This is a genomic window from Streptomyces sp. NPDC030798 (assembly GCF_055572275.1).
The window spans coordinates 324,005-364,451 of the sequence record NZ_JBVIDR010000004.1 but is presented as its reverse complement, the minus strand read 5'-3'; the positions used below and the strand labels follow the sequence as shown (position 1 = coordinate 364,451).

General features: G+C 73.5%; 34 protein-coding genes (1 of these 34 only partly in view). 14 read left to right on the top strand and 20 right to left on the bottom strand.

What is annotated here, in order from left to right; translation table 11 throughout:
• Positions 1 to 114: 114 nt before the first annotated feature.
• On the bottom strand, positions 115 to 1,221 hold the full coding sequence (locus tag ACZ404_RS12240) for a CDP-alcohol phosphatidyltransferase family protein (protein WP_468438733.1): 1,107 nt from the start codon (positions 1,219 to 1,221) through the stop codon (positions 115 to 117).
• A 285-nt stretch (positions 1,222 to 1,506) separates the two neighbouring features.
• Between ACZ404_RS12240 and ACZ404_RS12235 the strand changes: the two genes are divergently transcribed.
• Complete coding sequence (locus ACZ404_RS12235; RefSeq protein ID WP_468438731.1) at positions 1,507 to 2,370, top strand: phosphotransferase enzyme family protein; 864 nt, start codon at positions 1,507 to 1,509, stop codon at positions 2,368 to 2,370.
• Between the two features lie 15 nt (positions 2,371 to 2,385).
• On the opposite strand, the gene ACZ404_RS12230 is transcribed toward ACZ404_RS12235, so the two are convergent.
• The 4 genes from ACZ404_RS12230 to ACZ404_RS12215 form a co-directional block, all read right to left on the bottom strand.
• Positions 2,386 to 3,099 (bottom strand): exonuclease domain-containing protein, encoded by a 714-nt coding sequence (locus ACZ404_RS12230; protein ID WP_468438729.1) that lies wholly within the window; start codon positions 3,097 to 3,099, stop codon positions 2,386 to 2,388.
• Between the two features lie 209 nt (positions 3,100 to 3,308).
• Positions 3,309 to 4,550 carry an SAV2148 family HEPN domain-containing protein gene (locus ACZ404_RS12225; protein ID WP_468438727.1) on the bottom strand — a complete coding sequence of 414 codons (1,242 nt, stop codon included), beginning with the start codon at positions 4,548 to 4,550 and terminating at the stop codon, positions 3,309 to 3,311.
• Positions 4,551 to 4,665: 115 nt separating this feature from the next.
• On the bottom strand, positions 4,666 to 5,985 hold the full coding sequence (locus tag ACZ404_RS12220; RefSeq protein WP_468438725.1) for a copper amine oxidase: 1,320 nt from the start codon (positions 5,983 to 5,985) through the stop codon (positions 4,666 to 4,668).
• Positions 5,986 to 6,035: 50 nt separating this feature from the next.
• Positions 6,036 to 6,851 carry a Tat pathway signal sequence domain protein gene (locus ACZ404_RS12215; protein ID WP_468438723.1) on the bottom strand — a complete coding sequence of 272 codons (816 nt, stop codon included), beginning with the start codon at positions 6,849 to 6,851 and terminating at the stop codon, positions 6,036 to 6,038.
• A gap of 195 nt (positions 6,852 to 7,046) precedes the next feature.
• On the opposite strand from ACZ404_RS12215, the gene glgX reads away from it, so the two are divergent.
• The 3 genes from glgX to ACZ404_RS12200 all read left to right on the top strand — a co-directional run bounded on the left by glgX (position 7,047) and on the right by ACZ404_RS12200 (position 13,368).
• The gene (gene glgX / locus ACZ404_RS12210) at positions 7,047 to 9,155 is read left to right on the top strand and encodes a glycogen debranching protein GlgX (RefSeq protein WP_468438721.1); all 2,109 of its coding nucleotides are present in this window, start codon (positions 7,047 to 7,049) and stop codon (positions 9,153 to 9,155) included.
• A 147-nt stretch (positions 9,156 to 9,302) separates the two neighbouring features.
• Entirely contained in the window at positions 9,303 to 11,675 is a 2,373-nt protein-coding gene (treY, locus tag ACZ404_RS12205) for a malto-oligosyltrehalose synthase (protein WP_468438719.1), read from the top strand.
• Positions 11,676 to 12,117: 442 nt separating this feature from the next.
• On the top strand, positions 12,118 to 13,368 hold the full coding sequence (locus ACZ404_RS12200) for a M14 family zinc carboxypeptidase (RefSeq protein WP_468438717.1): 1,251 nt from the start codon (positions 12,118 to 12,120) through the stop codon (positions 13,366 to 13,368).
• 152 nt (positions 13,369 to 13,520) lie between these two features.
• Here the strand turns inward: ACZ404_RS12200 and ACZ404_RS12195 are convergent, their stop codons facing one another.
• A complete protein-coding gene (locus ACZ404_RS12195) occupies positions 13,521 to 13,937 on the bottom strand; it encodes an SSI family serine proteinase inhibitor (protein ID WP_468438715.1) in 417 nt (138 codons plus the stop codon).
• A 76-nt stretch (positions 13,938 to 14,013) separates the two neighbouring features.
• A complete protein-coding gene (locus ACZ404_RS12190) occupies positions 14,014 to 14,574 on the bottom strand; it encodes an FHA domain-containing protein (protein ID WP_468438713.1) in 561 nt (186 codons plus the stop codon).
• Positions 14,575 to 14,748: 174 nt separating this feature from the next.
• On the opposite strand from ACZ404_RS12190, the gene treZ reads away from it, so the two are divergent.
• Positions 14,749 to 16,494: a malto-oligosyltrehalose trehalohydrolase gene (treZ, locus tag ACZ404_RS12185; RefSeq protein ID WP_468438711.1), complete on the top strand. Its 1,746-nt coding sequence runs from the start codon at positions 14,749 to 14,751 to the stop codon at positions 16,492 to 16,494.
• Positions 16,495 to 16,515: 21 nt separating this feature from the next.
• On the opposite strand, the gene ACZ404_RS12180 is transcribed toward treZ, so the two are convergent.
• The 3 genes from ACZ404_RS12180 to ACZ404_RS12170 all read right to left on the bottom strand — a co-directional run bounded on the left by ACZ404_RS12180 (position 16,516) and on the right by ACZ404_RS12170 (position 19,471).
• Positions 16,516 to 17,487, bottom strand: a complete 972-nt coding sequence (locus ACZ404_RS12180) for an aminoglycoside phosphotransferase family protein (protein ID WP_468438709.1) — start codon at positions 17,485 to 17,487, stop codon at positions 16,516 to 16,518.
• Between the two features lie 52 nt (positions 17,488 to 17,539).
• Positions 17,540 to 18,667: an aminopeptidase P family protein gene (locus ACZ404_RS12175; protein WP_468438707.1), complete on the bottom strand. Its 1,128-nt coding sequence runs from the start codon at positions 18,665 to 18,667 to the stop codon at positions 17,540 to 17,542.
• 240 nt (positions 18,668 to 18,907) lie between these two features.
• On the bottom strand, positions 18,908 to 19,471 hold the full coding sequence (locus tag ACZ404_RS12170; RefSeq protein ID WP_468438705.1) for a PDZ domain-containing protein: 564 nt from the start codon (positions 19,469 to 19,471) through the stop codon (positions 18,908 to 18,910).
• A gap of 179 nt (positions 19,472 to 19,650) precedes the next feature.
• Between ACZ404_RS12170 and ACZ404_RS12165 the strand changes: the two genes are divergently transcribed.
• Complete coding sequence (locus ACZ404_RS12165) at positions 19,651 to 20,268, top strand: TOPRIM nucleotidyl transferase/hydrolase domain-containing protein (RefSeq protein ID WP_468438703.1); 618 nt, start codon at positions 19,651 to 19,653, stop codon at positions 20,266 to 20,268.
• A 214-nt stretch (positions 20,269 to 20,482) separates the two neighbouring features.
• Here ACZ404_RS12165 and ACZ404_RS12160 read toward each other — a convergent pair whose 3' ends face one another.
• Complete coding sequence (locus tag ACZ404_RS12160) at positions 20,483 to 21,361, bottom strand: LysR family transcriptional regulator (protein WP_468438701.1); 879 nt, start codon at positions 21,359 to 21,361, stop codon at positions 20,483 to 20,485.
• A 131-nt stretch (positions 21,362 to 21,492) separates the two neighbouring features.
• Between ACZ404_RS12160 and ACZ404_RS12155 the strand changes: the two genes are divergently transcribed.
• Positions 21,493 to 22,212: a CTP synthase C-terminal region-related (seleno)protein gene (locus ACZ404_RS12155; protein WP_468438699.1), complete on the top strand. Its 720-nt coding sequence runs from the start codon at positions 21,493 to 21,495 to the stop codon at positions 22,210 to 22,212.
• A gap of 20 nt (positions 22,213 to 22,232) precedes the next feature.
• On the opposite strand, the gene cyc2 is transcribed toward ACZ404_RS12155, so the two are convergent.
• The 3 genes from cyc2 to ACZ404_RS12140 form a co-directional block, all read right to left on the bottom strand.
• The gene (cyc2, locus tag ACZ404_RS12150; RefSeq protein WP_468438697.1) at positions 22,233 to 24,392 is read right to left on the bottom strand and encodes a germacradienol/geosmin synthase Cyc2; all 2,160 of its coding nucleotides are present in this window, start codon (positions 24,390 to 24,392) and stop codon (positions 22,233 to 22,235) included.
• A 128-nt stretch (positions 24,393 to 24,520) separates the two neighbouring features.
• The gene (locus ACZ404_RS12145) at positions 24,521 to 25,708 is read right to left on the bottom strand and encodes a damage-control phosphatase ARMT1 family protein (RefSeq protein WP_468438695.1); all 1,188 of its coding nucleotides are present in this window, start codon (positions 25,706 to 25,708) and stop codon (positions 24,521 to 24,523) included.
• Between the two features lie 22 nt (positions 25,709 to 25,730).
• Entirely contained in the window at positions 25,731 to 26,378 is a 648-nt protein-coding gene (locus ACZ404_RS12140; protein ID WP_468438693.1) for a ScbR family autoregulator-binding transcription factor, read from the bottom strand.
• A 449-nt stretch (positions 26,379 to 26,827) separates the two neighbouring features.
• Here ACZ404_RS12140 and ACZ404_RS12135 point away from each other — a divergent pair, with 449 nt between their 5' ends.
• Entirely contained in the window at positions 26,828 to 27,757 is a 930-nt protein-coding gene (locus ACZ404_RS12135) for a lytic polysaccharide monooxygenase (RefSeq protein WP_468438691.1), read from the top strand.
• A gap of 44 nt (positions 27,758 to 27,801) precedes the next feature.
• Here the strand turns inward: ACZ404_RS12135 and ACZ404_RS12130 are convergent, their stop codons facing one another.
• Complete coding sequence (locus ACZ404_RS12130; protein WP_468438689.1) at positions 27,802 to 28,455, bottom strand: Tat pathway signal sequence domain protein; 654 nt, start codon at positions 28,453 to 28,455, stop codon at positions 27,802 to 27,804.
• A 665-nt stretch (positions 28,456 to 29,120) separates the two neighbouring features.
• On the opposite strand from ACZ404_RS12130, the gene ACZ404_RS12125 reads away from it, so the two are divergent.
• Together ACZ404_RS12125 and ACZ404_RS12120 are read left to right on the top strand one after the other, a co-directional pair.
• The gene (locus ACZ404_RS12125; protein WP_468438687.1) at positions 29,121 to 29,819 is read left to right on the top strand and encodes a DUF6230 family protein; all 699 of its coding nucleotides are present in this window, start codon (positions 29,121 to 29,123) and stop codon (positions 29,817 to 29,819) included.
• A gap of 4 nt (positions 29,820 to 29,823) precedes the next feature.
• Entirely contained in the window at positions 29,824 to 30,273 is a 450-nt protein-coding gene (locus tag ACZ404_RS12120; protein ID WP_468438685.1) for a DUF6114 domain-containing protein, read from the top strand.
• 127 nt (positions 30,274 to 30,400) lie between these two features.
• On the opposite strand, the gene ACZ404_RS12115 is transcribed toward ACZ404_RS12120, so the two are convergent.
• On the bottom strand, positions 30,401 to 31,360 hold the full coding sequence (locus tag ACZ404_RS12115) for an ABC transporter substrate-binding protein (protein WP_468438683.1): 960 nt from the start codon (positions 31,358 to 31,360) through the stop codon (positions 30,401 to 30,403).
• Between the two features lie 102 nt (positions 31,361 to 31,462).
• On the opposite strand from ACZ404_RS12115, the gene ACZ404_RS12110 reads away from it, so the two are divergent.
• Positions 31,463 to 31,708, top strand: coding sequence for a hypothetical protein (locus ACZ404_RS12110; protein WP_468438681.1), 246 nt, complete (start codon positions 31,463 to 31,465; stop codon positions 31,706 to 31,708).
• A 3-nt stretch (positions 31,709 to 31,711) separates the two neighbouring features.
• On the opposite strand, the gene ACZ404_RS12105 is transcribed toward ACZ404_RS12110, so the two are convergent.
• The 4 genes from ACZ404_RS12105 to ACZ404_RS12090 all read right to left on the bottom strand — a co-directional run bounded on the left by ACZ404_RS12105 (position 31,712) and on the right by ACZ404_RS12090 (position 38,285).
• A complete protein-coding gene (locus tag ACZ404_RS12105) occupies positions 31,712 to 32,380 on the bottom strand; it encodes an ABC transporter permease (RefSeq protein ID WP_468438679.1) in 669 nt (222 codons plus the stop codon).
• Positions 32,377 to 33,030 (bottom strand): ABC transporter permease, encoded by a 654-nt coding sequence (locus tag ACZ404_RS12100; RefSeq protein ID WP_468438677.1) that lies wholly within the window; start codon positions 33,028 to 33,030, stop codon positions 32,377 to 32,379. The genes ACZ404_RS12105 and ACZ404_RS12100 overlap by 4 nt, the downstream gene beginning before the upstream one ends.
• On the bottom strand, positions 33,027 to 34,172 hold the full coding sequence (locus ACZ404_RS12095) for an ABC transporter ATP-binding protein (RefSeq protein ID WP_468438675.1): 1,146 nt from the start codon (positions 34,170 to 34,172) through the stop codon (positions 33,027 to 33,029). The genes ACZ404_RS12100 and ACZ404_RS12095 overlap by 4 nt, the downstream gene beginning before the upstream one ends.
• A gap of 168 nt (positions 34,173 to 34,340) precedes the next feature.
• Positions 34,341 to 38,285 carry a right-handed parallel beta-helix repeat-containing protein gene (locus tag ACZ404_RS12090; RefSeq protein WP_468438673.1) on the bottom strand — a complete coding sequence of 1,315 codons (3,945 nt, stop codon included), beginning with the start codon at positions 38,283 to 38,285 and terminating at the stop codon, positions 34,341 to 34,343.
• A gap of 77 nt (positions 38,286 to 38,362) precedes the next feature.
• On the opposite strand from ACZ404_RS12090, the gene ACZ404_RS12085 reads away from it, so the two are divergent.
• The 3 genes in view from ACZ404_RS12085 to ACZ404_RS12075 are tightly spaced (at most 56 nt apart) and all read left to right on the top strand, a layout consistent with a single transcriptional unit that may run on beyond the window.
• Entirely contained in the window at positions 38,363 to 38,752 is a 390-nt protein-coding gene (locus ACZ404_RS12085; protein WP_468438671.1) for a hypothetical protein, read from the top strand.
• Positions 38,753 to 38,762: 10 nt separating this feature from the next.
• Positions 38,763 to 39,641 (top strand): hypothetical protein, encoded by an 879-nt coding sequence (locus ACZ404_RS12080; protein ID WP_468438669.1) that lies wholly within the window; start codon positions 38,763 to 38,765, stop codon positions 39,639 to 39,641.
• A 56-nt stretch (positions 39,642 to 39,697) separates the two neighbouring features.
• A protein-coding gene (locus ACZ404_RS12075; RefSeq protein ID WP_468438667.1) for a CHAT domain-containing protein crosses the window boundary here: on the top strand, positions 39,698 to 40,447 show its start. It continues 2,961 nt past the right edge of the window; only the first 750 of its 3,711 coding nucleotides appear in the window; its start codon is at positions 39,698 to 39,700; the stop codon falls past the right edge of the window.

Here is a 40,447-nt window from a genome sequence, read left to right as displayed (position 1 = left end):
GGCGCAACCTTTTGCGGGTGGGGGGGGGGGGGGGGGCCGGGGGGGGGGGGGGGGAGGGGGGGGGGGGGGGGGGGCCCCCCCCCCCCCCCCCCTCGCCCCTTTGGCGCGGCTCGCTCAGGCGGCGCGTGTCATCGTGTCCTGGTCGAAGGAGTCGAGGGTGCGGGCGAAGTCACGGGTCGACAGCAGCAGCTTGTAGACGATGGCGAGTTCGAAGACCAGCAGCAGCGAGCCGGCGACGACGGTGGTGGGAATGATCGCGTCGAGCAGCGGCCCGACGATGAACACGCCCATCTGGAACTCGATGCCGCTCACCAGGTGGGTGCGGATGCGGTGGCGCAGCAGGAACGAGCGCATCCGCAGGTACGCGGGGAAGCGGTGGCGGAACTCCTGGTGCAGGTCGATGACCCGGGCGCTCGGCGGTGTGGGCGCGGTGCCCTCCAGGACGGCGGGCTCGGCCGTGCCCAAGGCGGCGGTTCCGGCTGCCGTGGGCGGCTGAGCGGCTTCGACCTCGGCCTCGGCCAGGAGCGCCGCGCCCTCCGCCTCGGCCAGGAGCCCGGAGTGCTCGGCGGCGAATGCCGGGGCGCCGTCCGCGGTCGCGCGGCGCAGGTCCTGCTCGATGTCCGCCTCGGGGTTGTCGCGCAGCAGGTCCTCCATGAAGGCGACACGCGCGGCGTTCTCCGCGCGCCGGGCCGCCCGCAGCCGGGCCTTGATCTGCTTGCGCATGCTGTGCCGGGTCTTGAATATCTCGAGCGAGTTGAGGTAGCGCATCCCGTCGAGGAAGACGACCGCGGCGGCCAGCCAGATGTAGAGGATGTCATCGGTGCGGTGGTACTGGCCCGCCATCAGCGCCACGGCACAGACCATGACCCGGATCCGGTCGAAGATGTAGTCCAGCCAGGCGCCGAACACCGAGCCCTGGCCGGTGAGCCGGGCGACCTTGCCGTCCATGCAGTCCAGGATGAAGCTCAGGTGGTAGACGGCGGCGCCGACGATCAGCCAGCGCCACTCGCCCATCGCGAAGCAGCCGGCGGCGACGAGTCCGAGCAGCAGCGCGCCCCAGGTGATCTGGTTCGGCGTGATACGGGTCCGCTTCGCGACCTGGCGCACCAGTGGAGTGGCGACCGGGTCGACGAGGAGGACGGTCCACCACGCGTCCCTCTTCTTCTGGGTCAGACGGCGCACCTCGGCGAGGTCCGGAACGTCACGATGCTTCGACGGCATGAATCAACAACCTGGCCTTCAGTCGGGGTTTACCCCACGTTAGGAATGCTCTTACCCGAGGAACAAGATCCGTCTCGCACAACCTTTCGTAGGGGGTAACGGTCCAACAGCCAAGACAGGTCGACGGCTGTATCGGGCACCCCGCGCGTTACCTGACCGTTATTAAGTTCTTCGGCTTTGCCGCGATGGCGCTGCCACGTGCCTCGGCCGGACCTCGGGCAGCGGCTCCCACCTGTGCGAATGCGAGACTGGCCGAGCCGGACCAGGACGAGGTGGAGGCGAAGGATGGACGAGGCACGGGCGCGGGACGTACTGGCCGCGGCGCGGGTGCTGCCCGGCCCGGCGGGAGACGCGCGGCTGCTCGCCCTGGGTGAGAACGCCGTGTTCGCCGCGGGCGGTCTGGTGGTCAAGGTGGGCCGCGACGCCGAACTGCTGGAGCGGGCCCGGCGCGAGCTGGACATCGCCGGCTGGCTGGCCGAGGCGGGCGTCCCGGCGGTGCGGGCGGCCGAGCCGAAGCCGCTGCTGGTCGAAGGGCACCCGGTGACGGTGTGGCACCGGCTGCCCGACCCGGTACGTCCGGCCGAGCCGCGGGATCTGGCGCGGCTGCTGCGCCTCGTGCACGCGCTCCCCGCCCCGCCCTTCCCGCTGCCGCCGCGCGAGCTGCTGAGCGGGGTGGAGCGCTGGCTGCGGCTCGCGGGCGACGCGATCGACCCGGAGGACGCGGCGTATCTGCGCGCCCGCCGGGACGGCTTCGCGGCGGCGGCCGCCGCCCTGACGCCCCGTCTGACCCCGGGCCCCATCCACGGCGACGCCCTCCCCCGCAATGTGCACATCGGCCCCGACGGGCCGGTCCTGGTGGATCTGGAGACCTTCTCCGCCGACCTGCGCGAGCACGACCTGGTGGTGATGGCCCTCTCCCGCGACCGCTACGGCCTGCCCGCCGAGGCCTACGACTCCTTCACCGAGGCCTACGGCTGGGACGTACGCGCGTGGGAGGGCTGCACGGTCCTGCGCGGCGCCCGCGAAACGGCCAGCTGCGCCTGGGTCGCCCAGCACGCACCCGCCAACCCCGCGGCTCTGACCGAGTTCCACCGCCGCGTGGCGTCGCTGCGGGACGGGGACGAGACGGTGCGCTGGTATCCGTTCTGATCGGGACCGGGCGGGTCACCGCGGCCGGGGGATGACCGGCCAGGAGGGTTCTATCACTGCTGCCGGGTCGCTGGTGCGGCGCAGGTGGGCCTGGAGGGAGAGGGACTGGGCGGCGGCCGCGCGTACTTGGAGGTGGTGGAGGTCGGGGAGGGGCATGGCGCCGACGGGCTGGTGCTTCTCGGCCATGCGGCGGACCACGCGCGCGGCGGCGACCGCGTCCGCGCGCGCGTTGTGCGCGTCGTCGAGCTGCACCCCGTAGTGCGCGCACAGCGCGTGCAGGGCGCGGGTGCCCTTGCGGTACTTGTCGACGTGCTTGTCGAGGACCAGGGGGTCGATGACGGGCGAGGGCTCGCCGCCCAGGCGTTCGCCGACCGATGCCAGACCGTGGCGCCGGCACTCGCGGTCCAGCAGCGACAGGTCGTAGCGCGCGTTCATCACGACCAGCGGGGTGCCCCCGTGCAGGACCTCGGCGACGGAGTGGGTGATCTCCTCGATCGCGGCCCCGGCCGGCAGCCCGTGCGCGCGGGCGTGGTCCGTCGAGATGCCGTGGATGGCCGACGCCTGCGCCGGTATCACCACCCCTGGATCGAGCAGCCAGGTCCGCTCCGCCGCGACCGCCCCGTCGGGCTCCAGCCGCACGACCGCTGCCGTGACGATGCGGTCGGTCTCGACGTTCGTCCCCGTGGTCTCCAGGTCGAAGGCCACCAACGGCCCGGTGAGCCAGCTCATCACGCGGCCCTCGTTCCGGCGTCGGTCACCTCGATGCGCGCCGTGCGCGGATCCGTCCCGGTCGTCTCCAGGTCCATGCCGACGAGCGGCTCCCGGTGCCGGCCCATGGGCGGCCCCCCTTCTTGGTGGTGCTTTCCCCCAGTGGCTCCCACCATCGCACGCGGCACTGACAATCCGAGGAGCACGTTCCGCTTGTGCCCGGGGACGGTTCAGGACACCGGGCGCGAATCCGCCCAGGCCAGTTCGAATTCCTCGCGGTATGTCGGGAAGAGCCCGGCGTCGCCCGTGTCGCCCGACTTGACCACCTTGCTGCCGCCCCGCAGCACCAGCACCGGCGACTCCATCCCCCGTGCCCCGCGCAGATAGGACTGCACCACGGCGATGCCGTCGGCGCCGTCGCCGTCCACCAGGTAGGCGGTGAAGCGGGGCGTCTCGTCGTAGACCTGGATCTCGAAGGCGCCCGGGTCGCGCAGCCGGGAGCGGACCCGGCGCAGATGCAGGATGTTCATCTCCACGGAGCGGCTCAGCTCGCCCCGTTTCATCCCGAGTTCGCGCTCACGGCGTTTCACCGCGCTGGAGGCCGGGTTGAGGAAGAGCAGCCGCACCCGGCAGCCGGACTCGGCGAGCCGGACCAGGCGGCGGCCGGAGAAGTTCTGCACCAGCAGGTTGAGGCCGATCCCGATGGCGTCGAGACGGCGGGCGCCGCCGAAGAGGTCCTCGGCCGGGAACTGGCGCATGAGCCGGACCCGGTCGGAGTGGACGGCGACCACGTCCGCGTACCGGTCGCCGACCAGGTCCTCGACGGCGTCGACGGGCAGCCGCCGCGAGGAGGGCACGTCACCGCCGGTGCCGAGCATCTCCAGCAGCCGGGCCGAGGCCCGCTCGGCCTGGTTCAGCACGGACTCGGACAGCGCCCGGTTGCGGGAGACGACATTGCGGGTGACCTCCAGCTCGTCCAGGGCGAGTTCGAGGTCGCGGCGCTCGTCGAAGTAGGGCTCGAAGCACGGCCAGTGCTGCACCATCAGCTCGCGCAGCTGCGGCAGCGTCAGGAAGCTGAGCACATTGTCGTCGGCCGGGTCGAGGAGATAGCCCTTGCGGCGGCTGACCTCGCGGACGGCGACCGCCCGCTGCACCCACTCCTGCCCGGCGGGCCCGGCCGCGGCGACCACCCAGTCGTCGCCGTGGACGGGTTCGTAGATGGGCCGCAGCACGGCGGCCACGACCGCGCGCAGCCGCTGCTCCACGAGGTTCAGCCAGATGTAGGCCCGGCCGGCCCGCTGGGCGCGCACGCGCACCTCGAGCCAGGCGTCGGCGTCCCAGTCCAGTTCCGGCCCGATGGACCCGGCCGCGTCCATCGGGCGGGCCAGGGACACCGCGCCGGGCGGGACGTCTGCGGAGTGCCCCTCGTGACCCTCGTCACCAGGGGGCAGCTCCAGCCCTCCCGAGCCCACCCGTGCACCGCCTTCCGTCCCCCGGACCTACCCCGTCCCAACGATCAAGGAAGGGTACTCCGGGAGCGGTCGGCGATGCAGCCGGATGGACAGGTCGGTTTCCCCGTTCCCTCGCTCAACTACGCGGCCGCCAGTGGCCGTTCTGCCATGCCAGCTCGTTCGGCGTGAGCGGATTCATAGCCGTGACGTCCCGCGGGGCGATGGCGAAGCCCTGCCAGTGGATCGGCATGGGCTGCTGGTCCTCGTCCCGGGCTATGTGGTGGAAGCCCACGTTCATCCAGACGACGGGGTGAGTGAGGGTCTGGCCGTTGACCCACTTGTCGACGGACTTGCCGGCGCCCGCAGGGCAGTTGCCCGGGTTGTTGCTGGCGAACTGCTCGCACTTGTTGTACTGGGTGAAGTACACGTCGTGCTTGGTGAAGCTGCGGCCCGGATACTTGGTGGTGGGCCCGGGGACGATCTCGTACGAGCGCGCGTGGCCGTCCTTGTTCTTGCCGGTCGCGCTGACCACCCGCCACCAGCGGTACGTCTTGTAGTCGCCCGCGAGTTCCTTGGTGACCTTCGTGCGGGTGGTCTTGTTGGTGGGCGCCTGCCGGCCGTGGGCCGGGGCGGTGACGGCCGAGTCGTACTGCTCGATCTTCGTCTTCGAGGAGCCGTCGAGGCCGAAGTCCAGCCGCCAGAAGACGTTGTGGCTGTGGCTGGTGGCGTAGGCCTTGGCGCCCTTGCCGATGGGCCAGCCTCGGCCGTCGCCGGCGTCGTAGTCGTCGTAGGAGAGGCTGCCGGTGGCACCGACGTTCATGTTGACGGTGCCGTCGTCCTGGAAGCGCCACTCGGTCATGTACTCGTACCAGCCGACCTGGTTGACCGTGTAGACGAGCAGGTCCTTGCCCTGGGCCTGGAAGACCTTGTTGGCGCTGTCGCCCTGCATGCGGTAGGCGTGGCCGCGGGACCGGGTGGTGGTGCACAGGCCGTTGACGTTCGGGTGCTGCGGGTCCCAGGCGTCGGGGACCTTGATGGTCTTGATGGTGCCGCCGGGGCACTCGCCGGGTGCCAGGTTGACCAGCCCCTGGGCGAAGCCGAAGCCGGTCAGATCGTCGTACTCGACGCTGCCGTCGTCGTAGGGGACGTCGATCTGGGCGAGGCGGGCGCTGTTGAGGACCTTGATCGGCTTCGGCTCGCCCTTGGGCTGGTAGGAGACGTTCTCCAGGACGAGGCCGGCCTTGCTGTCGTAGCGCCAGCACATCCGCCAGGTGGTGCCGCTGGAGAGCTTCTGCTCGATCCGGTACGCGGCGCTGCAGTCGGCGGCCGCGGCCGGGGCGGCCTTCGGCTGGGCGACGGCGGGTCCGGCGCCCGCCGTGGCGCCGGCCGCCAGTACGGCGACGGTGAGGCCGGCGGCCGCACGCGTGCGCGTGCCGCCGATCCTGTTTCTGCGCATGTCGAAGAGACTCCCTCTTCAGGAGGTTGGAAAACTGGACGGAGAACGGCTCAGCCGCGCGGGAGCCGCGCGACCTTGTGGGCGCTCAGGTCGACGACCAGCCAGCGGGCGTCGATCCAGGGGCCGTTGACGACCTTCGAGAACAGCCGCACGCAGCGGTGCTCGCCGCACTTGTCGAGAACGGCGGGCTGACCGCCCGGGGTGGCCCGGTAGACGGCGCCGTTGAGCAGGAGCTGGTCCGGTGAGGTCAGCTCGTGCCCGGTGGCGTCCTTGTAGTCGGCCTTCAGGCCCGCGCCCAGCGGGTCGGCGATCAGCAGCCTGGCCGCCTCGGCGTTCTCGGCGCGGCTCAGCGGCGGCTGCACCCCGTGCTGGCTGCCGGTCTGCTCGACCTTGCCGGTCTCCAGGTTGACGGTCCTGGTGATGAGGGCGTCGCTTTTGTAGTCGTAGAACGTCACGTCGGCCCGGCGCGGTGCGTCCGGGTCGTCCAGTTCGTTCTCCTCCGGGTCGGCGAGGTCGACGCTCAGACGCTGCGGGCCGCGCCTGCCGTCGACGTTCTCGCCGGAGGCGAGCGCCTGGCCGCCGGCGGCGATCCTCGCCGCGCGCTGCGTCTCGTCGTCGGTCAGCGGGTCACGGCCCGTGCCCTTCTTCCCCGCGGCCGGTGCCTGCTGCACCACGCCCGGCGGGGCGCCCTGCGGCCCCTGCCCCGCCTGCTGGGCGGCCTGGGCGCCGCCGCCCTTGTTCCCTCCCGTCTCGTCCGCCCCTGCCGTGCCCGGCAGGGTGATCCCGACCATCACGGCGGTGCCGGCCACCGCCAGGGCCGCACCGGCCACCACCTTGCCGAGATGGCGGTGCACTAGCGTGCGCACATCTTCCCCCTACTCCCCCACATCCCCGGGAGTACGTTCTGCCCCACTGGTTCGGCACACGGCGGGTACACGAGTCGCCGTGCGCACTGGTCGGCAGGTAAGAGGGGTGTAAGTCACAGGAGGTTCCCTCACTTTCGGGGAGACTCGCGCGGGGTACGGTCCCGGCGGGGCGGCACACCTGGGAGAGTCGTGTCCATGCAGGTCTGGCCTGGAGAGGCGTATCCGCTCGGCGCCACCTATGACGGCGCCGGAACCAACTTCGCGGTCTTCACGGAGGCCGCGGACCGAGTAGAGCTGTGTCTGCTGCACGACGACGGCTCGGAGACGGCGGTGGAACTGCGCGAGAGCGACGCGTTCGTGCGGCACGCGTACCTGCCGGGCGTGATGCCGGGGCAGCGGTACGGGTTCCGGGTGCACGGCCCGTACGACCCCGCGCGCGGGCTGCGCTGCAACTCCGCGAAGCTGCTGCTCGACCCGTACGCGAAGGCGGTCAGCGGCGCGGTGCGGTGGGGCGAGGAGGTGTACGGCTACCACTTCGGGGCGCCCGAGCGGCGCAACGACCTGGACTCGGCGCCGCACACGATGACCTCGGTGGTGATCAACCCGTACTTCGACTGGGGCGACGACCGGCCGCCGCGCACCGACTACCACCGCACGGTGATCTACGAGGCCCACGTCAAGGGCCTGACCATGCGTCACCCGGGGCTCCCGGAGGAGCTGCGCGGCACGTACGCGGCGCTGGCCCACCCGGCGATCATCGAACACCTGACCAAGCTCGGGGTGACGGCGCTCGAACTGATGCCCGTACACCAGTTCGTGAACGACCACCGGCTGGCCGACATGGGGCTGAGCAACTACTGGGGCTACAACACCATCGGCTTCTTCGCCCCGCACAACGCGTACGCCTCCTGGGGCGACCGCGGCCAGCAGGTCCTTGAGTTCAAGTCGGCGGTCCGGGCGCTGCACGAGGCCGGGATCGAGGTCATCCTGGACGTCGTCTACAACCACACCGCCGAGGGCAACCATCTGGGCCCGACGCTGTCCTTCAAGGGGCTCGACAACGCCTCGTACTACCGGCTCGCGGACGACCCCCGCTACTACATGGACACCACGGGCACCGGGAACTCCCTGCTCATGCGGTCTCCGCACGTACTGCAGCTGATCATGGACTCGCTGCGGTACTGGGTGACCGAGATGCACGTCGACGGCTTCCGCTTCGACCTCGCGGCGACGCTGGCGCGGCAGTTCCACGAGGTGGACCGGCTGTCGTCGTTCTTCGACCTGGTGCAGCAGGACCCGGTGGTCTCCCAGGTGAAGCTGATCGCCGAGCCGTGGGACGTCGGCGAGGGCGGCTACCAGGTGGGGAACTTCCCGCCGCTGTGGACCGAGTGGAACGGCAAGTACCGCGACACGGTGCGGGACCTGTGGCGGGGCGAGCCGCGCACGCTCGCGGAGTTCGCCGGCCGGCTGACCGGCTCCTCGGACCTCTACCAGGACGACGGGCGCCGCCCGCTGGCCTCGATCAACTTCGTCACCTGCCACGACGGGTTCACGCTGCACGACCTCGTGTCGTACAACGAGAAGCACAACGCCGCCAACGGCGAGGACAACCGGGACGGCGAGAGCCACAACCGGTCCTGGAACTGCGGAGCCGAGGGCGACAGCGACGACCCGGACGTCCTGGCGCTGCGCGCCCGCCAGATGCGTAACTTCATCGCCACGCTGATGCTGTCCCAGGGTGTGCCGATGATCAGCCACGGCGACGAGTTCGCCCGCACCCAGCGGGGCAACAACAACGCCTACTGCCAGGACAACGAGCTGTCCTGGGTGCACTGGCCGGAGGACGGCGGCGATCTGCTGGAGTTCACGCGCGCGATGGTGTGGCTGCGCCGCGACCACCCGGTGTTCCGCCGGCGCCGCTTCTTCCACGGCCGTCCGGTGGAGGGCACCCACGACGAGCTGTCCGACATCGCCTGGTTCACCCCGGAGGGGGCGGAGATGACCCAGCGGGACTGGGATTCGGCGCGGGCGTCGGCGCTGACGGTGTTCCTCAACGGCAACGCGATCTCCGAGCCGGGACCGCGCGGGGAGCGGATCACCGACGACTCGTTCCTGCTGATGTTCAACGCCTCGCCGGGGCCGCTGGACTTCCTGGTGCCGGTCGACCACGGCCGGCAGTGGCAGGTGGTCGTCGACACGGCACGCCCGGAGGGGGTGCCGCCCGGGACGGGCGCGAAGGTGGCGGCCGGGGACCGCCTCACCCTGGCCGACCGCAGCCTGACGGTGCTGCAGCGGCCGGCGTAGGCGAGCGGGGGCCCTGGGAGCGACCTGGGGGGCGTGCGTAGCGCATCGCGCGCCCCCCCGAAGGGCGCTCGTCACTGCATCGTGCGCCCCCCTTTCGGACGCGGACCGGATGACACGAAGGGCGGCGTGCTGGGTACGTAGGTCTGCATGACTTCTGCGCGACCCGGCCCCCCGGAAGTGCCCACGGCCACCTACCGGCTGCAGCTCCAGCCCGCGTTCCCGTTCGCCGCCGCCGCGGCGGCCGTCCCGTATCTGGCCTCGCTCGGCGTCTCGCACCTGCACCTGTCCCCGGTCCTGGAGGCCGTCCCCGGCTCCGCGCACGGCTACGACGTCACGGACCCCGCGCGCGTGCGCGCGGAACTGGGCGGCGAGGACGGGCTGCGCGAGCTCGCGCTGACCGCGCGGGAGCACGGGCTGGGCCTGGTGGCGGACATCGTCCCGAACCACATGGCCATGGCGCCCCGGCACAACCACGCCCTGTGGGAGGTGCTGCGCGAGGGCCCGGGCTCGCCGTACGCACGCTGGTTCGACATCGACTGGGACGCGCAGGGCGGCCGGGTGCTGCTGCCCGTGCTCGGCGGCCCGCTCGGCGCGGAGCTGGACCACCTGGTGGTCGACGGGGACGTCCTGCGCTACCACGACCACGCCTTCCCGCTCCGCGAGGGCACCGCGGACCTGCCGCTGCCCCGGCTGCTGGACGCCCAGTGGTACCGCCCGGTGTGGTGGCGGCTGGCCCGCACCGAGCTGAACTACCGGCGGTTCTTCAGCATCTCCGAGCTGATCGGGGTCCGCGTGGAGGACCCGGTCGTGTTCGACGCCACCCACGGCAAGATCCTCCAGTTGCTGGCGGAGGGCGTGCTCGACGGGTTGCGCGTCGACCACCCGGACGGGCTCGCGGACCCCGACGGCTACCTGGCGCGGCTGCACGAGGCGACCGGCGGGCGCTGGACGGTCGTGGAGAAGATCCTCTCCGACGGCGAGCACCTGCCCGCCTCCTGGCCCGTCGCCGGCACCACGGGTTACGACGCCCTGCGCCACGTCGACGGCCTGTTCACGGACCGCACCGGGGCGTACGAACTGCTGGGCCGCTACCGGACCTTCGCGGCACCCCAGACGGACCGGGGCGGCAACTGGGAGGCGACGGTGCGGCGGGCCGCCTACAAGGTGCTCACGCACGAGCTGGCCACCGAGACCGACCGGCTCACCCGGGTGGCCGCCCGGCTGTGCGCCGCCTCGCCGGATGTGGCGCTGCGCGACCGGGCGCCCTGGGCGCTGCGCACCGCCGTGGAGGAGCTGCTGGTCCGGCTGCGGGTCTACCGGCCGTACGCATCCGGCGACGCCGCCGCCGTCGTCACCGAGCAGGCCGCCGAGGAGGCCCGGCTGGCCTTCGTGGTGCCCGAGGAGGCCGACGCGGTCGGCATCGTGCGGCGGCTGCTGGTGGAGGACCCCGGCGACCCTTCGTCGCCGGACCACGCGGACCGGGTGGAGTTCCGCACCCGGTTCGCGCAGACCGCGTCGGCGCTGCGCGCGAAGGCCGTGGAGGACACGGCGTTCTACCGGTACGTGCCGCTGCTGTCGGCGGCCGAGGTCGGCGGCGACCCCGGCTCGCCCGGCGTGGCTCCGGAGGACTTCCACGCGTACTGCGCGCGCGTGCAGCGCGACTGGCCGTCCACCGGGACCGTCGTGTCCACCCACGACACCAAGCGCAGCGCGGACGTGCGGGCCGCGCTGGCGGTGCTCACCGAGTGCCCCGACCGCTGGGCGGAGCTGCTCGCCGAGGTGAGCCTGGCGGAGGGGGGCGCGCCGGACGGGCAGCTCGCCTGGGCGGCCTGGCAGACGGTGTTCGGGCTGGGCCCGGCGGAGGAGGAGCGGGTCCAGCAGGCGCTGCTGAAGCATGTGCGCGAGGCCGGCATGTACACCAGCTGGACCGAGCAGGAGCCGCCGTACGAGGATGCGGTGGCCGCCTTCGTCTCGGCGGGGCCGTGCGGGCCGCCCGCCGAGCGTGTGGCGGCCTTCCGCAAGGCGCTGGAGCCGCACGTCCGGGCGAACGTCCTCGGTACCGCTCTGGTCCATCTGACGATGCCGGGGGTGCCGGACGTGTACCAGGGCACGGAGAGCGAGTACCGGGCGCTGGTGGACCCGGACAACCGGCGCCCGGTGTCCTTCCCGGCGGCGGCCCCCGGCGAGAAGGACGCGCTGACGGCGGCGGCCCTGCGGCTGCGGGCCCGGCGGCCCGGCGCGTTCGGTACGACGGCGACGTACACCCCGCTCAACGCGACCGGCCCGGCGGCCGAGCACTGCCTGGCCTTCACCCGCTCGGACGAGGTCCTGACCGCCGCGACCCGCCTCTCCCTCCGCCTCGCCGAAGCGGGCGGCTGGCGGGACACCCGCCTGGACCTCCCACCGGGACGCTGGACGGACGTGCTGACACCAGGCCGCGAATTCACCGGCCACGCACGCGTGGCAGCCCTCTTCGAGCGGCTGCCGGTGGCGCTGTTGGAGCGGATGCCGGAGGAATGAGGCCCCGCGGACGAACCCGTGCGACCCGACCCGGGCGGCGCCGCGCGGGACCGGTGAGGCGGAGCCGGTGCGGACCACTCCCTGCGGAACCGGAGAGCCGAGCCGCACGGACGGCTTCGGGCGGGACCGCGGGCCGGAGTCGGTGGGGGCGCCTTGATGCGCATCGGAGGGCCGAGCCGCGCGGCGGCTTCGGGCGGGATCGGAGGGCTGCAGGTGGTCGGTGGGGACGAGTTCGGGCGGGTCGGGGAGGGCTGAGAGGGCGCCTTGGAGGTGAGTGGGCGGCCCGTGTGCCTGGCCGGCGGGCCGGGGGCTTGCGGCCTCCTTCGTCGGTGCCCGGCGTGAATGCGTCCGGGCGCCCCCGGGAGGCGCCCCCGCCGGATGCTTGACAGTTCACTCAGGCCGTGCGGCACTGGGAGAGCGAGGCCGGGCGGACACATCGGGGGTGAGTCTCCTGCCGGAGCTGCGCTACCCCAGCGTTCCCGAACTGGTCGCCTCCGCGCGGGCACTGACCGCTCGGGAGCCGGGGCTGTGTTCGCTCCGGCAGGTGGGTCTGTCGCGGGCCGGCCGGCCCCTGCACCTGCTGTCGGTGGGGCACGCCCGCCCGGCGGTACTGGTGGTGGCAGGCGCCCACGCCAACGAGCCCACGGGCGGCTCCACCCTGCGCGTGCTGGCCGAACGGGTGCTGGCCGAGCACGAGTTGCGGACGGACACCTCCTGGCACTTCCTGCTGTGCGCGGACCCGGACGGGGCGAGCCTGCACGTGACCCCGGCGCCGCGCAGCCTGCTCGACTACCACCTCGGCTTCTACCGGCCCACCGGCGCCGAGCAGCCGGAGTGGTCCCCCGCGGTGCTGCCGCCGGACCGGCTGCCGCCCGAGACCAGGACGCTGACCGGCGTGATCGACGAGCTGCGCCCCTACCTCCAGGTGACGCTGCACGGCACCGACCTCGGCGGCAGCTGGGTGCAGCTGACCAAGGACCTGCCGGGCCTCGCCGAGCCGTTCGCCAAGTCGGCGGCCCAGTTGCACATCCCGGTGGAGACGGGCGCCTCGGACGCCGCGGGCTGGCCGGCCTCGGGGCCCGGGGTCCATGTGATGCCCGGCCCGGAGTCGGGCGTCGCCTACCCGAGCATGCCGGACGACGCCCGGCACAGCACCTGGTACCACACGCACCGCTACGGCGGGCTGACGGCCGTGGTGGAGGTGCCGATGTGGGCCAGCGACCTGGTGGACGACCCGGCACCCCACCCGGCGCCGGCGGCGGCGATGCGGCGGCTGGCCGCGCGGCTGCTGCGGGACGCGCTCGAGGTGGAGCAGGTGCTGGAGGAGGCGCTGCCCCGGCTGCGGGGGGCGGACGGGCCGCTGCTGCGCGCCGCCCGCTGGGCGCTGGAGCTGATCCCGGGTCTGGCGCAGGACTGGGTCCAGACACCGCCGGCCGGCACGACGATGGCGTACATCGGCAGCGTGGACGCCTTCGGCCGGCGGCTGCCGCTCAGGGCGGCGGCGATGCTGCTGCGGGTGCTGCGGGAGACGGACGACCGGGCGGCGCCCGGCCTGGAGCGGCTGGTCGCCGCGTGGTGCGAGGCCTTCGCGGACCGCTTCCGGGCCCGCTGGGTGCCGCTGGAGCACCAGGTGGAACACCAGTCCCGCACGGTCCTGGTGGCCGCGCAACAGGCCCGCGAACGAGCGGCATGAGCGGTCCGCCTCATGACGCCGGCCCGCGCCCGCGCACCGCGAGCCCGGACCGCGTCACCCGCCGGGCCGCGGCACCGACCAGGCCGCGGCACCAGCCGGGCCCCGCCCACGAACGCCCCCTGCGTCGCCCCCCCTGGGTCCCGAGGCCCGGTTCAGTCGTTCAGGGTGAAGACCGAACCCGTCCGGGCGTTCATGACGCACTTGCTGGAGTACGTCTCCTGGTAGTCCACCGGACGGCCGTTCCACAGCCCCCGGGCGCGGGCGGTCACGGGTGCGTAGATCATCGGACAGAACACGTTCTTCGTCTGCGGCATGCGGGAGATGTCCCCGCCGACGGCCGCGAGTTCGTTGCAGGCCGCCGCCGCGCGCGTGTCTTCCACCGGCGGGTCGCACTGCAGAAGCGTGCCCTGCGTCGTGCCGGTCTGCGGGTCGCCGCGCGTGACGCTGAGGTAGAGCCAGTTGCTGGGAGGCATGGTGCGGGACGCCGCCTGGGCGGGGCCCGCGGCCAGGAGGCCGGCGCAGGCCAGCAGGGTGCCGGCAGCCGCTGTCGCTCGGGTGAGGTACGTCATGCCCGGTACATCGGCACGGCGGCCCGCCTTCCTCACCCCCCGTCACCCGAACGGGACACTCGGACGTTCCGGTGCGTCACTCGCTCCGGTGCGCGGCCAGCCGGAACGCGATCCGCCCGAAGCCGACCTGGTCGCCCTCCCGGACGACCACGGCGCCGGTCACCCGGCGGCCGTTGACCGTGGTGCCGTTGGTCGAGCCGAGATCCCTGAGCACCCACATACCACCCTGCCGGCGCAGTTCGGCGTGCACGCGCGAGACCGTCTCGTGGTTCAGCCGCAGCCCGTTCGCCGCGTCGCGGCCTATCCGCAGCGGGTAGCCACTCGCCGGGTGCGGCAGCAGCAGCTTGGGCAGCCGCTCGGCCTGCCAGGCCCGGCGCAGTCGCACGGTGAACCCGGAGACGGCCTCGACCGTGCCGAGCACCGCCCGGGAGAAACGGTTCTCGCGGGGCAGATCGGCGGTGAGGGCGTCGAGTTCGTCGGCACGGCGGGCGGCGAGGGCCAGTTCCATGCGGCGCACGAAGGTGTCGTGCGACAGCCGCCCCATGGCGACGCCGTCCCGCAGCACCTGAAGCGCCTTGTCGCGCTCCGCGTCCGACAGCCTCGCGGGGTACGTGGGGAACTCGAAGGACGACGTCACGCTCGTGATTGTCGGGCAGTGAACCCCCGGTGTCCAGAAACGGCGGAAACGGTGCCCCGCGCGCGTGGGGTTCACGACACCGGCCGGGAAAGGGCGGATTCGAAAGCGGATTGATCGGGTTCGCGGCACGATGGACGGGCTACCTCACGGTGAACAGACGAAGGGGAACCGTCCGTGCAGTTCGAGGTGTGGGCACCGCAGGCAGACCGAGTGACGCTCCATTGCGACGGCGCCACGCGCGCGTTGGAGCGCGACCCCGAGCGGGCCGGCTGGTGGTCGGGGGAGGCGGAGGCAGGGGACGGCTCGCGCTACGGGTTCGCGCTGGACGACGGTCCCGTGCTGCCCGACCCGCGCTCGCGCCGCCAGCCGGACGGGCCGGACGGCCTGAGCGCGGTCGTCGACCACGGGCGGTACGAGTGGCGTACCACGTGGCCGGGGCGCGGTCTGCCGGGCGCGGTGCTCTACGAGCTGCACGTGGGCACGTACACCCGCGAGGGCACCCTGGACGCGGCCGCGGCCCGTCTGGAGCACCTGGTGGAACTGGGCGTGACACACGTGGAGTTGCTGCCGCTGTGCCCGTTTCCGGGGCGGCACGGCTGGGGGTACGAGGGCGTGTCGCTGTGGGCGGTGCACGAGCCGTACGGCGGGCCCGAGGCGCTGAAACGGTTCGTGGACCGGGCCCACGAACTGGGCCTCGCCGTCGTCCTGGACGTCGTGCACAACCACTTGGGGCCGTCGGGCAACTATCTGCCGCTGTTCGGGCCGTACTTCACGGACACGCACACCACGCCGTGGGGCTCGGCGGTCAACCTGGACGCGCCCGGCTCGGACGAGGTGCGCGCGTTCCTGCGGGGCAGCGCGCTGGCCTGGCTCAGGGACTACCGGATCGACGGGCTGCGGCTGGACGCGGTGCACGCGCTGTACGACACGCGCGCGTGCCACTTCCTGGAAGAGCTGTCGGCGGCCGTGGACGGCCTCGCCGAGGAGCTGGGCCGGCCGCTGTCCCTGATCGCCGAGTCCGACCTGAACAACCCGCGGTTCATCACCCCGCGCGCGGAGCACGGCCTCGGACTGCACGCGCAGTGGAACGACGACTTCCACCACGCGCTGCACACCGCGCTGACCGGCGAGTCCCAGGGCTACTACGCCGACTTCGCGCGCGCGCCGCTCGCCTCGCTCGCCAAGACGCTCACCGGCGGCTACTTCCACGACGGCACCTACTCCAGCTTCCGGGGCCGCAGCCACGGCCGGCCGCTGGACCGGGCACGGGTGGCCGGCCACCGGCTGCTGGGCTACAGCCAGACCCACGACCAGATCGGCAACCGGGCGCAGGGGGACCGGCTTTCGGCGCTCCTCTCCCCCGGCCTGCTGGCCTGCGCGGCGACACTGACGCTGACCGCGCCGTTCACGCCGATGCTGTTCATGGGCGAGGAGTGGGCCGCCGGCACGCCGTGGCAGTTCTTCACCGACCACACCGACCCGGAGCTCGCGGAGGCGGTGCGGCGGGGCCGGCGCCGGGAGTTCGCGCAGCACGGCTGGGCCGAGGAGGACGTACCGGACCCGCAGGATGCGGCGACCCGGGAGCGGTCCTGCCTGGACTGGTCCGAGCCGGAACGCGAGCCCCACGCGCGCGTGCTGGACTGGTACCGGCGGCTGATCGCCCTGCGCCGGGAGCAGCCGGACCTCACCGACCCGGACCTCGCGGACACCAAGGTGGCCTACGACGAGGAGGCCCGCTGGCTGGCGTTCCGGCGCGGGGACGTCCGGGTGGCGGTCAACCTGGCCAAGGAACCGGCGTCCATCCCCCTGGGGACCGCTCACGCGGAGGTCCTGGCGGCCTGGGACCCGGTGCAGCCCCCGGGCCCGGACGGTCTGCTGCAGGTGCCCGGGGAGTCGTGCGTGGTGCTGGTACAGCCGTGAGCGGCCGGCCTGCGAGACCTCCTACGGCTCCTCCGCCACCCCTTCATCCCCCTCGGCGCCCTCTGCCCCCTCGTCCTCCTTCAGCTCGGTCACCCGTTCCAGCAGGATCGGCTCCCAGACGCGTCGCAGCTGGCTTCTGAGCAGGGGCAGGGAGCCGGGGGCGCGGCCCTCGACGCGGTCGGTGAGGCGGACGACGGTGTCGCAGCGGGCGAGCCACAGGCCGCGCAGACAGGGGCGGGCGCCGTACCCGGCGAGGGTGGCGGCGCGCACGGCGGCCGGGGAGCCGACGGCTACGGCGAGTCCGGCGATGTCCTCGGCGGGGTCGCCCAGGGCCGCCCGGGTCCAGTCGAGGATGCCGCGCACCCGCCCGTCGGCGCTGACCACCACGTGCTCCCCGGTGAGCCCGTGGTGGGTGAGGACGGCGGTGCCGGCCTGCGCGGCGAGCTGGGCCGCGCCCGGCGGGGTGAGCTGGCGCAGCCGGGCGGCGTCGAACTCGTCGGCGGCGGCGAGCCGTTCGGCCGCGTGCACGGCCATGCGGCGCAGCGCCTCCAGGGAGCGCGGCGCGCTGCGCGGCACGCCGAGCGCCTCGACCTGCCGTACGGGCACCGCGCGCAGCCCGCTGAGCAGCCCCGCGAGGTCGGCCTCGCCGACGGCGGAGACGTCGTGCTCGTCGGCGGTGCCGCCCGCCACCTTGGTGTCGAGGGTGTAGGCGAGCCCCGGGGCCCAGTCGCCGTGGGCGACGCTGGTCGGGACGGAGACGGACACGTGCGGGCGGACCAGGTCGCGCAGGCGCAGCTCCCGGCGGCGGCGGGCGGAGGCGTCACGGTCGGGGGCGAGGCGCAGCACGTGGCGGGTGCCGACCCACCAGGTGTGCTCGTGCCCTTCCCGGACGGGCCGGACGTCGGGTCCCGCGGTGCCGCCGGTGCCCTCGTTGAGCAGCGAACGGACCAGTCTGCGGACGGTGTCCGCGGTGGGGGTCGGTGCCTGGGTCATGGGTCGCGCCGTAGCCGTTCCGGTATGTCGAGGTGGGTGTCTCCTGGGCCTTTCAGTCCACTATGACCATCTCACGGGTGGTGTTGTTGAGACGGCGGCCGCCGTCCTGCGTCACCGTGACGATGTCCTCGATGCGCACCCCGAAGCGGCCGGGCAGGTAGATGCCGGGCTCCACGGAGAAGCACATCCCGGGGACGAGGGGCCGCTCCTCACCCTCGATCATGTACGGCGGCTCGTGCGTGGTGACGCCGATGCCGTGCCCCGTGCGGTGGATGAAGTACGCGCCGTACCCGGCGTCGCTGATGACCCCGCGGGCGGCCCGGTCGACCTCCTGGCAGGCGACCCCCGGCCGTACGGCCCGGAAGCCGGCCTCCTGGGCCGCGCGCACGATGTCGTGGACCCGGCGCTCCTGCGCGGTCGGCTCGCCGACGTGGACGGTGCGGGTGGTGTCGGAGCCGTAGCCGTCCTTCAGGCCGCCGAAGTCGAGGACGACCATGTCGCCGTCCTGGATGACGCGGTCGCCGACCTCGTGGTGCGGGTTGGCGCCGTTGGGGCCGGAGCCGACGATGGTGAAGTCGACCTGGGAGTGGCCGAAGCGGCGCAGCAGGGCGGCGAGGTCGTGGCCGACGTCGGACTCGCGGCGGCCGGCGAAGGGAACCTTCCGGATCTCCTCGAACGCCGCGTCCGCGGCGGCGCCCGCAGCCGCGAGGAGCTCCAGTTCGGCCGCGTCCTTGACGGCGCGCAGCATGGGCAGGGCGTCGGTGAGGGAGGCGTAGGAGGTGTCGGGCAGGGACCGCTGGAGGCCCAGCAGGTGCATGGCCCAGGTGTTGTCGCTGATGCCGAAGCGGCCGCGCGTGTCGAGGAGGGCGGCGGTGACGGCGTAGGGGTCCTTGCCGTCGGTCCAGTCACGCAGGGTGAGCGCGGGGGCCCCGGCCGCCTGCTCGGCGTCGGGGGCCTCGAGGGTGGGCACGACGAGCACCGGGTCGTGGCCGGGGGTCAGGACGAGGAGGGTGAGCCGTTCGGTGACCGCGGTCGGCGCGTAGCCGGTCAGCCACACCAGGTCGGGACCCGGGGCGACGAGCAGTCCCGCGAGACCGGCGTCGGCGGCGGAGCGCGCGGCGCGCTCCATCCGGGCCCGGTAGTCGTCGGCGGTGAAGGGCGCGGGCGTACTGCCGGTCATCCGGGCCTCCGAGCAGGGGTCGAGGGTACGGGTCGAAGCGGTCTCGGGCAGCATCCTGCCGGTCCGGGCAGGCCCATGCGAGCCGATCGCCCGCTCCCGCGGACCCGGCCCACGCGCCTCGACCTCGACACGGCCCCATCATGGCGCGCGCCCTGGGGCGCGACCAGCGAGTTTCGCGAAACCCGGGACCGGCTTTCGAGGTGTGGGGCAGGGGACGGCCGGTACCTGGGGCGATGCCCCTCAGATCACCACGCCCGGAATCACCGTCAGCTGCTGGTAGCCGCCGCTGCGGTGGCGGACCGTGAGGGTCACCGGGGTGCCGGGGCGGACGTGGGCGACGGCGCGGGCGAGGTCGGCGGCCCGGTCGATGCGGGTGGTGCCGAACTGGAGCAGGACGTCGCCCCGGACCAGGCCGGCCGCATAGCCGGGGCCGGGTACGTGCACGCCGACCACCTGCGCGCCCGCCTTCTCGGCGTCGACGGCCTCCACGCCCAGCGTCGCGCCGGTCCGGACCTCGGCGGGGCGCGGGGACGCGGAGGGGCCGGGCCCGGCCGAGGGTGAGTCCGCCGGGGCCTGACCGCGCAGCTCGGCCAGCCTGCTCATGCCGATCACGGTGGCGCCGACCGTGCCGAGCCCGACCCCGCAGAGCACCAGGACGGTGCCGGTGACCACGCCGAACAGCAGGGTCCTGATCCGCCGGCCGCGCCGGCGCGCGGCGTGCGGCCGCCGGGCGGGCCCGGGGGCGCCGCCCTCCCGCCGTTCCTGTCCGGGCATCGGCTTGGGCCGCAACGCAGTGTGTTCCATGGTTCGCTCGCCTCCGGCTGGTGCTCTACCCGGGGTACGGGTCCGCGACGAGACACGAACGAGTGAGACTGGCCGGAGGGTGGCGCGGGGTATGGCCCGGGCCCCGTCCGCTGCCCGCAGATCGGCGCACCGGCGGTAATTCCCTCGCGCTGGGGCCGGAGCCGGACGAGACTCGCCTCATGGCTGACATGGGGGTGTTCCGGGAGGCGGTCACCGCGTGGGCGGCGGGTGGCCCCGGCGCCCCGGTGTACGAGCTGGCCGAGCGGCTGTCGGTCCGGGCGGCCGTCCTGCTCGAAGGGCTGAGCGACGTCGCGGCGGTCGACGCGCTGGCGGAGCGTCGCGGCCGGAACCTGGCCGCCGAAGGAATCTGCGTCCTGTCGATCGGCGGTGCGATGAGCGTCGGGCGCTACGCCGGGCTCCTCGGGTCACCGGGCCTGGGTCTGCGCCTCGCGGGACTGTGCGACGAGGCGGAGCGCCCCTACTACGCCCGTGGCTTCGAGCGGGCCGGTGCGGCGCCGCACGGCTTCTTCGTCTGCGCGGCGGACCTGGAGGACGAGCTCATTCGCGCGTTGGGCGTGACGCGGGTGGCGGAGCTGGTCCGGGAGGAGGGCGAGCTGCGTGCCCTGCGGACCTTCCTGCGCCAGCCCGCACAGCAGGGCCGCACCCCGCAGCAGCAGTTCAGGCGCTTCTTCGGCACCAAGAAGGGACGCAAGATCCGCTACGGCCGCGTCCTCGTCGAGGCCCTCGCCCCCGACCGCGTTCCACCCCCGCTCGACGGCCTGCTCTCCAGCCTCTGACGCGCACGGGCCCGCCGCCGAGGAACCCCGCTCAGGGTGATCCGATGAGGTGACGACCCGTGCTCCTCGTCCTGTTCCTGTTGCCGCTGCTGTGGGGTGCGGTCGCCCTGCTCGCAGCAGGTGCGGCCGGCCTACGGCGCCCCGGACTGCCCGGGGCTCCGCCTGGGCGAGGAGGGCGAGGACGGCGAGGACGGCTTCCGCGGGCGCGGCGCCCTCACGGCGCTCCCAGCAGCGCCGCGGCCAGGTCCGCCGCCGCGCCCCTCGGCGTCCCGGCGTGCAGGAGTTCGGTGCGGTGGACCACGCGGGGTGCCGTGAGGGGGACGGCGGTCGTGCCGGGTGCGGCGTCGGTGGCCGAGCGGGGGAGCAGGGTGAGGCCGTGGCCGGTGGCGGTGAGAGCGGTGAGGGTGCGCAGGTCGGTGCCCTCGTAGCGGAGGGAGGGCCGGAAGGCGCCGCCGGCGGTGGCGGCGCGCAGGTGGGCGAGGGGCAGGCCCGCGTCGGGCGCGTCCAGCCAGCGGGCGTCGGCGAGGTCGTCCAGGCGCAGGCCGGTGCGGCGGGCCAGGGGGTGACCGGCGGGCAGCAGCACGCTGACCGGCTCCTCGGCGACGCCGTGCGTGGTCAGCGGTGCCACGTCGGGCAGCCGCAGCGGGTCGCTGGGGGCGGCGAGGCCGTCGACCAGGCCGAGGTCGGCGGTGCCGGTGGCGACGGCGGCCGGGATCTCGTCCCGGGCGAGGACGCACAGGGTCACGCCGGCGGGCGGGAGGGCGCGCAGGACGGTGGGGCCGAGCGCGGTCGGCGTGGTGGCGAGGGTCAGGCCGTGCGCGGGCGCGGCGGCCAGGCGGACCACCTCGGCGCGGGCCGCGTCGAGGCGCAGGAGCAGCGGACCCGCGTGTTCCAGCAGGCGTTCGCCGGCCGCGGTGGGCGTGACGGGCCGCCGGGTGAGCAGGGGCGCGCCGAGGTCCTGTTCGAGGGCGGCGATGTGCTGGGAGACGGCGGACTGGGTGTAGCCCAGGTGGCGTGCGGCGTCCGAGAAGGAGGCGAGCCGGGCCACGGTGACGTAGGTGCGCAGCAGGTGCGGGTCCATGGCGGACAGCATGCCAACCCCTCGGCCCGGTGCATCAGCCTGTCCGCAGCCCGGCCCCGCCGCCCCGGATCATCAGCAGTGCTTATCGAGCGTGCAGGAATCATCGTTGGACGTGAAGCCGCGGCGCCTTCGAGGATGAACCCATGACCCACACCGCCACAATCGCCCTCGTCGGGGACCGCTCCCCCACCGTTGTCTCGCACACCCGCATCCCGCTGCTGCTGAACGCCCTCGCCGAACGCGACCGGCTGGTCCTGGACGCCTACTGGATCCCGTCCGAGGAGGCCGGGGCCGAGGGCGCGGTGCGGGGCTTCGACGCGGTGTGGGTACTGCCCGGCAGCCCGTACCGCAGCGAGGCCGGCGTCCTCGCGGCCATCCGCACCGCGCGCGAGGAGGGCATCCCGTACCTCGGCACGTGCGGCGGCTTCCAGCACGCGCTGCTGGAGTTCGCCCGCAACGTGTGCGGTCTGACCCGGGCCGCGCACGCCGAGAACGACCCGGACGCCGAGGACCCGCTCATCGAGCCGCTGGCCTGCTCCCTGCTGGGGCACCAGACCGCTGTGCTCCTCGAACCGGGCTCGCTGGCCCACGCGGTGCTCGGTTCGGCACGCACCGTCGAGCGCTACTACTGCGCCTACGGTCCCGCGCGCCACCTCGACACGCTGCGCGCGCACGGCCTGCGGTTCTCCGGGCACGACGAGGACGGGCAGGTCCGGGTCGCCGAGCTCCCGGACCACCCCTTCTTCCTCGCCACCCTCTTCCAGCCGGAGCTGTCCGGCGACGGTTCGCGCCCGCACCCCGTGGTACGGGCGTTGGCCCGCGCGGCGGCCGAACACGCCGCGCGGGTGGACCAGTCGGCCTGAGCGGCGGCAGCCGGAGAGGGTCAGCCGGCCGGCCGTACCGGTGCCGGGCACCGGCCGGGCAGGAAGCCGTGGGAGCGGCGGCCGAGCCACTCGGCCTTGTAGCGGTCGACGCTCCGGTGCCAGTTGAGGATGCCCGCCAGCCAGTTCTGCAGGTCCAGAACGTAGTCGGCCATGGCCGCGCGGGCCTTTGCCGAAAGCTGCAAGTCGTCGTACAGCCGGGGCAGTTCGTGCGCGACGACGTGCTCGAACTGTTCCATCCGCTGCGTCATCAGGTCGTGGACGATGCCGAGCGCGGTCGGGTAGTCCGCCCCGAAGAAGTTCTGCACGACGAGGACGGCGTTGTGCATCTCGCCCTCGTACTCGATCTCCTTCTGGTACGAGAAGACGTCGTTGAGGAGGCAGGCGTAGTCGGTCGCTGCGTTCTCGAGGGAGCGCACCGGGCCGCTGCGGTAGACCTCCGGCGGGATCGCCGGGCCCCGGCCCAAGCGGCACAGGCGCAGGGTGAGGTCGGAGCCGAAGGTGGCGCGGCGCATCTCCAGGTAGTCGACCGGGTCGGGGATGCGGTTCTGGAGCTGGTTGGACAGCTCCCACACCCAGCTCTCGGTCATCGTGTCGACGGCCCGCTTGAGGGTGCGCCGCTGGTCGCCGTCCATGCCGGCGGTCGTCCGCGTCCACAGGTCGACGAGTGCGCGCTCCATGGCGTCGGCGGGGACGACGGCCGGGCCGCCCTCGACGCTCATGCACGCGGAGAGCCGCGCGGTGGTCAGGCGGGCGGCGGCCAGATCGCGGCGGTGGCCGTACACCAGCGGGTAGTAGTCGTCGCCGTACGTGCCCCAGGCGAGCCACTGGGCGCTGAGGTCCAGGGCCTCCGGGGTGGCGTCCGGGTCGAGGCCGGCGGAGCAGAGCGCGAGGTCGTAGGCGGCGAGCTTGTCCTCGTCCCAGACGCCCTCCCGGAGGATGCCCATGCGGTGCGACCAGGCCAGCAGGTTGCCGCGGGCGCGCTCCAGGTGTGGGCTCAGCTCCAGGGCGTACGGCATCGGGAAGTCGGGCAGCCGGGACGGGCCGACCTTCTGGAACGGCAGATGCGTGTACGCCCGCAGGCGCTCCGCGGCGGCCGAGGCGAGCAGGGCGCCGACATCGGCGGCGGAGGTCCCGGGGCCGCTCGGCAGCTGCCAGGGGGAGCTGGAGCGGGCGCCCTGGTTCATGTACCGGCTGGAGCGCAGGTGCCACTCGTGGCCGCCGGACTGCCAGTCCTGGAGCCCCTTGGTGTAGGCGGCCACCGCGGCGATCTCGTCGGGCCGCAGGCCCTGTTCCACGGCGACGGCGGGTACCTCGGTGAGCGCCGTGTGCTCGAACTGGTGCAGCCGGGAGGTGAGGATGTCGTTCACGGTCTCGGCGGCCTCCTGGGTGGTGCAGCCGAAGAAGGTCTCCAGGACCAGGACGCCGTTGCTGTTCTCGCCCTCGTCCTCGACCTCGCGCTGGTAGGAGAAGAGGTCGTTGCGCAGGTGGACCGCGTCGGCGAACGTCTCCATGAGCACCCGCAGCGGCCGGGTCCCGGCCACGGCGGCGGGCACCTCCGCCGTGGCGTACTCCACCAGCCCGGCCGACCAGGGGGCGCCGCCGACCTTGCGGCGCATCTCGATGTACTCGACGGGGTTGGCGATCCGCCCCTCGTTGATGTTGGACAGCTCCCACATCGACTCGTTGAGCAGATGCTCGGTGGCGACGGAGAAGCGCCGGCGCCAGTCGGCGGACATCGACGGCACCGTGCGCGCCCAGAGGTCCTTCAGGCCCGCCTCGACCGGGTTCTGCGGCTCCGGCACGGCGGTCGCGAGGTCGAGCGGCATGAACAGCGGCAGGCGGTCCAGGTGCGCCTTGCCGGCGGCGCGGTCCTGGGTGCGCTTGTACATGTCCAGGAAGTGGTCGTCGAAGAAGAACACCCACACGTACCAGTCGGTGATCAGGGAAAGTGCCGGTCCGTCGCAGTCGGGGTGGGTGCAGGCGCACAGGAGACCGTAGTCGTGCGCCTCCAGGTCGGCCTGGTCCCAGATCCCGGAACCCTCCAGCATGCCCATCTCGCGCGCCCACGCCGTCGAGTGCGCCCGCGCCTCGTCGACATGGGGATTGAGCCGCGCGGGATACGGCATGTAGAAGTGCGGGAGTTCGAACGGCTGCGTCATGCCCGGGCCCTACCCGGGGCCTGCGGGCGCCATCCGCCGCGAAGCGCATGATCACACCATCGCGTGAACCGCCCCCGAACGGGGAACTCCCGTGGCGCCGGGCATCGTTGGCCCCACGGCCGGGGTGCCTACGCGGTAGCCGCGTTCACCTGGATCAGCGCATGCGTCCCGCCCGTGCGCCAGCGCTGCCCCTCCGCCGCGATCAGCGCCGCCTCGGTGACCGCGGTCAGGCCGGTGATCACGTCGGACTTCAGGGTGCGCAGCGCGGCGACCGGCCCGGGGAAGCCCGCGGTGGCGTCCTGGAAGGACGCGGTGGGCGGCCACAGCCGGTCGCCCACGAGGCGGCGGTAGTTGAGGTCGCCCTTGAAGACGGTCAGCGTGGCCGAGGCGAACTCGGCCCGCAGGTCGTCGGGCTGGTCGGCGTACGGCAGCGGGGCACAGGAGAAGGGGTGGGCACGGACGGTGAGGCGCCCGTCGGCCATGGCCGCCCACAGCACGCGCCCGTACCCGGCGGCCGCGCCCGGCGCCGCGGTCAGGCGCCGCAGGGCGTCGACCACGTCGGCGGTCGTGGCGTCGGAGACGTAGTACGGGTACGGCTTGACGTGCAGCACCGCCCGGCCGATCCGGCCCTCGCCGAGCAGGTGGGCGATCAGCAGCAGGTCGGGGACGAGTTCGCGGCCGGCGTTGTCCGCGACCAGGACCAGGGTGCCGGTGCCGGACGGCTCCAGCAGCGACCACAGGGTCTCGCTGTCGTCGGCGACCAGCCCCGGCACCGGTTCGGCGGCCTCGGCGCCGGCGGCGGAGAGGCGGAAACCGAGGTCGGCGCGGTTGCCCCACAGCGAGCCGTGCAGCAGGGCGCGGGCCCGCTCCGGCTCCGGCCGGTCCTGGAGCGCGTCGAGCACGGCGAGTTCCTCGTCGGTCTCGGGCGCGTCGAGTTCCGCGCGTTTGAACGGGCGGAAGGGGTCGATGCCCTGCCAGGCGCCCGGGCCGAAGTAGCCGGTGGCCGCCAGCAGCCGGCGGTAGAAGTAGCTCTCGGACCACAGCCACGGCACGTCGAACCAGGACCGCCCGGCCTGGTCGTCCAGCCCCCAGGCGCGCCAGTGGCCGAGGTCGGCCGCGTCCTCGGGCAGCGGTTCGATCACGCCTTCGGTGCAACTTTTCAGCAGCTCGTCCAGTGCGCGGTGCTGCTCGGGGCCGTACGGGAAGGCGTCCCGGACCTGCCGGATGATCGCGGGATGCCGCTCGGCCAGCACGCTGTGCGGGAACGAGCCGGGTGCGTTGCCGAGGATCACGGGCGCGGCGGGGGTGTCGGGCATGTCCGTCACCGTACCGCGCGGGTCAGCCGGCTCTGATCTCCCGCTCCAGCTGGGTGGCGAGGGTCAGATAGCGGGGGCGGCGGTGCACCGGCACCAGGCCCCGCACCATGAGGTGCCACATCTCGGCGACCCTGCGGGGCAGCCGTCCGACCGGTTCCAGGGAGCGGCCGGCGACGCGGGTGCCCACGAAGAAGCAGACAAGGGAGTGGGCGACGGCGACGATGTCGGTCTCGGCGTGCACGTCGGCCTCCTTGACGGCACCGCTGAACTTGCGGGTGGCGAATTCCAGCCACTCGGTGAACGGATGCCGCAGCGGCGGCCGTACGGCGACGTCGGCGGTCGCTAGCCGGAGTCCGGCGCGCGGCACCGGGTCGTCCACGGCGAGCCGGGCGACGGCGAACGTGGTGCGCATCAGGGACTCCAGCGAGGAGTAGCCCCGGCCCTCGATGTCGGTCACGACCTGCTGCGCCGCCTTGGCCTGGAGTTCCAGGATGGCGTGGGCCAGGTCCTCCTTGGCGGCGAAGTGGAAGTAGAGCGCACCCTTGGTGACCTTCGCATGGCCGACGATGTCGCTCAGGCTCGTGGACTCGTAACCCCGCCGGTCGAACAGATCGGCGGCTGCCGTGATGATCGTCGCCCGGGTCTGCTCGGCTCGTAACTGCCTCGCCATCGACTGACCCCTCCTCGCGGCTCTACCGAACGGGACACGCGGTTTGTTTTGACCCCGCGCATACGATAACTCACCGAGCGGCAACGGGAGTCGGGTGGGGGGCGTTCGATTTTCCGCACCGGCCCCGGACACCCCACCGCACCCGGCACGAAGCTTCGCCCAATGCAAATGGATGACGACGGAATGCGCTATTTCGACGGCTTCTGAATGTTTCCGAAAGCCAAGCGACCGCGAATGCCGGATGGTTGACCGGGTCGTGACGAGGGACACGGTGCGCGCCGGGATCGCGGCCGGGGGCAGCTCGGCGGTGGCTCCGGCCGGCTCGCGAAAACAGCCGCAGCGGTCGGTGATCAGGCCCTCCGGACCGGGGCCGCTTGAACGCGGCGGTGGAGTGGCTCGTACTGGATGCCGCAGACCCCGTTCCCGCGCCTGCCGAGGAGACGTCCCGGATGACTCGGATGACCGCCCGCCTGAGCGTCACGGCGGCCGCTGCGGCGGCACCCCTCCTGCTCCTGTCGTGGGCGGCGGGGTCTGCCCAGGCGCACGGAGCCCCCACGGACCCGGTCAGCCGGGTCTACGCCTGCTCCCCCGAGGGCGGCAGCGCCAACCGTTCTGCGGCGTGCAGGGCGGCCGTCTCCGCGAACGGCGCCCCCTTCACCGCGTGGGACAACCTGCGCGTGGCGGGTGTGGCGGGGCGCGACCGGCAGGTGATCCCGGACGGCAGGCTGTGCAGCGGGAACCTGCCCGCGTACCGGGGCCTCGATCTGGCCCGGCGGGACTGGCCGGCGACGCGGCTGACCCCGGGCGGCCGGCTGACGATGACGTACGCCTCGACGATCGCGCACACGGGCACGTTCCGGCTGTACCTCACCAGGCCGGGCTACGACCCGGCGAAGCCCCTGCGCTGGTCCGACCTGCCCGCGCGGCCGTTCGCGGAGGTCGAGGACCCGCCGCTGACGAATGGGGCGTACCACATCCGGGCGACCCTGCCGAAGGACCGGACGGGCCGTCAGGTGCTCTACACGATCTGGCAGAACAGCAGCACGCCGGACACCTACTACTCGTGTTCCGACGTGGTGTTCTCCAGGACGGGTGCGGGCGCGGCGGAGGCGCCGCGGACGGCGACCGCCGCACCCCCCGGTGCCGCTTCGCCCGCGCAGCCGGCGAAGCGGACCCCGGCTCCCGCGCCGACCGGTGCCGGCCCGAAGCAGAGCCCTCGGGCGTCGACCGGAGCCGGCCCCTCCGACGCCGGCACGCCGGTGGCCGAGAGGACCCGCCCGGAGTCGGGCCCCTCGGCCACGTTGCTGGCGGGCGGCGCCGCCGCGGTGCTGGTGCTCAGCGGGGGCGCCGCCCTGGTCCTGCGTCTTCGTGGACGGTGAACGCGGGTGGTCCGAGCGTCAGCCGGACACCCTTGCCACGGACGTCAGTTGACGAAGACCGGGGCACCGGAGTCGCTGACCGGGGCGTACTTGGCGGTGAAGTAGCCGTTGGCGAAGCACAGCGACGAACCGGAGACCTTGGTGAACTGCTGGTTGGTGAAGCTGATGCTGTTGTCGGCGTTGTCGGCCTTGCCGGTCAGGCTCGACGCCTGGTAGACGCAGGTGATGCTGCCCAGCAGCGTGCGCAGCTTGACCGTGGTCTGGATCGTGGAGCCACTGGCCGCCGAGACGGTGAGGGTGCCGTCGGAGGCGACCGTCGCGGTGTACGGCAGGTTGTCGACCGTGATGCTGCTGACGCCGGTGACGCCGAAGACGTTGCTGGTGCAGCTGCTGGGGTCGAAGGTGTGCCCGGTGACCGACTCGGAGGCGGCGCCCGGGGCGTCCGGGTTGCCGGTGACCGTGGCGGTGAACTGGGAGGACGTGCAGCTGACCCCGCTGGTGCCGGTCGCGCTGGAGTACAGGGTGGCGGTCGTGCCAGTGGCCAGCGGCGCCGTCACGGTGTCGCCGACCGCGACCGCGGTGCCGCCGACGCCGCCCGTGGTCAGGACCGCGCTGCCGTCCGCGGAGGCGGGGACGGCCGCGGCGACGGTGAGCGCGGTGACGGTGCCGGCGAGGGCGAGGAAGGATCGCGTACGCATGGGGGTGCCTCTTTCGTGAGGTGGGGGGACAACTCTTCTGGAGTGGGGGGTCTGTGGGAGTGGGGGCGGGGGTCGGTGGCGAGGGAAGAAAAAAGGGGGGCGCAGCCGCCGCCGGTCCGTGACGCCTTCTCCGTACGTGACGGACCGGCGGCGGCCGGCCGGGCACCGGCCGCAGGCCTCGGGGGAAGGCCTCCGGCCGGGCCGGACAGGGGCGGCCCGGGCACGGGCCGAGGGGGGAGCGGCCGTGCGGAGCCGCGGATGCGAGCGGTTGCTGCAGGGGCTGAAGAAGGAGCCGGGAACGCGGCCGATGCCGCTCGGCGGATCCGGCGCCACGGATCCGGGGGAAACCAGGGAGAGTTGTAGACCTGATCAACCATCAGCGTCAAGGCACTGCAAGGGAGTTGGCGCCTTGAATCAGGGGGCGGTGCACCCCTTGCGACTGCGTGCGCCGGGGTCCGCGCAGTTCCGACACGGTATTTTCACATCTCCCTTGACCCCCCAATGTAACCGGCGGTAACTTCCTCGCAGGCTACTGCCGCGTAACGAGAAAGCCCTTGCATCCACCGGGAGTGCGAGGAGGCGTGCGCGACAGCCGCTGTCCGCGCCAGGACAACGTGCCACTGAAGCCCAACTCCGCATTTGATCTATGCCCCATGGGAGCAGACATGGCCACGTCCCCGGACCTCTCGTCCGCCGACAACACCCCCGAGAACCCGGGCAGCGGTTCGCCCTCCGACGCCTCAGCCATATCCGGGGCCGCCGTCGGCGGCGACAGACGGGGACGGGTCCGGCTGCGCCGCGCCGCGATCATGGCGGTGCCCGCCACCCTGGTCGCCGCGGGTCTCGCGGTGCTGACCGCGGAGGGCGCGCTGGGTGTGCAGTTCGCCATCTCCGGCATGCCGTTCACGGTCACGGCGACGGAGCTGAACGGCACCGGGTTCGAGCAGTTCGGCGCGCTCGACAACATGGCGGACGGCAGCCCCAACGCCGGTGACACCGGCGGCCAGGAGCTGGTCGTCACCTCCGCCATCAAGAACGCCACGCTCACCAAGCTGTGCCAGAGCGTCGACCTCGGCGGCACCAACCTGCTCATCACGGCGGGCGGTGGCGCACAGAAGGTGACCGCCACCGACCTGACGACCGACTCCACCGAGCTGTCGGGTGACGCGGCGTTCGACAACATCGAGATCGGCAACGACGCCAGCACGCTGACCAAGGCGGGCGTGAAGGGTCCGATCGGCGTCTTCAGCCAGCAGGCCGACACGGTGCACATCGCCAACCTGCGGCAGACCAACTACGCCACCACGGCGGGTGTGTTCAGGCTGCCGGGGCTCAAGCTGGGCTTCAGCGACAAGGGCTGCTGAACCGATGCCGGAACGTCCACGCCAGGGACTGAGGCCCGCCTTCCGCGCATGGCGGGCCCGCCGGCCGTTCTGGGGCGGGCTGCTGCTGGCCCTCGGCGGCGGCTGGATCCTGCTCACGGAGAAGGCCTCGCTGAAGGTCGTGCTGCACATCGGCATGCAGGGCCTGGCCGGCTATCTGCTGCCCACGCTCATGCTGATCCTGGGCCTGCTGATCCTCTTCAACCCCAGCCAGCGCCTCTTCTACTCCATCACCGGCATCCTGCTGTCCCTGGGCAGCTGGCTCACCTCCAACCTGGGCGGCTTCTTCGTCGGCCTGCTGCTGGGCGCCGTCGGCAGCGTCCTCGCCTTCGGCTGGCTCCCCGACCAAGAGCCCCGGGTGAGCCGCCGCCGACGCCGCAAGGAGGCCCGGGCCGCGGCCCAGAGCCTGCCGGACGGCGCGGGCGAACCGGCCTGACCTTCCCCCGGCCCTCCCCAGAGACCTTCGCCACCGCGGCGAGTGGCAGGGGCCAGGACGAGGGCATGCTCGACACCTCGACCATGCCCTCGTCCACGCCCCTCGCCCGGCGGCCGTCCGCTGTGGCTCAGCCGAGGCCGGCCGACTTCAGCCAGGTGCGGGCCACGTCCAGCGGGTCCTTCTTCTCGGTCTGGACCTGGGTGTCCAGCTTCAGCAGCGTGGCCGTGTCCAGCTTGGACGAGACGGCGTCGAGGGCGTCGACGCCCTGGGAGGACAGGGCACTCCTGTGGACGAGCGGCTGGACGTTCTCGAAGCCGAAGAGGTTCTTCGGGTCCCGCAGGACGACGAACCTCTCCTTGGCGATGGTCGGGTCGGTGGTGAAGATGTCCGCCACCTGCACGGCGTTCTTCTTCAGCGCCGCCTGGGTGAGCGGGCCGCCCGCGTCCAGCGCCTTGAAGGACTTGAACTGCAGCCCGTAGACGGACTTCAGGCCCACCAGACCCTGGTGGCGGGTCTGGAACTCCGGCGCGGCACCGATGACCAGATCCTTCGCGACGCCCTTCAGATCGGCGATCGAGGACGTGTCGGTGAGGTGGTACTTCTTCGCCGTCGCCGCGTTGAGCGTCAGGGAGTCCTTGTTCTGCGCGGGCGAGGGCTTCAACAGGGTGAGCTTGGAGTCCAGCTCGGCCTCGATGGCCGCCGTCGTCGCCTCGACGGTCTTCGGGGCGGCCTTCTGGTCCAGGTAGGCCAGCAGGGCGCCGTTGTACTCGGGCAGCACCGAGACGGAGCCGTTCTTCAGGAGACCGTAGGTGGTCTCCCGGCTGCCGATGTTCAGCTTGTAGGTGACCTTGATTCCCTTGGCCTTGAGGGCCTCGCCGTAGATGTCCGCGAGCAGGATGCTCTCGGCGAAGTTGTTGGATCCGACGACCACGCTGTCGCCGCTCGTCTTCGTGTCCGTCAGGGGGTTGTCGGCCTTGTCGCCGGAGGAGTTGCAGCCCGTCAACAGGGCCGTCGCCGCCGTGAGGGCGACCACCGCCGCGCCTCGGTTCCTCCGGATGGACCTGCTGATGCGGTTGGTGGAAGTCACACGCTGATCCAATCCAGCCAGTTCTCGGTCGGTCAAGGGCCACCAGATCACCGATCGGCTTCGATGCGCGACCGTACGCACGCGGCTTGCGACGGATTCTTGATGAAGCCCCTCTCATGGATGCTTCAAGAACACGGTCTCGCCGCGGTTCGGTTCGGCCACAGCGGTGCACGGGGCCCGCTTCAGTACGCCAAGCCCTCCTCGGCCGCCTGCCTCGCTGCGCGGAGAGCGGTCGACGCCCAGGCGCGGACGGTCCGTCAGGCCTACGGCGACCGGCTGCCGGACGGTGCGGCGCAGGCCCTGAAGGAGGTCGAGGGCGAACGGGCCCTGGCCCGCACCGGGGGCTGAGCGTCAGTGGCTTCTGCGCACGCCCGGGGAGACCGCGATCCGGGACACCGCCCAGAACACGCCGAGGGTCGCCAGGGCCAGCCCGACGACGAGGGTGGCGCCGCCGACGACCTTCTCGTAGTCCTTCTGCGCGAGCCCGTCGATGATGTACCGCCCGAGACCGCCGAAACTGACGTAGGCGGCGATGGTGGCGGTGGAGACGACCTGGACGGCCGCCGTGCGCAGGCCGCCGAGGACCAGCGGCAGCGCCGCCGGCAGCTCGACCTGGAGCAGGATCCGCGGCTCCGACATCCCCATGCCCCGAGCGGCGTCCACCGGCGGCGGGTCGACGGAGCGCACCGCCTCGTAGGCGGTGACGAGCACCGGCGGTACGGCGAGGGCGACCAGCGGGATCATCACCGGCACCAGCCCGAAGCCGAGCCAGGTGAACATCAGCACCAGCAGGCCGAAGGTGGGCAGCGCGCGGGCGGCGGTGGCGATGAGCGCGAGGGCGTTGCCGCCGCGCCGGTAGTGGCCGGTGACCAGGCCGATGGGCAGCCCGACGGCGGCCGCGATCGCGAGGGCCTCCAGGGAGTAGAGGATGTGCTGGACGACGCGGTGCGGGATGCCGTCCTCGCCGTGCCAGTGCGCGCTGTCGCTGAAGAAGGCGTGGGCGAAGTCCAACACGTTCACCGGGTGGCTCCCTTCCGCGGCATCCAGGGGGTCAGCAGGGTGCGGACGAGGACCAGCAGGGCGTCGACGAGGACGCCCAGCGCCGCGGTGGTCACCACGGAGTTCACGGCCAGTTCGGGCCGGTGGTAGATCTGCGCGTCGTTGAGCAGGTTGCCGAGCGCGCCCTGGTTGCCGATCAGCATGCCGATGCTGACCAGGGAGATGCTCGACACCGCGGCCACCCGCAGGCCCGCGATGATCGCGGGTACGGCGATGGGCAACTGCACCTGGACGTAGCGCCGTACGGGTCCCAGGCCCAGGGCGGTGGCGGCGGCCAGCGTCTCCGGCGGCACCGAGCGGACGCCGTCCACGATCGCCGGGACCAGCACCACCAGGCTGTACACCGCGAGCGGGATCATCACCGTGGTCTCGGTCATGCCGGTGTAGTCGATGAGGAGGACGAAGAACGCCAGCGACGGCACGGCGTAGAGCACGGTGGTCACGCCGAACAGGGGCGCGTAGAACCAGCGGAAGCGGACGCACAGTTGGGCCACGGGCAGAGAGACGACCAGCCCGGCCAGCACCGGCAGCAGGGCCTCCCGCAGATGCAGCACGACCAGGCCGGGATAGCTGTGCTGGAGGTCGCTCGGGATGTCGAAGAACCCGCTCATCGGGCGGCCCCGGCGTCGCTGCGGTCCTCGGCCACCTCGCCGGCCACCCGGCTGTGCGCGGCGCGGATCGCCTCGCCGATGGTCTGCTGGGAGACGACGCCGACCGTGCGTCCCTCGGCGTCCACGGCCACGGCCCAGCCGGTCGGCGAGAGCACCGCCCCGTCGAGCGCGGTGCGCAGCGAGTCACTGCCGGGCACGAACGGCCGCCCGTGGGACAGAAGTTGGTCCTGCTGGACGGCACCGGCGGCGAGCCGGTCCGGCTCGCCCCAGCCGAGCGGCCTGCCGTCGGCGTCCGTGACGAGGAGGTACGGCGCCCCGCCGGCGGCACGGAGCCGCTCGGCGTCCGCGTCGACCGGCACGACCGGGCCGGTCGTCAACTCCAGGTCTCCTGACGGGAAGAAGGACAGCCGGCGGATGCCGCGGTCGGCACCGAGGAAGTCCTCCACGAAGGCGTCGGCGGGCGCGCTGAGCAGGTCGGCCGGCGGGGCGAACTGGGCGAGCCGGCCGCCGGTGCGCAGCACGGCGACCATCGTCCCCAGCTTGACGGCCTCGTCGATGTCGTGCGTGACGAACACGATGGTCTTGCCCAACTCATCCTGGATGCGCAGCAATTCGTCCTGAAGGCCCTTGCGCACCACCGGGTCGACGGCGGAGAACGGCTCGTCCATGAGCAGCACCGGCGGGTCGGCGGCCAGCGCCCGGGCCACGCCGACGCGCTGCTGCTGGCCTCCGGAGAGCTGATAGGGGTACCGCTTGGCGAGCGAGGCGTCGAGCCCGACCCGCTCCATCAGCTCCGCGGCCCGCGCCCGCGCCCTGTGCCGGCCCCAGCCGAGCAGCCGGGGCACGGTGGCGATGTTGTCGAGGATCGTGCGGTGCTGGAAGAGACCGGCGTTCTGGATGACGTAACCCATCGACCGGCGCAGGGTGTTGACCGGTTGCCGGCGGATGTCCTCGCCGTCGAGGAGGATGCGGCCCTCGCTGGGCTCGACCATCCGGTTGATCATTCGCAGGGTCGTCGTCTTGCCGCAGCCGGAGGGGCCGACGAGGACGGTGATCGCGCGGTCCGGGATCTCCAGCGACAGCCGGTCGACGGCCACCGTGCCGTCCGGATACCGCTTGGTGACTGACTCAATCCTGATCAAAACGCCGCGTACCCTTCGGTTTGGCAGAGCCTGGCCGTTGTCCGGGTGAGTGTAGACGGCGAGTGTTTCAGGACTTCGGAGCCGACGGCACACTCCGGAGCCGGCGGCACCCCGCGGTGCGCACCACCCGCCGCCCGCGTCGGCGAGCGGGCGGTGCCCGCTCGAGGCTCACGCCCCGGGCAGGTCGTCGGCGCGCAGCATCAGCAGCTCCTGGTGGCCCGGCCGTTCGATCGCCGCCAGCCGCTCGGCCAGCCGCTCCACCATGCCCTCGAACAGGGTCCGCGCGTCCCGCCCGTTGGAGCCGTGCTCGGCCCGGAAGCGGGCCAGCAGCAGCTCCTCCACCCCCGCGTCCAGCTCGAACCCGTACCGCCCGGCCAGGTGCCGCACGATCCGCACGAGTTCCTCGGGGCTGTACGGCCGGAACCTGACCGTGCGGGAGAAGCGGGAGGCGAGGCCGGGGTTGGCGGTGAGGAACTCCTCCATCTCCGCCGGGTAGCCGGCCGCGATGACCACCACGTCGTCACGGTGGTCCTCCATCAGCTTGGTCAGTTCGTCGATGGCCTCCTGGCCGAAGTCGTGGCCCACGCCGAAGCGGCGGGACAGGCTGTACGCCTCGTCGATGAAGAGGACGCCGCCGCGCGCCCGGTCGAAGGCCTCACGGGTCTTCAGCGCCGTGGAGCCGAGGTACTGACCGACCAGGTCGCTGCGGTGCACCTCGACCAGCCGGCCGTCGGCGAGGATGCCCAGTGCGGCGAGGACACGGCCGTACAGCCGGGCCACGGTGGTCTTGCCGGTGCCCGGCGGGCCGGAGAAGACCAGGTGGCGGCCGCCGGGCGGCTCGGGCAGCCCGGCCTCGCGGCGCAGCCGGGCCAGCCGGAGCAGGTCGGCCTGGCCGCGCACCTGCCGCTTGGCCTCGGACAGGCCGATCAGGGCGTCCAGTTCGGCCTGGGGGTCCTCGCCGGCGGGCGGGGGCGTGGCGGGAGTGGCGTCGGTGGTGAGCGACCGGCGGTTCAGGGTGCCGTCGCCGGTCACGGCCTCACCGTGGCTGCCGGTGATGCTGCTGTCGCGGATCCGGCCGCGGGCGCCGCTGTCGGTGCGCAGGCCGTCGCCGCCGCTGCCGGTGAGGGCACTGGCCGAGAGGTCGAAGTGGCTGCTGTCGGCGGCGAGCAGGCCGTGCGCCCCGGAGCCGGTCACGGTGAGGTCCACGGCGGTCAGGGCGGCGCTGTCCATGAGGTGGACGCCGTGCCGTCCGGCCCGCTCGACCCCGCACCCGCGCGCGGTCAGGTCTGCGGTGTCGCGGACGAACAGCCCGTCGCCCAGGGTGCCCTCGATGCGGACGTCCCGGACGGTGAGCCGGGCCGAGCCGGTGAGGACGAGCCCGCTGTCGCCCAGCTCGCGCAGCACCGCTCCGGTGACCTCGCCGGCCGAGCCGGTGTCGGACCCGTACACCCCGTACCGGCACTTCTCGGCGTGCAGTGCGGTGACCTCGACGGTGCCGTCCTGGCACAGCCGTACCGCCGACTCGGTCAGCTCGCGGGCCTCCAGGCGGGCGAGGACCGCGTGGCCGTTCTCCACCACCACCCCCTTGCGGGCGCCGTCGATCCGGCAGCCGTCCAGGCGCAGCCGGCCGCGCTGGTCGACGTGCAGGGCGGCGTTGGACGCCCGGGCGAAGGAGCAGTCCCGCACCTCGCAGCGGGCTTCCTCGGTCACCCGGACGCCGACGGCCCGGCAGCCGTCGAAGGCGCAGTCACGGAGGACGGCGTCGGCCCCGCCGGCGACGATCGCACCGGCGTTCGCGCCGCTCACCCGGGTGCGCAGGGCGCTGCCACGGCCCTGGTCGCTGAAGCCCAGCGCGGTGCCGGAAAGGTCCTCGAAGCGGCAGTCGCGCACCTCGGCCGTGCCGTGCCCGGCGGCGAGGACGCCGTGCGCGCCGGTGCCGGTGAACACGCAGCCGGTGAGGCGGACCCGGCTGCCGGCGCCGGTGACATGCACGGCGGCGCCACGGGCGCCGGCGAAGGAGCAGCCGGTCAGGTCCGCCAGGGCGCCGTCGGTGACCAGCAGCGCGTCCTCCTGGGCCTCGGTGAACCGGGTGCCGTGGAACTCGGCGCGGGAGCCGCTCAACACGGCCTTCCCCACCGTCAGTTCGCCGCCCACCACGGTGATCTCGGTGTCGGCGCCCGCGCTCAGCGCGACCGCTCCGCCGTGCCCGGTCAGCCGGCAGTCGCGCAGGGCGAGCCGCCCGGAGCCGGCCGCCACGGCGGCCTTGCCGCGGCCGACGACGCTCAGCCCGGTCAGCACGGCGCTGCCGGTCACGCTGACCGCGGTCTCGGTGAGCCGCTCCACGGTCACGGTGCCCGGCCCGCGCACGGCGCGGATCTCCACATCGCCCTTGAGGACCAGGGGTTCGGGATAGCGGCCCGGCTCCACCAGGACGCACAGGGGTCCGTCGCCGGAGTGGGCGCTCAGCGCGGCGGCGATCGTGCGGTGGCCGCGGGTCGCGGTGCGCGCCACGCGCAGCACACGCAGCTCGCCGACGGCGGCTGTTCGGGACACGGGCGGCGGGGGCGGCGGGTCCGGCGGCGGGGGTACGGGGCCGAGACCGACGCCGCTCCAGCGGCGCGCGGCCTCGCTGCCGCGGGCCGGTGCGCCGACCGGGATGCCGTAGGTGCCGAGGACGTGGGCCAGTTGCTCGGGGTGCACGGACAGCCCGTGTGCCCCGCCCACCGGCCCGGCCAGTACCGGCACGATCTCCAGCGGACCGCCGGGCACGGAGCGGAAGCAGCCGCGCAGCGGTTCGGCGACCAGGGGCGGAGGTGGCAGGAGCGGCTGGACCGTGCCGTCCGCCGCCGCCTGGAAACCCCGGCCCCGCACGGCGGAGGGCACCTGGGCCAGCAGGGTCCAGCGGGGATGGCGGTCGCCGGTGGCGCCGGGCGGTGAGGCGATCTCCATCCCGGTCGTCGCGGCCCTCGGCAGGATCCGCTCCTCCGCGCCGACGCGCAGCCGCAGGCCGGCCGTGTCCACGGACAGGACGCACCGCCTGCCGAGCAGCCGGTCGAGCCCCGCGAGCAGCGGCAGGACGACGGCGGGTGCGGCGACCGCGGCACCCAGGTACGGCCAGTGCAGGCCGGGGCCCGGGGCGGTCGCGCTGTACGACACATAGCCCCAGCAGCACAGCAGCCAGACGGCGACCGACAGCCGCCGCCCCTGATGCGCGAGGCGCGCGGCGAGCGGGGAGCGCAGACGACCGGGGATGCGGTGCCCGGAACCGTCCGGGTGCGCACCGACGGGGTCGCCCTCGGGCGGCGCTGCGGCGGGGCCCGGGCGGCGCCCCGAACCCTCCGGCGGCGCACCGGCCCGGGCGTCCTCGGGCGGCGCGTCGTCGGGGCCCGGGCGGCGCCCGGCGCCCTGCGGCGGCCCTTCGCCACGGCTCTGCCGGTGCCCGGCACCCTCCGGTGGCGCACCGGTGCGGCCCAGGCCCTGCGAGTCCTCCGCCGGCAGGCCGGTGCGCCGCCAGCGGGGCCCGGCGTGTGCCTCGAAGGCCCGGTCGACGGCGCCCGGGTCGGCGTCCAGCAGCCGCAGGTCGATGGTGAGGCCCTGCCAGGCGCGGTCCCAACGGGGCGTCAACGTCAGCAGGGGGAGACCGCGTCGGGCTCCGGGTGCCGTCGTCCGCAGCAGCAGTTGCTCGGGGAAGCGGTGGCCGCTGCGCAGCAGGCGCCGGTCCGCGGCCGGGACCACACAGATCAGCTCGATGTCCGCCCAGGGCAGGCGCAGCCGGCGCAGCGGGCCGCGCCACTCGACGCCCGTCGCGTCGACGCCGAGGGTGACCGGCAGCAGGGAGGTCAGCAGCAGGCGCAGGCAGAGCAGGGTCAGGACGGCCGCGCCGAGCGCGCTCTCGGCGACCACGGGTGCGGGCGCCCCGGCCGTGCGGGCGCTGTCGGCCGACAGGCAGCACACCAGCGCGCCCGCTCCCGCCCCGGCGGCGGCCCACAGCCGGCCGCGCACGGTGTGCAGGTCCCGGCGGAACGTGGCCCGGGGCGCGGGGGAGCCTCCGGGCGGGGGCGCCGCGCGTGCGGCGTCCTCTCCGTCCCCGGTGCCGAGCAGGACGTCCACCACCCCTACCCCCGTCGGTCGTCGGTGCCTGTCGGGCGATCCCCGGATCAAGCGTAGAGGATCCGACTACCATGGGTGACGTGCCGTCACTTGAGGATCGCGATGAACAAGTAGCGCTGCTGTGCGGCCTGTTGCCCCGGCTCCGCCGGATGTACCGGGGCCCGGTCGGGGCGGCGAAGCGGCCGGTGATCGACCGGGCGGTGCGGGCCGCGCGGGCCGGTGAGCCGCTCGAGGAGTACCTGTCCGAGCTGGGCCTGCGGCCACCGCCCCCGCCCTCGGTCCCGACGCCCCAGCCGGCGCGCACGACGACGCTGCCGACGGCGGTCGCCGACGGCGGCCCCCATGCGGTGCCCGGCGCGTATGTCTGCCCGCGCGGGGTCTGCGCCCGGCGGGAGCCGCGGAGGGTGGACGCGGAAGTGCCGGTGTGCGAACTGTTCGACCTGGCCCTGCGTTTCGACGCCGAGAGCTGAGCGGCCCGGCATGCTGACCGGGCTGGTCACCGACGTGGGCCGGAAGCTGGCCGAGCGCTGGGCGACGGCGCTGGTGCTGCCGGGCCTGGTGTTCACCGCGCTGGCGGCCACCGGCCTGACGCTCGGGCAGCGGCACTGGGCGGACGTGGAGCTGCTGCGCCACCGGCTGCGGGCGCTGACCGGCGCGGGGTCCGGCTCGACGCGCACGGCGGTGCTGCTGCTCGGGGTACTGGCCGCGTCCTTCGCCGCCGCGCTGCTGGCCGAGGCGCTGGCCGGCCCGTACGAACGTGCCCTGCAGGGCAGTTGGCCGGGACCGCTCGGCCGCCTGGCGGACCGGCTGACCGGGCGCCGGCAACGCACCTGGGAGGCTCGCGACGCGGCGTGCCGGCAGGTGACCGACCCGGAGGAGCTGGGCCGCCTGGAGGCCGCGCGCAACGCGGTGGCGCTGGTGCGGCCGCGGTGCCCGACCTGGATCGGGGACCGGCTGCGGGCGCCCGCGGTGCGGATCCGGTTGCAGTACCGGGTGGAACTCGCCGACGCCTGGCCCCGGTTGTGGCTGCTGCTGCCGGACACCACGCGCGGTCCGCTCACCGAGTCCCGGCAGCGGCTGGACGAGGCGATGCGGCTGGGCGGCTGGGCGGTGCTGTATCTGCTGCTGGGCACGGTGTGGTGGCCGGCCGCCGTGGCGGGGGCGGGGGCCGGCCTGGTGGCCTGGCGGCGCGGACGGGAACGCGCCGAGGAATACGCCGAGTTGGTGGAGTCCGCCGTGGACGTCCATCTGCCAGAGCTGTTCGAGCGGTTCGACCCGGAGACCCGCCCCGTCCGGATGAGCACCGGCCCCGCGGTCACCGAACTGTTCCGCAAGGGGGCGGGCCCCCGCCGCAGGTGACCGGCGCGTCTCACCACCCGAACCGATCGTCCCAACGAGCCCAGGAGGTCCGGCACATGGCGACGGACACGGCGCCGCGGCAGGAGGCCGCCGGCGAGCGGGAGCGACTGCTGACGGCGGTCCGTGCGCGGCTGGAGGACATCGGCGGCCCGGAGGGCACCGCCGCGCTGCACACGCAGGCCGCCCGCGCCGAGACCGACGCGCTGCTGCGGCACCTGGTGGGGGTCCGCCCCGACGGCACCCACGGCATCGACGAGGAGGTGGCGTACACGCTCGGCGTGGCGCTGCTGGTCCGCGCCGACGACCGGCGCGGGGAGCCGGTCTCCGCCGAGGACGCCCGCACCGGGGTGCTGCTGCTCGCCCCGTTCCACTTCCATCTTCCCGGTGCCACGGACGTTCTGCCGCCGCCCCTGCGGGCCGCGCTGGACGAGCTGCTGGGCGCCGAGGGGCGGCGGCCCGAGGAGCCGGGGGCGATGGTCCACCGGCATGTCACGGCCGTCGCCGACGTGGCGGCGCTGCTGCTGGAGCTGGGCAACGCCCTGGACTGGTCGCAGGCCGTGCGGGCGGCCGCCGATGTGACCCGGGAGGTGATGCAGCACCTGGCGCCGGGCAGCACCGAGCGGGCACTGGCCGGCTGCAACCTCGGCTACGCCCTGCTGCTCGCCTGCATCCGGGGCGACATCGGTCCCGAGCGGCTCCCCGAGGCCGTGGACGTCCTGCGCACGGCGCTCGCCGGCACTCCCCCGGACGACCCCCACCACGCCCGCTGCGCGGGCGGTCTGGGCCTGGCGCTGCTGGCCCTGGCG

Coding starts and splice junctions, on each gene's coding strand:
- ACZ404_RS12240 (WP_468438733.1), bottom strand. CDS start 1,221: ATGCCGTCGAAGCATCGTGACGTTCCGGACCTCGCCGAGGTGCGCCGT.
- ACZ404_RS12235 (WP_468438731.1), top strand. CDS start 1,507: ATGGACGAGGCACGGGCGCGGGACGTACTGGCCGCGGCGCGGGTGCTG.
- ACZ404_RS12230 (WP_468438729.1), bottom strand. CDS start 3,099: ATGAGCTGGCTCACCGGGCCGTTGGTGGCCTTCGACCTGGAGACCACG.
- ACZ404_RS12220 (WP_468438725.1), bottom strand. CDS start 5,985: ATGCGCAGAAACAGGATCGGCGGCACGCGCACGCGTGCGGCCGCCGGC.
- glgX (WP_468438721.1), top strand. CDS start 7,047: ATGCAGGTCTGGCCTGGAGAGGCGTATCCGCTCGGCGCCACCTATGAC.
- treY (WP_468438719.1), top strand. CDS start 9,303: ATGACTTCTGCGCGACCCGGCCCCCCGGAAGTGCCCACGGCCACCTAC.
- ACZ404_RS12195 (WP_468438715.1), bottom strand. CDS start 13,937: ATGACGTACCTCACCCGAGCGACAGCGGCTGCCGGCACCCTGCTGGCC.
- ACZ404_RS12180 (WP_468438709.1), bottom strand. CDS start 17,487: ATGACCCAGGCACCGACCCCCACCGCGGACACCGTCCGCAGACTGGTC.
- ACZ404_RS12175 (WP_468438707.1), bottom strand. CDS start 18,667: ATGACCGGCAGTACGCCCGCGCCCTTCACCGCCGACGACTACCGGGCC.
- ACZ404_RS12170 (WP_468438705.1), bottom strand. CDS start 19,471: ATGGAACACACTGCGTTGCGGCCCAAGCCGATGCCCGGACAGGAACGG.
- ACZ404_RS12165 (WP_468438703.1), top strand. CDS start 19,651: ATGGCTGACATGGGGGTGTTCCGGGAGGCGGTCACCGCGTGGGCGGCG.
- ACZ404_RS12160 (WP_468438701.1), bottom strand. CDS start 21,361: ATGCTGTCCGCCATGGACCCGCACCTGCTGCGCACCTACGTCACCGTG.
- ACZ404_RS12155 (WP_468438699.1), top strand. CDS start 21,493: ATGACCCACACCGCCACAATCGCCCTCGTCGGGGACCGCTCCCCCACC.
- cyc2 (WP_468438697.1), bottom strand. CDS start 24,392: ATGACGCAGCCGTTCGAACTCCCGCACTTCTACATGCCGTATCCCGCG.
- ACZ404_RS12145 (WP_468438695.1), bottom strand. CDS start 25,708: ATGCCCGACACCCCCGCCGCGCCCGTGATCCTCGGCAACGCACCCGGC.
- ACZ404_RS12140 (WP_468438693.1), bottom strand. CDS start 26,378: ATGGCGAGGCAGTTACGAGCCGAGCAGACCCGGGCGACGATCATCACG.
- ACZ404_RS12135 (WP_468438691.1), top strand. CDS start 26,828: ATGACTCGGATGACCGCCCGCCTGAGCGTCACGGCGGCCGCTGCGGCG.
- ACZ404_RS12130 (WP_468438689.1), bottom strand. CDS start 28,455: ATGCGTACGCGATCCTTCCTCGCCCTCGCCGGCACCGTCACCGCGCTC.
- ACZ404_RS12125 (WP_468438687.1), top strand. CDS start 29,121: ATGGCCACGTCCCCGGACCTCTCGTCCGCCGACAACACCCCCGAGAAC.
- ACZ404_RS12120 (WP_468438685.1), top strand. CDS start 29,824: ATGCCGGAACGTCCACGCCAGGGACTGAGGCCCGCCTTCCGCGCATGG.
- ACZ404_RS12110 (WP_468438681.1), top strand. CDS start 31,463: ATGAAGCCCCTCTCATGGATGCTTCAAGAACACGGTCTCGCCGCGGTT.
- ACZ404_RS12100 (WP_468438677.1), bottom strand. CDS start 33,030: ATGAGCGGGTTCTTCGACATCCCGAGCGACCTCCAGCACAGCTATCCC.
- ACZ404_RS12080 (WP_468438669.1), top strand. CDS start 38,763: ATGCTGACCGGGCTGGTCACCGACGTGGGCCGGAAGCTGGCCGAGCGC.